Here is a 42,322-nt window from a genome sequence, read left to right as displayed (position 1 = left end):
CTACCCGCATATCCCGACCGGCCTCCGGCCTACCCGCACATCCCGACCGGCCTCCGGCCTACCCGCACGTAGCGCTGGCGCGGACCCACCCCCACTGCGTACCGTGGTCGTGTGCGCGATCATCTGCCTCCAGGTCTGCCGCCGGATCCGTTTGCCGGCGACCCCACCGACCCTTCGGCCGCTCTCGACGCAATCGAGCCCGGTCAGCCCCTCGACCCGCAGGAACGCCTCGCGGTCGAGGAAGACCTCGCCGACCTCGCCGTGTACGAGGCCCTGCTGGCCCACCGCGGGGTCCGCGGTCTCGTGGTGTGCTGCGAGGACTGCCAGCAGGACCACTACCACGACTGGGACATGCTGCGCGCCAACCTGCTTCAACTGCTCGTCGACGGAACAGTGCGCCCGCACGAGCCCGCCTACGATCCGGTTCCCGACACCTATGTCACATGGGACTACTGCCGCGGTTACGCCGACGCATCCATGAACGACGCACTGCAGGGCGACGGTTTCGAGTCCTGACTTTCCCGGTACAACGAAAACGACCCGCACAGATTCACTGTGCGGGTCGTTTTCGTTGTGCGCGTCGACTATTCGGTCGGACCCGCCGCGGACGACGGGGCGGCCGGGGTGGTGGTGACGACCGGTGCCTGCAACTGAGCGGACGGCTCGGATGTGGGTGCCGGCGCCTGACCCGGCAGCGGGAACGGCAGGCTGGGCAGCGGGAACGGCAGCGTGAACGACGGCAGATCCGTCGGCAGCTGAGGCAACTCGGACGGGATCGGCAGAGTCGGCAGCTGGTACGACGGCGTCGTGGTGGGCGCCGAGCCGCTGGTCGTCGGGGCCGTCGTAGTCGTGCTCGGAGCCGGCGCGGGTGCCGGGGCCGGGCTCAGCAACTTCTCCAGCTCGGCGCTCAGGCGGTTCCACCAGTCGGTCAACTGCTCGCGTTCGGAGGAATCTCCGACGTTGGGAACGGTTCGCGCGGCTTCGTCCAGCTTGACCTTGGCCGTCGACACGTCTCCGGCGGCGATCAGCTTCTCGGCATCTTGGAGGGTGGTCGTGCTGTCGACCTGCGCGACCGTCGAATCGGCCTGCTGGGTGAAGACGACTTCCTTGACCTTCCAGAGCGGGTCACCGGGCATCGCGTTGTACGAGATGGCGGTGACTCCGCCGATCACGAACGCCACGGCTGCCGCTGCTCCGGCGATCGGGCGGAGCAAACGCATCCGGCGCGCGGTCCGACTGTTGGTTTGCTGACGAGCCAGCGCTGCGTCCAACTCTGCGCACACCGCGTCGATGTCGGGGTTCTGAGGAAGGGCGGGCGACACGATCTCGGCTCGCCATTCGGCGAGCAACGAGGCCAGGCGGTATTCGTCCGCACTGTCGGTCGCGACCGGGCCGTCCCCTGCGATCGCATCGATCAGCATGTCGTCACGACGAACTGCTGCGATGTCGATCGGGCCCGTCTCGGCGTAGGGATCGAGTCCGAACCCGTTGTTTTCCCTAGCCATACTTGTCACCTGCTCCCACTACTTCGTTCTTCAGCTTCGCTATTGCCCGGTGTTGCGCCACACGTACTGCGCCGGCCGTGCTACCCACGGCGGCTGCGGTCTCTTCGGCCGACAGCCCGACAACCAACCGGAGCACCAGGATTTCTCGGTGCTTTTCCGGCAAAGTTGCCAGCAGTGCATTCATCCGGCGTCCTGCCTCCGAATCGAGAGCCATTTGTTCGGGCCCTTGATCCGTGGACATGACATCCGGTACATCTGCCATCGGCTCCGATTTGTTACGGGACGCGCTCCGATGTGCATCTGCGACCTTGTGTGCGGCAATGCCGTACACGAAAGCCATGAACGGTCGACCTTGATCCTGGTAACGAGGCAACGCCGTCATGACTGCCATGCAGACTTCCTGCGCCACATCGTCCGCCGAGAGTTGTCCTCGCTCGGCAGATCCGACCCGCGCACGGCAATACCGAACGACCACGGGACGAATGCTTTCCAGCACCAGAGAGAGAGCTCCCCGGTCGCCGGCTGCAGCTGCAGCGACGGCCGAGTCCAAACCCTCACCCGTAACAGTCATCGCCCGAAAAAGTCCCCGCGTTACAGTGGCACCACCTACGGAGCAGGCGTGCTTCCCCCGCGATCGTGATCGCGAGCGGAACAGAAACTAGGATAGCGATCCATTCCTCGCTGCAAACCGGACCGGTAGGTCCTGGAGTCATTCGCTTCGGAAAACACCGCCTCGTTGCCAAATCGTTGTGCAATACCAATCTCGGGCCCCGCTCGACGCCTCGTCTCCGAGCGCGACACCCAACATCGACGACGCCCACGCGAGCGGAAGCAAACCGTGTTCGACCGCACGGGACGTGACCGACTGCACATCGCGGACCGCGGCGGCGGTCCGTCCGGATGCCGTGTGGGCCGCGGCAACGAGAAGATCGGACTTCACGCAGTGGCGCACGGAGGTGTACTTCCGACTCAGTTCCGCCGCCGTCTCGGCGTGATCGGTGGCGCTGTCGAACCGGCCCTGCGCCAGTGCGGTCTCGGCGCGAACCCACTGCAGACGAATACGGGATCGCTGGGCGTCGCCCGCCGAGTCGAGCATCTGCTCGCATCGCGCCAGGAGCACCAGGCCACGCTCGAGGCGGCCTGCGCCGATCGAGTCGGCAGCCAGTCCGATGAGCGCGTCCGCGCGGGCCTCGACATTCCCGTGCCCTGCGCCGGCGATCTGGAGCAGGGCGCGCCCGTCGTGCACGGCCGCGGCGCGGTGCCAGCCGAGCTGCCGCCACAGCGATCCTTCGGTACTCGCCGACAACGACCGCACGATCGGGTCCGGGCTACGCCTGAGGGGCCGGAGAACAGCGCGCGCGGCGGAGTAACGACCCTGTCCGCCCAGTGCCACGGCGGCGAGCCAGGATTCGTGCGGATCGGCCACCCCGGACACCGCGTCGAGCACGACGCGGTGTCCGGGGTGTCCGCCGAAGGCGATGTCAGCTGACGGCGTCGTAGACGGCATCGAACGCCGTGTCCACTCCTCCGACGCGGGGAATCGTGCGGGGAAGGGTCTCGGGCGTCCATCCTCGGCCTGCGACGAGGATGTGCAGACCGGTGCAACGTCGTCGAATGGCACGGACCCAGGGTAGAACGCTCACTTCCCGCTCCGGCAGCCAGAAGACCAGGACGTCCGGTCGAGCGTCGACGACACTCGACACCAGCGACCCCGTTCCGACCGCTCGGGGAAGCAGCCGCACGTCCACTGCGGCCCGTGCCAGCGCCGCAGCGAGAGCGCGCATCTCGAGATCGGGTGTTTCACCCGGAGGTGACACCAGCAGCACCCGCGGCGAGTCGGTGGGAACGGGCGAGTCGACCATCGCGGTCGCCATCGCGGACGACACGCAGTAGGAGAAGGACTCGGCGCTCGTCGGCGTGGGTCCCTCCGGGCCCCCGCTCGATTCGAGCCATCGAAGCAGCGGGAGGACGACGCCCGACCACGTGTCGGGCACCCCGCGTCCGTCGATGGAGCGGTCGAGGATGCGGTGCATACACAGCGAGTCCCGCGCGAGCACCGCCTCGGCCAGCTCACGAACGTCCTCGTCGTCCGCGGTCGCGCCGAACGCACTGCTCGAATCATCTGTTTTCTTCGAATTAACAGGATGGTTCCACACGCGTTTCGGCGGCGCGATGTTATCGGCATCTGTCGAACGTGTGGCAATTGTGTTAAGTGCGTATCGCGCGGCCTCCGCCGGGGGCGCTCCGTCGCGTACCGCACGGTGCATGCATTCGAGCCGTTCGACATCGGCCGCGGTGTATCTGCGGTGATGACCGGACTCGTGTTCCGACGCCCCGATGCCGTAGCGACGCTCCCACGTCCTGAGCGTGGAGGGAGCTACACCCAATCGAAAAGCCAACGCGGAAACGGACATTCGCAGTTCGTCCGTCGCGACGACGGGCGCCGAACTCGACCCCGGGGGCGAATCGTCGGCGCTCTGCACCGGTCAATGGTCCCGTGACCCCCCGCATTTTTCAACACGTACCGCAATCACAGCAATTGTCGAAAAGAAATGTCGGCCTCGTTAAATCTTGAATCACGATCTATGCAAATCACCACCCTGAACAACTATTGACTCGATTTCCGGACACGACCTACGGTTGGTCCAGGTTCCCGAAACGTCCGCGGTCGACGACGATCCAGACGCTCGCGAACTCCCGTTTCACGGACACGGATTTTCATACGCACGCGGATTTCCACACGCACCTAGGAGTACTCATGCCTCAGCCGAACCACCTCCCGGGGCCCAACGCCGACATCTGGGACTGGCAGATGAACGGCCTGTGCCGCGGTGTCGACTCCTCGATGTTCTTTCACCCGGACGGCGAGCGCGGGCGAGCGCGGGCGCAGCGAGAAATGCGCGCCAAGGAAATGTGCCGGCGCTGCCCGGTCCTGGCTCAGTGCCGCAGCCACGCCCTGACCGTCTGCGAGCCCTACGGAATCTGGGGCGGCATGTCGGAGACCGAGCGCGAGATGCACGCACGACACAACAGGCGTCGCCTGGCCTCCTGACCCGCACGTTTCGAACACACGAAGAAAGCCCTGCCGAGAATCCTCGGCAGGGCTTTCTTCGTGCAAACAGGACTCAGTGGCTGTGACCGTGCCCGTGGTCTTCCTGAACTTCCTCGGGCTTGTCGACGACGGTGCTCTCCGTGGTCAGAATCATCTTCGCGACGGATGCGGCGTTGACGACGGCCGATCGGGTCACCTTGACGGGATCGATGACGCCGGCGGCCACCAGGTCTCCGTACTGGAGGGTGGCCGCGTCGAATCCGGTGTTGTCGCCGGCATCGACGACGGTGCCGACCACGACCGAGCCGTCGACTCCGGCGTTGCTGGCGATCCAGAACAGCGGTGCGCGCAGCGCGGTGCGGACGGCGGCCACGCCGACAGCTTCGTCACCGGTCAGACCGAGTCCGCCTTCGAGACCGCGGCTCGCGTGCACGAGGGCGGCGCCGCCTCCCGAGACGATGCCCTCCTCGACCGCTGCCTTGGCCGCGTTGACGGCATCCTCGACGCGGAACTTGCGTTCCTTGAGGTCGGTCTCGGTGGCTGCGCCGACGCGGATCACCGCGACGCCGCCGGACAGCTTGGCCAGACGCTCTTCGAGCTTCTCGCGGTCCCAATCGGAGTCGGTGGCCTCGATCTCGCGACGGAGCTGCGAGACGCGGTCCGCGATGGCCGCGTCCGTTCCGTCACCGTCGACGATGGTGGTCTCGTCCTTGCTGACGACGACGCGTCGTGCGTGGCCGAGCAGGTCCAGTCCCGCATCCTTGAGCGTGAGGCCCAGGTCGGACGTGATGACGGTGCCGGCGGTCACGACGGCGAGATCCTCGAGGAACGCCTTGCGACGATCGCCGAAGAACGGGGCCTTCACGGCGACGGCCTTGACGGTCTTGCGGATGGAGTTGACCACGAGCGTCGACAGCGATTCGCCCTCGACGTCCTCGGCGATGATGAGAACCGGCTTGCCCGACTCGGCGATCTTCTCGAGCAGCGGAAGGAAGTCCGGCAGTGAGCTGATCTTGTCGCGGTAGAGCAGCACGTACGCGTCTTCGAGGACGGCTTCCTGCGCGTCGACGTCTGTCACGAAGTACGGCGAGAGGTAGCCCTTGTCGAACTGAACGCCTTCGGTGACGACGAGTTCGGATTCCATGGTCGAGGACTCCTCGACCGTGACGACGCCGTCGGTTCCGACGCGGGTGAGCGCCTCACCGACCATCTCGCCGATGAGCTCGTCACGCGAGGACACCGTGGCCACCTGCGAGATGGCCTTCTTGCCGTCGACGGGCACGGCGGCCGAGAGCAGCGCCTCGGACACGTGATCGACGGCCTTGCTGATGCCGACGCCGAGCGCGATGGGGTTGGCACCGGCCGCGACGTTCTTCAGGCCGGCGTGGACGAGGGCCTGAGCCAGCACCGTGGCGGTGGTGGTTCCGTCGCCGGCGACGTCGTTGGTCTTGGTTGCCACGCTCTTGACGAGCTGCGCGCCCAGGTTCTCGAAAGGATCTTCGAGATCGATCTCGCGCGCGATGGACACGCCGTCGTTGGTGACAGTGGGGCCGCCGAACGCCTTGGCGAGAACCACGTGGCGGCCGCGGGGGCCGAGAGTGACCTTGACGGCGTCGGCGAGCTTGTCGACGCCCCTTTCGAGGCTGCGACGTGCAGTCTCGTTGAATTCGATTTGCTTGGACATGTCGCTTCGCACAACTCCTCGGTAAGGAAAGACTTCGGGTAGAACGCAATCCGCCCCGGGTCCGTGGACACCGGGGCGGAGGACGTACTACTTACTTGGAGATGACTGCCAGCACGTCGCGTGCGGACAGGATCAAGTACTCCTCACCGGCGTACTTGACCTCGGTGCCGCCGTACTTGCTGTAGATGACGGTGTCACCTTCTTTGACGTCGACCGGGATGCGATGGCCCTTGTCGGTCACGCGTCCCTCGCCGACGGCGACGACGGTGCCCTCCTGGGGCTTCTCCTTGGCCGTGTCGGGGATGACCAGGCCGGAGGCAGTCGTCGTCTCGGCCTCGATGGCCTGGACGAGGATCTTGTCCTCGAGCGGCTTGATGTTCACGCTCGCCACGATGAGCCCTCCACTTTCACGATTTTTCTCGGCCCCGAGGCTGGTCCTCGGATGCCTGCTGCTGTCTTGATCTGGAAGCTCCTGACCGGTTCCCGTCGTCGCGGGTGCCGGGACCCGGGTCGGTGCCATCTAGCACTCTATACATGCGAGTGCCAGCACTCAAGCATCTTCGACTGCTTGTTCGTTCCGCTGGCGGCGAACGCCCGAATCGGAGGCGACGACGCCGAATCGACTCGTTTGCGCAAGAAATTTCCAACAAATTTTTGGTGCGAAACGTACTGGTCATCCCGATTTCTGCCGCCCGAGACGTGTCGGAGCGCGAAAGAAGTCGTTACGCAACGGCACTCGACTTCGATAACATTCACGTAACGGCCGCGGGATCGACGTGGGCTTCGTCAGCGAGGGGGTGAGTGATGCGCACGACCGTAGGTATTTCGGCCGGTTCCGACGTGGTCTGCTCCGCGCTCCTCACCACCACGGCCGACGGCGTCGACACCTTCGACTACCGCACGGTCACGGCCGACGGCGCGCACGCGGACGTAGGCGACCTGGTGGCGTCGTCCATCGACATGGTCGCCATCGGCCGCGACGACGACTTCGATGACGACGACATCGATGCCGTGGCGGTCACCTACCGCTCCGAGCAGCAGGCCGACGCGATCCGAGTCGCCGCGCGCCACCACGACATCACGCTCGTGCCCGAGCTCTCGGCGGCTCTGACGTACCTGCGTCACACCGGCGAGGTGGCTCGCTACACCAATGTCGTCGTCGCGGACGTCGGAGCGTCCGGAACCAGCGTGGCCGTGGTCGACCAGGTCGACGGCACCGTCCACGTCTCGCAACGCACACACGACGTCGGCGGCAACGCGTTCGACCGTCGACTGCTCGACATCGTGGCGTCGAAGGCGACGTCGCCCGTCGACACCTCGAAGAGCGAGCGCGGCATCGTCACGGCGCGCCTGCGCACCGCCAAGGAACAGCTGTCGAGCGCGGACCGGGTCACCGTCGAGCACGTCGCCGACGAGCCCGTCACGGTCACCCGCGCGGAATTCACCTCAGCCGTCGACACCGAACTGGCCGCGCTTCGCTCCTTCCTTCGCGCCGTGGTGGACGCCTCCGGCCACACTCCGTGCGCCGTCGCACTGATCGGTGGTGGCGCACACGTGCCTGCCGTCGTCGACGCTGCCTCGGATGTGCTCGGCCTGCCGATCGTCCGTACCGGTGAGCCCGATGCAGTGCTCGCGAAAGGTGCAGCGCTGCTTGTGCGTTCGTCTCCGACCGGCGAATTCCCGGTGCATCGCTCGGTCACGCGCCCCCGAGCGGGATCGCTGCTGCGCACCCTCGGCGTCCTCGCCGCCGGCCTGACCGTCGCTGCCTTCGTGATGGCGTACGGAGTCAAGGCCGTGATGCCGACCGAAGACACTACGGTCTCCCCCGCTGCCACGGCCTCGCCCGACGCGAGCGACGCACCCGCGACGCGCACGCCCTCGGCCCAACCGACCACGGGAATCGACACGTCGAACCTCGGGCCGACCGGAAGCGGATCGGACACCTGGGCATCGACCGCCGATCCGGACTACCCGGTGACGGCCGCACCGGTGAACGACACGACCACTGCCGTCGCAACCCCCACGCCGAGTCTTCGTCCCGCGCCCGGTCTGCCGACGATCGTGCTGCCGCCGTGGTTGACCGACGTCACCGGCTTGTCGACGCGCAACCCCGGCGTTCGACCGGCGCCGACGACATCTCCCGACGTCAGCGCGACCACACCCGCTCCGACGACGACAACCCCCGAACCGACGACGACAGATCCGTCCGACGTGACGACGGCGCCCGAAACGCCGATCACCACTCCGGGGGCGACGCTCGTGTCACCCGTGCCCGTCTCACCCGTCCCGCAGGCCGAGTCGTCTGCGCCGTCCGGCACGCAGACGACCACCCGCTAGGACTCTTGCCGTCAGGCGAAGACCTGGCTGGTCGAGACGGACAGTCCCGGATCGGTCGCGGCGGACAGCGCCGAGGCTCCCGCCCCGGACGCGGCGATGTGCGCTCCCAGGGTGGCGATCATGATTCCGTTGTCCGTGCACAGGCGCGGCTTGGGCACTCGCAAGGTCACTCCGGCCGCGGCGCATCGCTCTTCCGCGAGCGCGCGGATACGCGAGTTGGCCGTGGCGCCGCCGCCGAGAACGAGGGTCTTCACACCGCGATCCTGCACTGCGCGAATCGCTTTCATGGTGAGCACGTCCGCCACCGCCTCCTGGAAGGACGCCGCCACATCGGGAATGTTCACCGGGGTTCCGGAGCGCTCGGCGGATTCGACGTAGCGAGCGACCGCGGTCTTGAGTCCGGAGAAGGAGAAGTCGTAGCGCGAGTCCCGCGGCCCCGTCATACCGCGAGGGAACGCGATCGCTGTGGGGTCCCCGGTTCGGGCGATGCTGTCGAGGACCGGACCGCCCGGGTAGCCCAATCCGAGCAACCGAGCCACCTTGTCGAACGCTTCGCCCGCCGCGTCGTCGACGGTGCTGCCCAGTTCGGTGATCGGTGCGGCGAGGTCGTCGACGTGCAGCAGGTGGGTATGACCGCCCGACACGAGCAGTGCCACGCAGGGCGGCACCGGTCCGTGCTCGAGGGTGTCGACGGCGACGTGCCCACCGAGGTGGTTGACCGCGTAGAACGGAACGCCCCACGCCGCGGCGTACGCCTTGGCCGCAGCCACGCCCACCAGCAGCGCGCCGGCAAGGCCGGGGCCGATCGTGACGGCCACGGCGTCCGGCTTGTCGATCCCGGCGGCGGCGACGGCGCGTCGCATGGTCGGCACGATGGCTTCGAGGTGCGCGCGCGAGGCGATCTCCGGCACGACTCCCCCGAACCGTGCGTGCTCGTCGACGCTCGACGCGACCTCGTCGGCCAACGCTTCGCAGGTTCCCGCGTCGGGGCCGGACTCGTGGTACCGAACGATGCCGACTCCTGTTTCGTCGCAGGAGCTTTCGATTCCCATGACGATCACGAGCCACCACCTGTCCGGCGCACCATGCTGTACGCGTCCGCTCCACTGGGCCGGTAGTAGCCCTTGCGTGTTCCCACGATCTCGAACCCCTCACGTCGATACAGCTCGATGGCCGCGTCGTTGTCGGTGCGGACCTCGAGGAACACCGGTCCGCCGTGCCGGTCCGCGACGTCCAGAAGCGCATCGAGCAGCAACCCGCCGATCCCCTGCCGCTGCACCTGCGGATCGACCCCGATGGTGTGCACCTCGGATTCGCCTGCGCCATCGGGTGATCCGAGCAGCGACACGCCGGCGTAGCCCACCGCGACACCGTCGTCACCGCGCACGACCACGTAGCGATTGTGCGGCGTGGACAATTCGGCGAGGAAGGCGTCGACCGTCCACGGATCGTCGCCCGGAAACAGGATGGTCTCGAGCTCGGCGCACCGCGGCGCGTCGGCACGGGTCATCGGCTCGACCGCGTACGTCATCGTTTCCGATCCGCCGTCGCGACGGCATCGGGACGCCGAAGATACTGCGGCACAAGCGGATCTGGAGTATCCCCACGCAACAGGGCGTCGGCGGCCAGCATGACGAGGCTGCGCGGCGACGGACTCTCCACGGGCTCGACGGGGAGATCGAAGAGATCGACGTGCTGCGGCGACCCCGCGACGGCGTCACATCCCGAGGTGTCGACGCTGCTCGGCGCGCCCACATCGGGTCCGCTGACCCGCACTCCGCCTTCGAATCGGGCCCAGTAGACCTCGCGCCGCCGTGCATCGGTGACCACCAGCAGACGTCGATCACCCGGTACCCCACCGGCGATGGCATCGAGGCTGCCGACCCCGTGCACCGGAATGCTCAGTGCGTCGGCGAAGGCGGCGGCGGTGGCCATGCCCACCCGCAGCCCGGTGAACGGACCGGGACCCGTCCCGACGACCACCGCGTCGAGATCACTGGGGGCTCGACCGGCCTCGTCGAGACACTCGAGAATGTGGGGTGTGAGGACCTCCGCGTGCAACCGGGCATCGACGGTGACGCGCGACGCGACGGTGTGCGATCCGCCGTCCTCGAGGAGCACCAGACCGGCGGTGACCGCAGGCGTGGACGTGTCGACGGCAAGAACAAGCACGGTGAATCAGGCTACCCAACGCCAGGTGGCGCTCCGGACGTCGGACTCGGGCAGGCGCCGCAGCGTGACGAGCAGATGACGGTCGACGAGGGTCTCGGCCAGCCCCTCGCCCCATTCGACCACCACGACCGAGTCGGTGAGGTCGGTGTCGAGGTCGAGGGCGTCGAGCTCGTCGAGCGGTGAACCCCCGGTGGTGCCGAGGCGGTACGCGTCGACGTGCACCAAGCCGACGGACGTGCCTCCCGCCGGACGCTCGCCCGGTGCGTGGGTGCGCGCAATCATGAACGTCGGCGAGGTGACTCGGCCGCGGACACCGAGGCCGCGCGCGATGCCGCGGGTCAGCGCTGTCTTTCCGGCTCCCAGTGGACCGTCCAGAACGACGAGATCGCCGGCGCTCAATTGCTGCGCCAACGACTCGCCGAGTGCCTCCGTGTCCTCGACGGTGGGCAGGGTGAGTTCAGCCAACGGTGCGCCTCCTCGGATCCGCCGCACCGCGACGCGATCCAGGTCCGTGGTGGGCGCGGGCGCGAGAGACGAGCCGATCGATCGCGTCGTTCACCTCGGATGCGAACTCGAGCTGCACGAGATGCCCACCCCGGCGGACGCGGACGATCTCCGCCAGCGGCAACCCGTCGGCCAATTCCTCGGACTTGCGGAACGGAATGACCCAGTCGTCGTCACCGCACAGCACGAGCGCGGGGGTGTCCACCAGGACCGCAAGCGAATCCGTCTCGTCGTGCAACTCCAAGGACTTCAGGAAGTTGACCATCGTCACCACGGACATGTCGTTGATCATCGACTCCGAGAACTGCACAAGCGCAGGGCTCACGTCGGTTCCGTACGACGCGGCGAGCAGCACCGGCGAGATCAGCGAACGCACCACTCCTCGGCCGAACTGGACGACGCCGGGCGCGGTCCGCACCGCGAGGCGGAAGGCGTCGACAGCCGGGTTCTCGAGGTTGCGCCCGAGACCGGTCTGCGCCAGACCGGCCGCCGTGGTCGACAGCAGCCCGACGCCGACGACCCGCTCGGCGAACAGATCCGGAAACTGCCCGGCGGCGGCCAGCACGGTCATGCCGCCCATGGAGTGCCCGACGATCACAACCGGACCCGTCGGCGCCACCGCTCGGATGACGGCGGCCAGATCGGCGCCGAGTTGAGTGATGGTGCACGACTGCGCGCGGCCGCGACCGGACCGACCGTGTCCTCTCTGGTCGTAGAACACCATGCGAACGTCCTGGCCCCACCGATGCTCGAGTTCGCGGCGCTGAAAGTGCCAGCTCTCCATCCGCAAGCAGTACCCGTGCACGAACACCACCGTCAGCGGCGCCTTCTTCGGACCGACTTCGCGGACCGCCAGCGGGACACCGTCGTCGGCCGCGACGATGCTGCCCCGGTCGACGTTCATCAGCGTGAAGTCCTCGCGCATCAACGGATCCGGGCCGCGACGACGCACGGAGCGCCGCAGCGCGGTCACCCCGGCCGCCGCACCGACCGCAGCAACGCTCGCCACACCACCGATCAGTCCCGCCCAGTTGCTCCCCGACCGGCCGCCGTCCGTCACGACGCGCCTCCGACGTAGGTGCGTTCGACCCGCCCGCGGACACCCGTGACCACCTCGTAGTGGATGGTGCCGAGCGCATCCGCCCACTCCTGAGCGTGCGGCTCGCCGGCGTCACCGGGCCCGAAGAGGTAGGCCTCGTCTCCCTCGCGGACGTCGGTGGGGCCCGGCCCCAGGTTGACCATGATCTGGTCCATGCAGACGCGGCCCACACTCGGGTAACGAACTCCGTTCACCGTCACGTCGAATTTGCCGGTCAGGGTGCGCGGCACTCCGTCGGCGTATCCCACGGGGACCAGTGCCACGGTGGTGTCGATCGGTGCGACCCACAGATGCCCGTACGACACGCCCTCCCCCGCCGCCACCGGTTTGACCAGTGCCACACGCGCTTTGAGCGTCATGGCGGGGCGCAGGCCGAACGTACCGAGGGCGGGAACGGGTGAGAGGCCGTACAGAGCGATGCCGGGACGCACCATGTCGTAGCGCAGGTCCGGACGAGTCAGCGCGGCGGCCGAGTTGGCCAGGTGCAACACGGTCGGTTCGAGGCCGACTCGCCGCGCCCGCGCGATTGCATCGTCGAACCGCGCCTTCTGCGCATCGTTGACGGGGTGATCCGGAACGTCCGAGCACGCGAGGTGCGAGAACAGCGCCCGCAAGGTCACCGAGCCCTCGGCGACGGCGGAGGCCAGCTCCGCGTAGAGAGCATCGAGCTCGGTGGGACCGACGCCGTTGCGGTTCAACCCGGTGTCGACCTTGACCGACACCGTCGCCGTCGTGCCCACGCGGCGCGCCGCGGCGACGATCGCTTGGAGGTGGGTGTGCGAGGAGATGCCGAGCTCGACGCCGGCGCGGACCGCCGCGTCGAAATCGGTGTCCACCGAATGCAACCAGGCCAGAACGGGAGCATCGATTCCCGCGCGACGCAATGTGAGTGCCTCGGCGACGGTGGTCACCCCGAGCTCGGAGACGCCGGCGGCCAGCGCGGCACGTGCAACTTCGACGGCCCCGTGGTTGTAGCCGTCGGCTTTGACCACGGCCATCACCGCGGCGCCGGCGGCCGCCTCGACCAGGATCCGGGCATTGTGGGCGATCGCAGCGGTGTCGATCTGCGCCTCGGCCTGCGGACGGCGGGTCGTCTGAGCAAGGTCCACGGCTACCGATTGTGCCTCAGCGACCTGATGGCCGGGCGCACGGCCTGCAGCAGGGGGCTTGCCGAGACGGGTGCGCCGTCCGCGGCGAGAGCGGCCGCCACCGCGTGGGCGCGCGCAGCGGCCGCCGCGGCGGTTCTCGGCTGCAGACCCGCCGCGAGCAGGGCGCCGAGCATTCCCGACAGGACGTCCCCGGACCCGGCGGTCGACGCCCAGGAGGATCCCGCATCGTTCACGCTGACCTGTCCGTCCGGGTCCGCAACGACGGTCGCTCGCCCTTTCAGCAGCACCGTGACACCCCAGTCCGCGGCCAACCGGCGCGTCGCGGCGATTCGGTCGGGGTCGGGCGACGACCCCGTCAGTCGCTCGAACTCGCCGGCGTGCGGCGTCAGCACGGTCGTTGCCGCTCGACCTCGAACCAGATCCGGGTGCTCGGCCAGCAGAGTAAGCCCGTCGGCGTCGACGAGTACCGGCACGTCCGTCGCCAGGACCGATCGGAGCGTCCCCAGAGCCTGCGCGTCGGTACCGGCACCGGGACCCATCACCCATGCCTGCACGCGGCCGGCGTCCTCGAAGTTCTCGGTGGCGACGACCTCGGGCCAGTGCGCCAGCACGTCGTGGCGTCCTGTCCCGACGTACCGCACCATGCCGGACGTCGCCGTGGTCGCCGCCCCGACGCACAGCACCGCCGCGCCGGGAAAGACGTCGCTCCCGGCCACGATGCCGACGACGCCCTGGGTGTACTTGTCGTCGTTCGGCCCGGGGACGGGCCACAGCGCGCCGACCTCGTCGTCGGTGAACGCGGTGATCGTCGACGGGGCCAGGTCGAGACCGATGGGCACCAGAACCGTTCGGCCACAACGATCGCCGGCGAGAACATGAACCGGCTTGAGTGCTCCGAAGGTCACCGTGACCGCGGCGGTGACCGCCGGTCCGTCGACGGCGCCGGTGTCGGGGTCCACGCCCGACGGAAGGTCCACGGCCACGATGGGAGCGGTGATCTCGTCGACCCGGCGGGCCGCGTCGGGCCGAAGCGAACCGCGTCCGGACAGTCCGACGATCGCGTCCACGACGAGGTCCGGTGAGGTCAATTCGGCGACGACGCGGCCACCCGCCCGCCGGTACGCCGCGAGCCCCGCCGGGTGCGCTCGATCGGGTGCGAGGAGCACCGCGTCCACGGCGACACCGCGGCGCCGCAACGCCGCTCCCGCCCAGAGCGCATCGCCGCCGTTGTCTCCCGAGCCGACGAGCATTCCGACTCGCCGTCCGTTCACTCCGCCTGCGACGGAACGCAATTCGGATGCGATCACTGCCGCCAAACCGTGTGCGGCGCGGCGCATCGGCACCCCCTCGGGGAGCGCGTCGATCAGCGGCGCCTCCGCGGCGCGGACCTCGTCGGCGGTGTAGTAGTTCAGCACACAGTCACGCTAGAGGAAGCGGCGCTACTGTGGAGAAATGCACCGCCGTCTCCTACCGATGCTGGCGGTGGCCTCACTGGCCCTGACCGTCACCGCATGCTCCGAATCATCGTCCGCGCAGGCGGAGAAGCCGTCCGGCCCCAACGTGGTCACCGTGTCGAACATGACCTACTCACCGGGTTCGGTCACGATCGACGCAGGCGAGACCGTCACCTGGTTCTTCGACGATCGCGGGGTGGCCCACAACGTGATCGGCGAGGGCAACGCGTCGTCGTTGATTCACAGCCCGTTGATCTCCTCCGGGCAGTTCAGCGCGACGTTCCCCGACCCCGGCACGTACAACTACGTCTGCACCGTCCACCCCGACATGACCGGCGTGGTCATCGTCCGGCCCGTCGGCTGAGCGTCGACCTATTCGACGGTGACCGACTTGGCCAGGTTTCGGGGCTTGTCGACGTCGTACCCACGGGCCTGCGCAACTTCCGCCGCGAACACCTGAAGCGGAACGGTCGAGAGCAACGGCTGAAAGAGCGTTGGCGCAGAGGGTATTTCGATGAGGTGGTCGGCGAAGGGACGCACTGCCTCGTCGCCCTCCTCCGCGATGACGACCGTCCGCGCACCACGAGCCTGAATTTCGCGAATGTTGCTCAGCAGCTTGGAATGCAGCACCGCCCGGCCCTTCGGTGAGGGCATCACGATGATCACCGGAAGACCGTCCTCGATGAGGGCGATCGGTCCGTGCTTGAGCTCGCCCGCAGCGAAGCCCTCCGCATGCATGTACGCGAGTTCCTTCAGCTTGAGCGCGCCTTCGAGCGCCACCGGGTAGCCGACGTGCCTGCCCAGGAACAGGACCGTGGGCGACGACGCGAGCTCACGCGCCAGCGCACGCACCGGCTCGACGGATTCGAGCACGCGCTCGACCATCGCGGGCATGGCCTCGAGGTCGGCGTACTCGCGGGCCACCTCGTCCGGGTACTTCGTGCCGCGCGCCTGCGCCAGCGCCAGTCCCACCAGGAAGTTCGCCGTGACCTGAGCCAGGAACGCCTTGGTGGACGCGACGCCGATCTCCGGTCCCGCTCGCGTGTAGAGAACGGCGTCCGCCTCGCGCGGGATCTGCGCGCCGTTGGTGTTGCAGACGGCCAGCACGCGCGCCTTCTGGTCCTTCGCGTGGCGCACGGCCTCGAGCGTGTCGGCCGTCTCGCCCGACTGCGAGATCGCGACGACGAGGGTCGAGCGGTCCAGGACCGGGTCGCGGTAGCGGAACTCGCTCGCCAGCTCGACCTCGACGGGCAGCCGGGTCCAGTGCTCGATCGCGTACTTCGCCAGCAGCCCCGAGTGGTAGGCGCTTCCGCACGCGACCACGAAGACCTTGTCGACGTCGCGCAGTTCCTGATCGGACAACCGCTGCTCGTCCAGGACGATCTTGCCGCCGGTGAAGTGTCCGAGGAGCGTGTCGGCGACGGCCGTCGGCTGCTCCTGGATCTCCTTGAGCATGAAGTAGTCGTGGCCGCCCTTCTCGGCAGCCGCGAGGTCCCAGTCGATGCGGAACGGGCGCCCCTCGGCCGGGGTGCCGTCGAAGTTCATGATGTCGTAGCCGGCCGAGGTGATCACCACGACCTGATCCTGACCGAGCTCCACCGCGTCGCGGGTGTGCTCGATGAAGGCCGCGACGTCGGATCCCACGAACATCTCGTTCTCACCGACGCCGACGACGAGCGGGGTCGAACGCCGCGCCGCGACGATGGTATCCGGATGATCCGAGTGCGTGAACACCAGGGTGAACGCGCCGTCGAGTCGCTGCAGAACCGACAGCGCACTGGCGACGAAATCACCGGCGGTCGGCCCGTCCGCGTAGGCGCGCGCGACAAGGTGCACGGCTGCTTCGGTATCGGTGTCGGAGGTGAATTCGACACCCGCGGCTTCGAGTTCGGCGCGCAGCGGGGCGAAGTTCTCGATGATGCCGTTGTGCACGACGGACACCGCGCCGCTGACGTCGCGATGCGGGTGCGCGTTGCGGTCGGTGGGTCGTCCGTGGGTGGCCCAGCGGGTATGGCCCATGCCGGAGGTGCCGGTGAAGGTCTCGCGTCCGATCTCGTCGAGTTCCGCTTCCAGATTGGCGAGCCGACCTGCCTTGCGCTCGACGGCCGTATGACCCGAACCGTCCAGAATGGCGACCCCGGCGGAGTCGTATCCGCGGTACTCCATCCGCCGCAGCGCCTCCACAACGACTGGCAGTGCTTGCCGATGGCCGACGTACCCGACGATTCCACACATGCGCGTCAGCCTACTGGGCAATCCGATACGGTCATAAGCGTGCCGAATACGAAGAAGTTGGTTTCCGACCTGTCCAAGCCGGGACCGCACCGTGTTCTGCGCGGAGACCTCGCACTCGCCGGTCTGCCGGGCGTCGTATACACACCCGCCGAGGGCCTGAACCTGCCTGCGGTGGCCTTCGCGCACGGGTGGCTGACCGGGCCCGCCAACTACGACAAGACGCTGCGACACCTCGCCTCGTGGGGCATCGTCGTCGCCGCTCCCGGCACCGAACGCGGGCCGATTCCGTCACACATCGGGTTCGCGAACGACCTGAGCGTCGCCCTCGACATCTGCACCGGCGTGCGTTTGGGCCCCGGCCAGATCTCTGTGCGCTCCGACCGACTCGGCGTCATCGGCCACGGCATGGGCGGCGGTGTGGCCGTGCTCGCAGCAGCCCGGCGCCCCGAGATCGCCGCAGTGGCCTCCCTCTTCCCCGCTCCCACCGCGCCGACGGCCGAATCCGTCGCAGGCGGCATCACGGCGCCGGCCCTGGTGGTCGGTAGCCCGCTCGAACTGGTGTCCATGGCGTCGGATCCGGTCGAACTCACCGCGTCCTTCGGCGGGCACGCCGTTCTGCGTAGCGTTGCCAAGTCGTCCCGGGACGGCATGGTGGAGGGTCGCCGCTTGCTCGGCAAGATCGGCGTGGGCGGTGACTTCGAGAAGAAGACGTCCAAGACCGTCCGGGCGCTCCTCACCGGCTTCCTTCTCTTCCACCTCACGGGCGACGACACGTACTCCGAGTTCTCCGACGCCGAAGCCGAGATCAAGAAGACGACGGTGATCGATCCGTCCGAGCCCATGCCCGCTCCCCCGCAGAAGAGCGGCGTCCGTCAGGTGAGCCAGCTTCTCGGTCGCTGACCGTCCGTCTGCTCCGGTGCCGGCGGCGGTGCCTGCAACTCGACGTCGTTGACGCGCTGCATGATTCGTCCCATGCGCGGCGGCGTCACCGTCCGCGGTTCGTCGTCATGTGATCGGCACGACCGCCCGTCGATCGCCTGAACACGACTGCGGATGTCCGCCAACGTCTTCCGATGACCGGCAACGATCGCGTCGATGTTCCGGACCGGGTCGGTCACAGTCCACCCGCCTCGGCAAGGACGGGCGGCGCCACCTCGTTCGGTGACGGGTCTGTGGACTCGAGTGCCGGCTCCGGTTCCGGCTCCGGTTCCGGCTCCGGCTCCGGCGCGCTGACGGGTGGCGTCTCGTCCGCCTCGTCGGTCGGTGAAGTCGGGTCGGGCTGAGGAACCGGGTCGGGCTGTGTAATCGGCTCGGGCTGCGGAACCGGTTCGGACTCGAGCGATTCGGGCGCAGGCGAGTCGGTGGTCGGTGTGTCGACAACCGCGCTCGCGGGTTGCTCTGGACCCGGAACGTCGGGCTCGGATCGAGCAGCCGGTTCGTCGGCACCGTCCGTGCAGTCCGGCTCGTCGTGCTCGGTGTCGGTGACATCGACACCGATCGTTCCGTCCGCGGACAACGCGATCCGAATGTCGTGGTCGCCGACATCGGCCACGAGATGCGCGACCTCCGGAGACGGACCGGAAGGCGTTGTGGGCAGAGGTGTTTCGGTCCCTCCCGACTCGGCGATGGCAGACGTATCCCCGGAGTCTCGGACATCGGCTGCGATCACCTCGCGAACCACGTCCACGACGGTGCGCACCAGCCGATCGGCGTTGTCGAATGCAGGAGCCGAGTCCGCAGGCGTACACCCGCACTGCTGTGCGCCGGCGGGTGCGGGGTACTGCGACTGCGCGAACGGCTCGAACGCCGCCGCCGCGACTGTGAGAACGCCGCGTACCGCAACGTCCGTGGCCGTACACAGATCGACGAACGCAGACACCCGCTCGCGAACCGCGGGGACGAACACGCCGTCGACCCACGACGCGCATTGCGTCGACAACGCCTCCAGTGCGGTCGGATCCGACTCGGCTGCGGCCGGAGCGGCCTCCGGATGGAAGGCAGCGATCGACAGCAGTTGGTCCGGCGTCGCATCGGGTGAGCGGCGTGCCACGGCGAGAATCACGTCGATCTGCTCTCCCGAGCGGCCGTCGACGTCGAGTCGGCCGAACGTCTCGGCGGTTGCGGCTTTGTCGGTCACCAGCAACTCGATGGCCGCTGCAGCAGCGGCAAGGCCGTCGGCAGCCGAACGGAGCGCGGCGACGTCCGTCTCTGCCTGCGCGAGCTGAGCGTCGATCGTGGTCAACGCGGCGTCGGCAGCACTTCCCGACCAATTGTCCGCGAGACGCGACCGCGCGGCGCGCTGCTCGGCCAGCACCGCGACGAGGTCACGGGCCGACACCCGCAGGGACTCGGCCGCTGCCGCCAGCGCGTCCGTGTCGACGTCGCATTGTTCGTGGTAGCGCCTCGAAAGGTCGCCCGAGGTGACGCCGAGACCGGCGTTCGCGGGTTCCAGGAAGCGGTCGAAGAACTCGAGACCGGGCGCGCCTCGCTCGAGGGCGTCGTCGATCACGCGTCGGCCCGTCCGATCACACCGGCAGTGTGCTGGTCGACGTCGTCCGAAGCCCGAACGCTCGCGCGCACGGCGTCGGCCACCGCCCCGGACGCCCCGGACCACCGCCCGATCGACGCGCTCGCCGATTCGATGCCCGTGGCCAGCGCGCTGCCGAGGTCGGCGTAGCGACCGCCCACCGCCGATCGGTGGAAGCACCGCCCGACGGACGCGGCGACGCCCGAGAGCGACACACCGCTGCGACCCTGAATCCCCGCGGCAGCAAGCGCGCCGTCTCGCTCGACACCGATCGACGCAGTGTGCCCATTACCCGGCTCTGAGCCATTCATGAATCCCCCCACGGATTGGACGCAGCGTACGGGGCATCGGTTCCGCTCGCACTCCTCGCTGATACCTTGCAAAACGACTGCCGCCGCCCCAAACCACCCCGGGAGAACTCATGCGAATCGGAATGATGCTCAACTACTCGGGAGGCTTCGAGGAGACCGTCGCCGAGGTGGGCCAGCTCGAAGCGGCCGGTCTGGACATCATCTTCGTGCCCGAGGCGTACTCCTTCGACGCGGTGAGCCAGCTCGGTTACCTCGCGGCCAAGACGTCCACCATCGGTATCGCCTCCGGAATTTTCCAGATCTACACCCGTACACCGTCGCTCGTCGCGATGACGGCCGCGGGCCTGGACTACGTCTCGGGCGGCCGCTTCACCCTCGGCCTCGGAGCGTCGGGACCGCAGGTCATCGAGGGTTTCCACGGCGTGAAGTACGACGCTCCGCTCGGGCGCACCCGCGAGATCGTCGACATCTGCCGCCAGGTCTGGCGCCGCGAGAAAGTGCAGTACGACGGCAAGTACTACCAGGTGCCGCTTCCCGCGGACAAGGGAACCGGACTGGGCAAGCCGCTCAAGCTCATCAATCACCCTGTGCGCGAGAAGATTCCGATCGTGATCGCCGCGATCGGGCCGAAGAACGTGGCCTTGACCGCCGAGATCGCGGAAGGGTGGCAGCCCATCTTCTTCCACCCCGAGAAGGCGCACACGGTGTGGGGCGAGTCCCTCGAAACAGGCAATGCCAAGCGCGATTCGTCGCTGCCGCCGCTCGACGTGTTCGCCAGCCCGTCGGTGGCCATCGGCGCCGACGCCGATCAGTACCTGCCGTGGATCAAGCCGCATCTGGCCCTCTACATCGGCGGCATGGGCGCCAAGGGCAAGAACTTCTACAACGACCTCGCCGTCCGCTACGGCTACGAGGAAGCAGCCGAGAAGATTCAGGACCTCTACCTGGGCGGCAAGAAGGACGAGGCGGCGGCCGCGGTTCCCGACGAGCTCGTCCGCGCGATCTCGCTGATCGGCACCGAGGACTTCGTGAAGGAACGGCTGGTCGCGTTCGAGAAGGCCGGCGCCACCACCCTGAACATCACTCCGCTGGCGGCCGATACCGCCGGTCGCGTCGATCAGGTGGAGAAGCTCAAAGCACTTCTGCCCTAGACGGATTGGACGACAGCAGCGATGCTGTCGGCGAGCCGGCGGGCAGTGCTCTGCTCGCCGGCCTCCACCATCACCCGCACGAGTTGCTCGGTTCCGGAGGGACGCAGCAACACTCGACCTTCGTCGCCCAGTTCGCGCTCGGCCTCGCCGACCGCGTCCACCACGTCCTGCGCAGCGGCCACCGCGGCCTTGTCGTCGACGGTGACGTTCACGAGAACCTGTGGCAGCGTGCGCATCACCGACGCCAGGTCGGCCAGGGAGCGTGACGTCTGCGCCATGCGCGCCATCACCGACAGTCCGGTCAGCACACCGTCGCCGGTGGTGCCGGACGACGGGAGCACGATGTGGCCCGATTGTTCGCCGCCGAGACTGAAGTTTCCGGCGCGGAGCTCTTCGAGGACGTAGCGATCCCCGACTGCCGTGGTGCGCAACGTGATTCCCTGCTCGCGCATCGCGATGTGCAGCCCCAGGTTGCTCATGACGGTCGCCACCAGCGTGTTCTCGGCGAGCTGACCCGCATCGCGCATGGCCAGAGCGAGGAGGGCCATGATGGCGTCGCCGTCCACGATGGCGCCGGCGGCGTCGACGGCCAGGCAGCGGTCCGCGTCGCCGTCGTGCGCCAGGCCGAGATCGGCTCCGTGCTCGAGGACGGCGCGCTGCAGGACGTCGAGGTGCGTCGATCCGCACCCGTCGTTGATGTTGATGCCGTCGGGATCTGCGTTGATCGCGATCACGGTGGCACCGGCTGCCCGGTACGCCTCGGGCGCCGCGACGGAGGCGGCGCCGTGTGCGCAGTCGACGACGACGGTGATGCCGGCCAGGGATGTCCCGACCGAGCCGCCGAGGTGCTTCAAATACAGGTCGAGTGCGTCGTCGGCCGTGCGGACACGTCCGATGTCGGCGCCGACGGGCCGGGCACCGGTGACGCTCATCTGTTGTTCGATGCGATCTTCGATGGTGTCGTCCAGCTTGTGGCCGCCGCCGGCGAAAATCTTGATGCCGTTGTCCGGCATGGCGTTGTGCGACGCGGAGATCATCACGCCGAGAGCGGCGTCGTATGCGTCGGTCAGGAAGGCGACGGCAGGGGTCGGCAGAACCCCGACGCGCAGAACGTCGACGCCGGCTGCAGTGAGCCCGGCGGTGACTGCCGCTTCGAGCATCTCGCCGCTCGCGCGTGGGTCGCGGCCGACGACGGCCACGGGCCGTGCAGCCGTCACACTGTCCGAGCTGCTTCGAGAGTCAGCGAGCACGTGTGCGGCTGCGTTTCCGAGGCTCAACGCCAGCTCGGGAGTCAGCTCACGATTGGCCAATCCGCGCACTCCGTCGGTGCCGAAAAGACGACCCATTACTTCAACCCTTCACGACAGTCGAGAAACGAGAACAGGCGCCCGCGGCAGCCCGGAAAGGACTGCCGGAGCGCCTGCCCCGTAGAGAGTAAGCGATCAGCGCTTCGAGTACTGAGAAGCCTTGCGGGCCTTCTTGAGGCCGTACTTCTTGCGCTCGACGGCACGCGGGTCGCGGGTCAGGTAGCCGGCCTTCTTCAGGGCCGGGCGGTCGTCCGCGCTGACCTCGATGAGTGCGCGGGCGATGGCCAGACGCAGTGCGCCTGCCTGTCCCGACGGGCCGCCGCCGTGCAGCAGTGCGGTGACGTCGAACGAGTCGTTGCGCTCGACGAGCACGAACGGCGCGCGGATGAGCTGCTGGTGCACCTTGTTGGGGAAGTAATCCTCGATGGTGCGGCCGTTCAGCGTGAACTTGCCGGTGCCGGCGGTGAGCCGGACGCGAACGACGGCTTCCTTACGACGGCCGACGGTCAGGACCGGACGGTCACCGAAGTTGATCGGGGCGGGCGCTGCGGCTGCCTCGATCTCCTCGACGGCCTCGGGCTCTTCGACGGACACGTACTCGTCAGCGGCGATCTCGACGTTGTCGGTCTCGACCTCGGCGGGAGTGGTCTCTTCGGGTGCGGTCACTGGGCCACCTGCTTGATTTCGTACGGAACGGGCTGCTGAGCCGCGTGGGGATGGTCGGGTCCGGCGTAGACCTTGAGCTTGCTGAGGATCTGTGCGCCGAGCTTGTTCTTCGGGATCATGCCCTTGACGGCGCGCTCGACCATGCGGTCGGGTGCGGTCTCGAGAACTTCACCGAAGCTGCGTCCGCGAAGACCACCGGGGAAACCGGAGTGGTGGTAGTAGACCTTGTCGGTCAGCTTGTTGCCGGAGAGGGCAACCTTCTCGGCGTTGATGATGACGACGAAGTCTCCACCGTCGACATTGGGTGCATATGTGGGCTTGTGCTTGCCGCGCAGCAGCGTTGCTGCCTGGACGGCAAGGCGGCCGAGAACGACGTCTGTAGCGTCGATCACGTGCCAGTTCCGGGTGACATCCCCGGCCTTGGGCGTGTAGGTGGACACAGAACTTCCTTCGTCATCATGGCGATTGCTCGCCGTATCGCTGCTGGCCGAGCGTGCGGCGCGGGCTTCTTCGGCGGCCAGTGGAGACCCGAAGAACCATGTTCAGCGCATGAGAAGAACCACGCGATATACCGAACGCCAACGGTGAACAGTACCGAAACAGTGCGTGGCAGGTCAAAACGCTGGTCGGGACGATCGGTAATCGAGCTCAGCGCCGCCTCGTGGAGGCGTGCGCGATGCACGTTCGCGCTGTCGGCAACGCCTCGAGCCGGGCGTCGGCGATCGGCTCACCGCACACGTCGCAGACGCCGTACGTCCCCTCCTCGACGCGACGATCTGCGGCATCGAGCTCGCGTAGCTCCTGCTGAGCGTCCCTGAGCAGCGACGCGACGGTCGCGCGCTCGAACGCGATGGTCGACCCTTCCGGATCATGCTCGTCGTCGTCCGTCGTCAGACGCGAGCCTTCGAGAATGGCGGCGTGCTGGGCGGTGAGCGAGGTGATGCGGGAGGTGACGACGCGACGCTGATCGAGCAGGCCTTCGCGCGCTTCCGTCATGAACGAATGGAACCACCGGGCGGTAATCTTCGCAGCAGGTCTGGGCGGCCTGATGACTTCCGGGGGGAAATCGTGAGCGGAGAGAACGGGGCTGGGTCCGTGCCGCCCCTGTGGCTGCGCGAGGAATTCTCGCCTGAGGTCTTGTCCGAGACAACGGAGTACGCAATACCGGGGTACGAGCCACAGGACCACGAACAACAGGACAATGCGCCACCTCCGTCAGACGAGGAGGACGACGAGGACGGCGGCGGTCGCCACCGAATGCCGTCGATCGACATCGCAAGTAACCCGCGCAGGGTGCGACCAGTACCCCAGAGTGGATGGCGGCGAGCGGTTCACGTGGCGTCGGCGGGCACGATCAACCCCGGTGAATCTCCCGACTCGATCGCGTTGCGTCTGCTGACCGAACGGATCAACCGACCCGTTCGTGGTGACTATCGGATCGCCATCCTGTCGCTCAAGGGCGGCGTGGGAAAAACCACCACAACCATCGGACTCGGGTCGACCTTCGCATCGTTGCGAGGTGATCGAGTGATCGCAGTCGACGCCAATCCTGATCTCGGCACGCTCGCACAGCGAGTTCCGCAACAGACCCGAGCGACCGTGCGAGATCTGTTGATGAACCCGGGCATAGAGCGTTACTCGGACGTCCGGCCGTTCACGTCCCAGGCGCCCAGTCGACTCGAAATTCTTGCAAGCGAACGAGATCCGGCGGTGTCCGAGGCCTTCAGCGCCGACGATTACCGCGGCGCCGTGGCCATTCTTCAACGGTTCTACAACATCATTCTCACCGACTGCGGCACCGGTCTGATGCATTCGGCCATGGACGGTGTGCTCGGTCTTGCGAACTGTTTGGTCCTGGTCAGCTCGCCCGCCATCGATGCGGCCAAAAGCGCTGCGGCAACGCTCGATTGGCTTTCTCTGCACGGGTGGGATCACCTGGTTCAAAGCTCGGTTGTCGTGATCAGTTCCGCGCGCCCCGGATCGTCGACGCTGGACCTGCACCAACTGACACAGCACTTTCTCAGCCGATGCCGCGCCGTGCAGGTGGTTCCGTTCGACGACCACCTCGCGGAGGGGTCCGAAATCGACCTGGATCTGCTGAACAAGAAGACGAGGCGGGCGTTCGTCCAGCTGGCGGCGACGGTCGCCGACGACTTCTCCCCCGGCCGGTAGGTTCGGCACGAGCGAAACGCCCGCAGGCTCTCCTCCTGCGGGCGATTCGTATTCAGTTGTGTGTGCGGAGGTTCAGGCGAACATCCCCCGGTTGGCTGCTTCCCGAGCCTGCATGTCCGCATTGCCCTGCCCCACGGCAGTTCCGATGGTGTTGAGCACCTGGTTGAGTTCGGCGGCAGCGCTGTCCCACTGGCGCTGCTTGTCCTGGTACGAATCCGACGCCGAACCCTCCCAGTCCGCGACCAGCGGGGCGATGATGCCCTTCAGTTCGTCGAGCTTGCCGTTCAAGGTGGCCTGCTTGACGTCGATCTGGGCCTTGACCTCGTCGATGGCCCCGAATACGTAGCGCACAGTGTGTCCTGCTTTCGAAGTGAGTGGTGGTGGGGAAGGTCAGAGGGTGAGGGTGCCCGCGGCGTTGCTGATCGAGCGCGTGTTGTCCTCTTCCGCAGCGCCGTACGCGGTTCCGCTCGACTTGATGGAATCGCCGATGGAGACGAGGGCCAACTGAAGCTTGTTGGCGCTGGTGTCCCACCGATCCATCACGCTCTGAAAGGCGACCGCTGCTGCGCCCTCCCAGCTTCCGCCCACCGCCTGCACGTCACCGCGCAGTTGATCGAGCAGAGACTTGATTTCCACGGTCAGTCCGTCGACCTTGGCGGCGGTGACCTGCATGGTTTCGACAGTTGTCTTCATCTGTGACACTGGTGAATACCTCCTCGGTGTGATGTGCCAGGGAGAATCCCCCGCATCAGCTTGGACGCGCTGTCGGCGTCGACGGTTCCACTCGCCGCGGCTTTACTGTCAGTTCCAATCACGCATTTGCTGTTTTCATGCATCTGCCACGGCGAGCGAGTCGAGAACGGTCGAGCACACGGCGTTCATCTCGTCTCGGCGCTCTCGCATGCTCTGGCATCCGAGGCTGACCTGCAGCCGCGGCGACACCGCCACCGACCATGCCACCGTCGACCCGTCCGTCGGGCTCTCCACATACGTCAGGCCCGGTCGTCCCGCCACCGACACATCTGTCCGCAGATCGTCGAACCGCCCACCTCTGTCCGTCCCGAACATTTGCTTCTGCAGCGAGGTGAACACGTCGTCGCGCTCGAACCCGTCGCCCATCTCGCGGCTGACCACGAGGATCCTCATTCCGGATCCGACGTCGGGCAACAGCTCGACGCGCTCCGACCCGGGTTCGGTGTGCCACCCGTCGGGCACGGTGACGGTCACCCGGCCGAGCGTCAAGAGACTCGGATTCGGTTCCGGCACAACCGATTCGGTGGAGGGAGCAGCGGTTACCGTGGCGGGTGGATCGGCGTTTGTGCCGGCGGCACCCTCACCGAACGTGGGATCGGCTCGGCTCGAAGATGCTGCGGCGGGGACGGTGTCGTCGGTTCCCGAGCCGAGCCACCAGATAGATGCTGCCAACGCGACGACGCCGACAGCAGCAACTGCGGTGAGACCGATCCGGGCGGATGCAAGGGTGTCGAGAGCTCGCTCCTTACGCGTCTTCGGCACCGTCCGAGCTTCCAACCAGGCCGGAGCACGGGTGGCGACGGGCATCCTCGTGTCGAACACAGGCGCGGAACGCAATTCGGTCGCGGTGCGCGGTTCGGCCTCGGTCCGCGGTTCGGTGTCGAGGAGGGTGGTCACCAGGTCGGCGCCATCGACCTCGACGACAGGCAGTTTCGAGATCAGTCCCACGTGACGCCGCGTGAGCAATTCCGAGCTGTCGTGCAGAACGGCGAGTGTGGGACGAGCGGACGCCACAATTTCTTCCACTGCGCGCTGCGCCGCCAGCGGAATGGACTCGGGATCGGAGACGACACCGTCGATCAACCTGCACGGCCCCGGCTGTCTCGCAGCTCCCGTCACGGCCGTCGCGGTGGCCCTGTGGCTGCAGCCGTCGACGACGATCACCGACGACGTGTCCCGCCCGGCAGCATCGGCGCACTCCGCGGCCACCACAGCCGAGTCGACGACAACGACCTCGGCGGCGAGCGGACGCGCCGCCGCATAGACGACGCCACGACGAACCTCACCCCAGTGCGACGGGTGCGTCAAGACGAGAAGTGACGGCCGCTCGATCAATCCGTTGTCCGACAACGCTTGTCGAATCACACCCCGAAATGCGTCCCGCGTCGGGATCTCGCTGCCACCGATCGACACCACATCGTCGTCCACGTACCGAAGCGGATCGACATCCATCGGAGTCTGCGATACCCGATGCTGTCCGCCCCGGCGGGTACGCGCCGTACACCACACTGCGCTTCCGGCGATGTGCACGGCAGCAACACCGTCCGTACCTGCATCGAGGTGCTCGGGCGCCGTCACAGCGGCGGCATCCATGCCGTCTGGATCAGTTCGGCCCCGGTCCGATCGACCAGTGTGCCGCGACCCGGGGGTTGTTCGGACGGGCGCACCGTACCGAGCAGCGCACCCTCGTCCCGGTTTCCGCTCATGATCAATCCCGCCGAGGACAGGTCCTTCAGCCGCGAGATCACCGGCTCGTACATCGCTCGGGCGGAGCCGCCCGCACGCCGAGCCAGGACGAGGTGCAGACCGACGTCACGCGCCTGAGGCAGTAGCTCGACCAGTTCGGTCAGCGGGTTACCGGCGGGTGTGACCACGAGGTCGTAGTCGTCCACCACCACCCAGATGTCGGGGCCGCTCCACCACGAACGATCACGAAGCTGTTCTTGGGTCGTGTCCGGGCCCGGTCGTCGACCGCGTAACACCCCTGCCAGCTCGGACATCATGGTCGCGAGCAGCGACGAGGTCGATGCGTACCCGCCGAGATGCTCCCCCTCCACTGCGCCGAGCATGGTGCGCCGGTAGTCGGCGAGCACGATCTTGGCTCGGGTCGGCGTGGTGGACTCGACGATCCCGGCGCAGATGCTGCGCAGGAGTGTCGTCTTGCCGCACCGGCCGTCGCCGAAAACCACGAAGTGAGGGCTTTCGTCGAAGTCGACGTAAACGGGAGCGAGTTCGGATTCGTCGATTCCGATCGGGATCCGACGACCAGGTGCCGACGGTGGCCACACGCCGACGACGTCGTCGAGCAAGTCGTTGCGGGGCAATGTCAGCGGTAGCAGTCGGACCGGCGGCGCCGGGGACACCGTCGACGATCGGGTGATGGACTCGACGGCCGTGACCACGGCCGCTCCGAGGCCCTCGGTGGTCGCATGCCGATCGAGTCTGGGCAGGGCCGTCAACAGGTGCAGACCGCCCTTGGTGATCCCGCGTCCGGGCCGACCTTCGGGAACCGACATCGCCTTCGCGCGTCCGATGTCGGAGTCGGTCGGGTCACCGAGTCTGAGTTCGATCCTCGTGGCGAGCAGGTCGCGCAACGCCGGTCTGACCTCGGCCCATCGAGCGGCCGTGATCACCACGTGCACTCCGTACGAGAGGCCCTGCGCGGCAAGCATTCCGAGCGCAGGCTCGAGAGACTCGAAATCGGACCGCACGGTGGCAACCCCGTCGACGACGAAGAAGACGTCTCCGTGGGGGTCGTCCCACGGGCCGGTGCCGCCTGCCGACTCACCACGATCACGTCTGAGCGAGCGGAACTCGGCCATCGATTCGATTCCCCACGACCGAAATGCCTTCTCCCGTCGACGAATCAAGGCAGTCATCTCCGCCAGCGACCGTCGCACCCGATCGCCGTCGAGGCGGTTCGCGACCGACCCCACGTGAGGAAGGCCTTCCAGCGACGCCAACGTGCCCCCGCCGAAATCGACGCAATAGAACTGGACTTCCCGCGCGGTGTGCGTCGTTGCGAGGGCCAGGATCATGGTGCGCAGCGCCATCGACTTGCCAGACTGTGGTCCGCCGACGATCGCCACGTTTCCGGTCGAACCGGCGAGATCGACGGTCAACAGGTCTCGCCGTTGGTCGAACGGTCGGTCGACGACACCCACCGGCGCTCGGAGCAGACCGACTCCGCCGTCCGATCGAGCCTGGTCGAGAAGCTCGGCCAAGGTCGGCGACGTAGTCAACGGCGGCAACCACACTCGGTGTGCGGGGCGGCCGTGTCCGCGAAGCCGGCCGACCACGGTTTCGAGAATCGTCGACGCCGCCGGCGATGCCGTGGTCGGAGCGAACGGTTCGGTGGGGACAATGGGCGCGACGACCGGAACGTCGGCAGCCGTGAACACTCGGACGACCGCGTCGTGTGACCGATCACCAGTGCCCGGGGATCGAACGTAGGACGCGGCGCGATACGGCCCGGAGACGTAGGCGGCGGAGAATCGCACGATGTCACTGGAATCGGTTTTGAGGTATCCCGACCCCGGGCGAGCCGGAAGGTGGTAGGCGTCGGCGACACCCAGAACGGACCGAGACTCGTTGGCGGAGAACGTCTTCAACCCGATCCGGTAAGAGAGGTGGGAATCGAGACCGCGGAGCCTTCCCTCGTCCAATCGCTGACTCGCGAGCAGGAGGTGCATGTGAAGCGATCGTCCCAGACGTCCGATCGCAACGAAGAGGTCCGCGAAGTCCGGGTACTGAGTGAGCAATTCGGAGAACTCGTCGACGACGACGAACAGGGCGGGCAAGGGTTCGAGCTCGGCGCCGTTCTCCCGCGCTCTCGTGTAGTCCGAGACGTTGGCGAAGTTACCCCGAGCGCGGAGCAACTTCTGCCTGCGATTCATCTCTCCCGCCAACGCATCCCGCATCCGTTCCACCAGGGCGCGTTCGTCCTCGAGGTTGGTGATGACGGCTGCCACGTGCGGCGCCTGTTCGAGACCCAGGAAGGTGGCGCCGCCCTTGAAGTCGACGAGAACGAGATTGAGTTCATCGGGTGAGTGCGTGGTGATCAAACCCAGCACCAGAGTGCGGAGGAACTCGGACTTACCCGAACCCGTCGCTCCGATGCAGAGACCGTGCGGCCCCATTCCGCCCTCGGCGGCTTCCTTGATGTCGATTTCCACAGCTCGTCCGTCGGTGCCGGTTCCCACCGGGACGCGCAACCGATCACGCCCCTGGCGTCGGCTCCACGTTCGCTGTGGGTTCAGCGCTCCCGGATCCTCGATCGACAGCAGCCTGTTCCAGGATCCGGAATCGGTCGACACCTCGCCGGGAGCCCCGACGTCCTCGGTGGTCTTGTATCGCGCGAGCAGACGTGCGAGGACGAGAGCGTCGTCGATTCCGGCAGAGTCGCTCTGCCCGAACACTTCCACTCCGACCGAGCTCCGCGCGCCCAGCGACCGATTTTCCGCCAACAGCTGCAGACCCTGCGATGCCACGAGATCCGGAACGTGGTCGGCCAGGTCGAGCACGATCACCGAATCGGCCCCGCCGGCGATCCACGACGGCAGTTCGCCTCCGCGGCCGCCCTGGGCACCGAGATCGTCCAGGACCACCACGATGTGCGGCACACCCGGGGCGCCGGCGGCGTGCCGCACGAATCCACCGCGTGCGGATACCGACGGGTGCAGAGCGGCATCGGCAGCCGCGACGGTCCGATAGAGCATTCGTGCGCTGCCTGCGCCGTCCATCTTCTCGGGATGTTGGTTGTGTGGCAACCACTTTGCCCAGTCCCACTCCGGCGCCTGCCGGCCGGCGACGATCACGACGAGCAAGTCGTCCGGACCGTGGAAGAAACAGAGCTGCATCAGAATCGAGCGCACGAGGGACTTCGTCTGTTCGCGGTCGCCTTCGAATCCGATCGCTGCGAACCCGCGCAGCGACACCGCGGTCGGTAGGTCGGGGACGATGGAGTGCGTACGTACGAAGGATCGGAGTGACACCGCTGCAACAGGTTCGAGCAGATCTACCGGGCCGGTCTCGGGCGCGACCAGCCGGGTGGCAAGCCGTTGGCTGCCGACCCCGACGCGCACGTGAGCGAAATCCTGGTCACCCGCGCGGCGCTCCCACATCCGGTTCGACCCCGCCAGTGCCCACAGATCGGTGGGAGACGGGTGCGTGAATTCGAGTGCCGTACGCTGCGCCCGCGCCGTCTCGCTCACCTCGTCCCGCAGTCGATCGAGGTACGCCAGATAGTCCTTGCGCGACTCGTCGATCTCTGCGGAACGGGTTCCTCGGCCACCACCGCCCGCGAACATCCCGAGCATCGAGATCACCATCATCGCGGGAAACATGAGGGCCAAGGGATTCGACGCCGCACCGGACGTGAACATGAGCGCAACCATCCCGATCATGGCTGCCACCATCACCACCGGCAGGAGCTTGAGCAGGATGTTGCCCGGAACGACACGGGGAATCTCGGGAGGAGCCTCCACGGCCACCTCACCGCCGGGAACGCGTGGTGGACTACGCCTGTCCCCGCGTTCGAATTGCACAGCACTCGATGTGACACCCACGGCGCTCCCCCTGCTCCGCACACCACGCAGCCCCCCGGCATGCGTCGGGTCAGACCGTAACTCGAGCGGCAGACAGTGGCGAGGCCTCGAGACGGTGCCTGTGGACAACTTCCGCACGCGACGATCTTGTCGGCGTGCTGTCGTACAGTGCTGTCACGCGAGTCAGCCGTGGGGGTGCGGCTCGCACAGGTACGGGGGGCTGTACGCACATGGTCATGTCACATCCGACCGGCACCGAGTCCGGTCCGGACCCGCGCCCGGCCCGGCCGGGACCCGCGGTATGCAGAGTGACGGTGCTGGCGCCCGGCGTCGAGGTCGATCTGTCGCTGCCGAGTGAGACGGCCCTCGCCGCACTTCTACCCGGAGTCGTGGCGTTGATCGCCGAGCGTCGGGTCGCACACGGAGAATCTCACGACGATCCAGAGCCGATCCTGACGGTCGCTCCTACGCTCACCTCGCTGGCCGGAGCGCCGTTCGACGGAGGCCGTTCACTGACGGAACTCGGTGTGCGCGACGGAGATCTGCTGGTCTTGCACTACGACGAGACGGCTCCGCCCCCGCCGCTGTTCGACGACGTCGTGCATGCGGTGTCCATGTCTGCAGATCGCGACCACTGGACCGCTGGTTCGGCGCGCGGCGTCGGTTCGGTGGCTGCTGTTCTCGCCGCAACAGCAGGATCCGTCATCGCAGTTCTGAGTCCGCGTGCCGGCATCGTCGACGGTGCACTCGCCATGGCCCTGGCAGTCGCTCTCGTCGTCGCCGGGTGTGCCATGGGCGTCGTCCGGAACGATCCGAGGACCGGCGTGGTTCTGTGTGCGTGTGCCACTCCCGTGGCCTTCGCAGCAGGAATGCTCCTCGTGCCGGGCAGCGACATCGCATCCGACTGTGCGCTCGGTGCCGCGAGCGGTGCGGCCCTGGCGCTGATCACCCTGCGATTCGGCCGTGTCGGTCGCCAGATTTTCACCGCCGTGGCGGTCGTCTGTGTCGTTCTGTGTCTTGCGTGCCTCTGGGCGACGGTCACGGAGGTCTCCCACAATGCGATCGCCGCGGTGACGGCGGCAGCATGTGTGCTGGCCTTCACGTGGGCACCCCGGATGGCCTTGCTGCACGCGCGGATCCCGCTGCCGCGAGTTCCCGTCGTCGATTCGGCGGGTCTGCTCGAACACACCGAGCCCGAGGTGGGTCTGTCCTTCGACGCCATTCGGTCGCGAACTGTTGCGGCGCAACAATATTTGACCGGCTACGTGGCCGGTCTGTCCGTCACGGCAGCCGCGTCGGCGCTCGTGTCGGTGTTACCCGGACCGTCCGGCGACGTCGACTGGGCCGGAGTCGCATTGGCACTCGTCGTCGGACTGGTTCTCGCCCTTCGCGGACGAACGTACGTCGACCGCGTTCAAGCCGCCGTCCCCATCGTCGCCGGATCCGCTGTTCCCCTGGTGTTGACGATCGCTGCTGCTGTGCACTCTCCGGAGTCGTCACCGCTGTGGACTGCAGGGTGTGCGCTGATCGCCCTGAGCGCGCTGGCCCTCGGCATCGTTGCTCCCACCCGGACGTTCTCACCCGTGATGCGGCGGACGAGCGAGCTCGTCGAGTTCGCGGCGATCGCCGCAGTCCTCCCGTTGGTCTGCTGGGTAGTGGACCTCTTCGCTCTCGTCCGAGCGCTGTGAGTCTCCTCGGACGCCGCGCCTGCGTCGTCTACCTGTCCGCTGCAGCACTGTCCGTGTGGGGGCCGACCCCGGCCGATGCGAATGTCCTCCCACCGTCCATCGATCCCGCCGATCTACCGCCGGCCTCGCAGCCGGCTCCCGACGAGCCCACCGAGCAGCGAACACAATGCGCCGTCGCCGTGCCCGGCGACTCCGGCGTGACCGTCCCGGCGGCGCAAACGGCGCTGGACTTCGCCGATGTGTGGACACTGACGCGCGGCGCCGGTCAGGTGGTGGCCGTCATCGACACCGGTGTGGCACCCCACCCCAGATTGCCCGACGTGATCGCGGGCGGTGATTTCGTCTCCACCGGGGATGGGATCGGCGACTGTGACGCCCACGGAACGTTCGTGGCGGGATTGATCGCGGCGCGGACCGCATCGGGTAGCGGTTTCGCGGGTGGGGCCCCCGACGCCGCAATCCTGTCGATCCGGCAGTCCAGCAGCGCTTTTGCCGAGGCCGATTCCCGAAGGGGCGACGACACCGAAGCGGAGAACTCGACCGGCTACGGAAACGTGTCCACCTTGGCGCGTGCAGTCCGGTTGGCCGCGGATTCCGGCGCCACCGTCGTCAACATCTCCGAGGTTGCGTGTGGTCCCGCCGGATCGGCTCTCGGCGACGGACCGTTGGGTGCGGCAGTCAGATATGCGGCCGTCGACCGCGATGTCGTGATCGTCGCGGCGGCGGGCAACCTGGGTTCGGGTGGTTGCACGCAACAGAACCCGTCGCCCAGTCCAGCCTCCCCCGATGCAGATCCGTGGTTGTCGGTGGCAACCGTGGCGTCACCCGCGTGGTTCGACGATTACGTTCTGACGGTCGGGTCGGTGAACTTGGACGGGCAAGCTTCCGATTTCAGCCTTGCAGGTCCGTGGGTCGACGTCGCGGCGCCGGGAACCGACATGACGTCCCTTGACCCCGGCGGGTCGGGCCTCGCCGTCGGGACGTCGGCCGACGACGGACGAACAGTCCCCATCAGCGGTACGAGTTTCTCCGCACCGCTCGCGGCGGCGACAGCGGCACTGGTGCGGTCGCGATACCCCGAACTGCGCGCCCCGCAGGTCATCGAACGCATCGAACGGACGGCCCATCGACCCGCCGAGGGGTGGAACAATCGCGTGGGGTTCGGCACCATCGATCCCGTTGCGGCCGTGTCGAACACGATGACATCGACGGACATCTCTCCGAACGTCGCGGCGTCGACCGCATTGAGTCCCCCGACCGTGACACCCGTTCCGGATCGACGATCGGAACGGATCGCGTTGGCCGGAGTCGGCGCAGTCGTGGTCGTCGCCGGTGTGGGTGCCGCGGGCGTGGCGGTGTTTCGTCGTCCTCAGCCGCCGCCCAGCTCGGCTGCGTCGCGGTCCGGATCGACACCGTCGTGAGCGACACGTGCCTGGACCCTACCGAGCACAGGCCCGGGAGCGCAGAGGGACACGATTGCCCACGGCGCGGCGACGGCGGGGCCGAAGCCGAGCGCTTTCGCCGAGTCGAGGTCCGGAATCCCGAAGCGCACACCGGTATCGGCGACGTAGAACATGGCATCGCGACGAGCTATGTCCTCCCCGGAACCCGTGGTCTGAACGAAGTATCCGGAGCCGGGTTTCACGAAGACCTGGTCCACCGCCGGACCGGGACCGTCGGCGCCCGCGAGGTCGACCGGTCGTTCGTCCTCTCCCAACGGGAGCGTGCGTCCCGTCGCGATCGCGACGGCCGCGGTGGTGGAAGGCTCGTCGTTCTCGGTGGCATTCGACCGCCAGCTCAGGCAGGCCACGGGTTCTGCGTCCACGTCGACGAGACGGGGAGCATTCTTCGGAAACGTCGCCACGGGCAACGGGTTTCGAGTTTGCGGCGCCTCGTCCAAGGTATCGGGTGTGATCGACTCCATGCTTGGGCGGCCTTGCGAATCGGTGAAGCGCAGCAACTGTGCGGTGGCGGGTGCAATCGGCTGCACGCCGTCGGCCAGCGCCACGTAGTACTGCTCCCGATCGCCGAGGTCCACCGAGGCAACGGATCCCACCGTCAATCCGCCGAAACGGTAGGGCGTCGGCAGGCCTGCGCCGGCCACGACGGGCGATATCAGTGGCGGGACCTCACGCACGGAGTCCAGCAGTGCGGCGCTCACCGGCGACGGACGCGCTCCGTCCAACCCGAGTGCGCGGGTGACCGCGGTGTTCGTCATGTCCACCCGCGCGCGAACACCGTCGTACACGAGGTACGTGGTGCCGTCGTGTTCCCACAGAAGCGCTGCGTCCGCGCCGAGCGTCGCAACCTCAGCCTGAGCGTCGACGGGCGAATGTGTCACCAGCACAGTGGTTGTCGCGACGGCAGAGCCGTCTGCTCCCAGCTTGTCGCACACCGTCCAGGTGGCGGTCTGCGACTCGGGGTCCACAGCGAGCGAGGTCGGCGACCCTGGAATCCCCACCAGAGAACCACGTGCGCGGGTCGACAGTTCGGACTCTTTCACGGTCACCGGATCGTCCGGCTGTCCGGCGACCAATCGCGCCGACGCCAGCGACATCACCGGATGAACGACCCCGTCGTCGACCACGTACATGGCCCCCGAGTCCTTGCCGATCACGATGAGCGCGTCACCCATCCTGTCCTGCGGTCGTATGAACGCGAGCGCCGCCGCCGCCGCGAGACCGAGCGCTGCACAGACAGCGCCGACCATCAAGGCGCGCGATCGCGACCGCAACGGTTCGGTGGTCATGCGACTTTCGCGTCGCACCAGTGCATGGTCGGACCGCCGGACCAGGAAGCGGTGACCGCCCACCTGCCAGCGAGTCGTCGGCGAAGCCCCCACCCGAGTCCCCCAACCCGTTGCCTACGAACCGTGTCGCCACACAGTACAGCCCACTTCCCGCCATCTCGTCGGAGGAGGAATCCGCGGTGATCCGTCAACACTTCTTCGTGTCGGCCCTGACGTCCACCCGAGTGGTCGTCGGCGAGGCTGTCGGCATCGCAGCGTTCGTCGTCATGGGCGCGGTGGGCGTGGACCTCGCCTGGAGCGCTCTGCTCGCCGTTGTGACAACCGTTGTGCTGGTTGTTCTTTCCCACACCCGGTGGGAGGGTCGTGGGCTGTACTCACGACTGTGGCGCCAGGTGGAACGCGACCGCACCGACCGATCTCGGGTGATGTCCCTGCCGTTCGAACACAGCAGATCGATCGGGGTGCGCTGGGACGGCCGGCGCCTGAGCGGGACGATGGAAGTTTCTCCGCTGCTCAGTGGAACGTCGACTGTCGAGAAGGGTGCATCGGTTCCGGACGTCCGATTGTCGTTGGACCGCCTGCGGGTCGCGCTCGCCCATCACGATCTGCGTCCGGTGTCGATCGACATCTCTTCCCACGGTCGCCGCCTCGGGCTCGACGAGCACGCAGCGGATGCCTACGCCCGGCTGATCGGCCCACTTCCGGCTGTCGCCAACCGATCGACGTTCGTCACTGTCACGGTCGACGTCGGCCGCACCGCCGACGCGGTGGCCCGGCGCGGCGACGGCTTCGACGGAGCGTCGAAGACATTCTCGGTCGCTCTGGGACGGGTCGAGCGCGCCCTGGTCGGGACGGGCGTGCAGTCACGCCTCCTGACGGCGTCCGAACTCGCTGCCGTGGCCCGCTATTTCGCCGCGGGTGTGCGGCCTGGAGGACCGCGGCGCATCCGGGCCTGGCAGCTTCGTGGGCACGACGTCGATGTCTCCGCTCTCGAGCAAGTCTGGGCGACGCCCTGCGCGGCGTCCACGGTCACCGTCAAGATGCGACACTCCGACTTTCCGGGCCATGTGCGGCTGGCAGCGACCTACACCGTCACCGACGACGGCCTGCAGGACCACACAGCCGTGTCTCGATCGATCCCGCTGGCAGTGCACTGGACGCGACTGCTTCGGTCCCAGGAACCGACCCGAACGGGATCGGACGACGCGTCGTCGCTGCTCGAACGAGTGCACGAGAAGTCCGTGGACGATCTCGTCGTTCCGGTGGCAGGCTGCGGGCAACTGCTGGGTTCCGACGGCACCGGTCGAGCCGTTTGTGCGCGACTCTGGGGAGCGGGCACCTCGACCGTGCAGGTGCGAGGCGAGTTGTTTCTCGCGCGCCAGTTGGTGTTTCGTGCCATCGCCGTCGGCGCCACCGTGCTCGTGTCGACGGAGCGTCACGCCGAATGGCGACACCTCGCCCGTTCGTTGGCGCAACCGCGCAACCTCACCGTCACCGAGCCCGCCGAACGGCTGATCGACGGAACGGCAACAGGATTCGACCTCGTGGTGGTCGACGGGCACTCCGCGAGACCTCCGTACCCGTCGTCGACGACGTTGTATCTCCGCGACGGCCCGGACGGGTCCATGCCCGACACCGCAGACATCTCGATCGTCCAACCCGGTTGTCGGGGTGAGGACATCGTCGTGACGAGCCGCTCGGGAACCGAGATGCTCACCCTGGTCACCGTGGGACAGGAGACGACGTTCATCGGTCGGCCCCGACTGGAAGCCGGGCTTCAGCGGGGGTAGGTGCCGCGCTTGTCCGCCAACGTCGTTGCCCACCACTGCAACTGATCCAACAGCCGGGCCGCGGCGTCGATGGCCGCGCCGTCTTTGGTCTGCCCCTCGGCGTCGAAGCGTTCCTTCGCCACATGAAAGCTGACGGTCTCGCGGATCGACACCATGTGCGCCTCCGCCGCCACCAACCGTAGCTGCTCCACCGCCCGCAGACCGCCCGACAAACCTCCGTACGAGACGAACCCGATCGGCTTCGCCCTCCACTCCGGCTTCACGCTGTCGAACGCCGTCTTCAGAGCCGCCGGATAGCCGTGGTTGTACTCGGGTGTCACCGCCACGAACGCGTCGGCCGCCCCGACGCGGGCAGTGAACGCGTCCTTCGACTCCGAAGCAGAGAAATCGACCGGTAGATCGAAGTCCGCCAGATCGAGCACACCCACATCGAAACCGCCGTGTGCTCGGGCCTTCTCGGCGAACCACGTCGACACGACCGGCCCGAACCGCTTCTGCCGAACACTGCCGATGATGATTTCCAGGCGCGGTGACATGCCTCGACAATACCCACACTCTTGACAACCTATCGGTGATAGGTGTTATCTACCTATCACCGATAGGAAGAAGGGGCTACGTTGACTAGCGCGGTTGCACGACGTCGAGAGGCCAAGATCGCCTCGATCGTCGACGAAGCCTGGAAATTGGCGCGCGAGAACGGAATACAACTGGTCTCGCTACGCGATCTTGCCAAGAACGTGGGGATGCAGCAGCCGTCGCTGTACGCGTATTTCGACTCCAAGAACGCGTTGTACGACGCGATGTTCGCCGACGGCAACCGACAACTGCTCGCCATGCTCGACTCGATCGAACTCCCGCACGACCCGTACGACGCACTCAAGTTCTGCCTGCGCGCCTTCGCCGACTTCGCCGTCTCGGACCCGGCACGCAACTCCCTCCTCTTTCGACGCGTCATCCCCGGATTCGAGCCCAGTGCCGAGTCCTACGCGGTGGCGCAGGACGCGCTCCGCCGCGTCGTCGATGTCATGAACGACGCCGGCGTGACCAGCCGTCGAGACATCGACTGCCTCGTGGCCATGACCGCCGGTCTGATCGAGACACAACTGAGCAACGACCCCGGCGGCGACCGCTGGCTACAACACCTCGACCACATGACCGACGCGCTGATCGGCAGACCAACAGAAACGAGTGCCCGATGAGTATCGAGAGCCCCACTACCTTCACCCGCATCCGTCGAACGGAGGCCAGAGCATTGGCCTCGGCCGAGTTCGACCGGTTCGCAGCCCTGACCGCCTCACTCACTCCCGAGGAGTGGGCCACCGAGACGGACTGCACCGGGTGGGACGTCCGCACGATGGTTCTACACGTCCTCGGCTCGGCCGATGCCCAGGCTTCACCCCTCGTCTTCCTGCATCAACTGCGCCACGGCCTTCCTCTGAACAAGAAGATCGACTCGCACCACTGGGTCGACGGCCTCAACGAACTTCAGATTCGTGAGCGGCGCTCACTCGGAAACGACGAGGTGGTCACTCAGCTCGAGGCGGTGGGCGCGAAGGCGGTGAAGGGCCGCTTCGGCACACCTCTGCCGATGCGCTACACCCCGGTCCCGTTCGGCGATCCGATCGGCTGGAAGCCGGTGAACTATCTCCTGGAGGTCGGCTTCACCCGCGACGTGTGGGCACACCGAATCGACATTCACGCCGCGATCGGCAGAGACATGGAGGTCGACGCCGCCCACGACGGCCGACTGGTCGCCGACATCGTGCGGGAGTGGGCGCAGATCCACGGCGAACCGTTCCAACTGCACCTGACGGGCGCTGCCGGCGGCACGTTCGGTCAGGGCGAGGGCGGCGAGCACGTCGAGATGGACGCACTCGACTTCGTCCGCACTCTCTCCGGACGACTCGTCGGATCAGGCGTGATGCGCCACCCGCTGCCTCTGTGAACGTCTACACCGACCACGCGACCCACTTCACCCTCCACAGAACGGACACCCCATGACCAGCTCGGCACTTCAGCAGGACCTCAGGACTCTGTTGCACCGTTTCATCGACGAGGTCGTCAACGCACAGGACCTCGATCGGGCCATGACCGAACTCGTCGACGAGAACTTCGTCGAGCTCAACCCGCTCCCCGGTCAGGGACCTGGCCGCGCGGGACTGGCCGACGTCCTGGCCATGATGTTCGCCGGCTTCCCGGACCTGCACTGGACGATCCACGACACCCTCGTCGAAGACGACCGAATCATGGGCTTCTCCACGTGGACCGGCACGCACCAGGGTGAATTCATGGGCATCCTGGCAACCGGACGAACGGCGACGGTCGAGACGTGGACCCTCGACCGCTACCGCGACGGCATCTTCGTCGAAAGCCGCATCATCATGGACGTGGCGGGGTTGCTCGGCCAGCTCGGCGCACTCCCGGATCCGGACGCCTCGTAGGGGCGGATCGGATCAGCCTCCGCAGCAGCCTGCCGACGGTGCCGCGCGTGTCTCCCGCGTCGTGACGTTGCGCTCTGCCAACTCCGCGTCGGCCGGATAGTCGACACGCACCAACGACAGACCGTGGGCAGGTGCCACGGTCACCGAACTCGAACGCGCTCCCGCAGTGAGCAATTCGGCGCACCACTGCGGTGTCCGTCGCCCCTCCCCCACCGACAGGACGGCGCCGACCAACGACCGCACCATCGACCAGCAGAACGCGTCGGCGCTCACGAAGGCGGTCAGCGCATCACCGTCGAGCTCCCAGTCGAAACGCTGCAGCTCACGCACCGTCGTGGCGCCCTCACGCCGCTTGCAGAACGCAGCAAAGTCGTTCAGGCCCAACAGTTTCTGCGACGCCTCCCGCATGGCAGCGAGATCCACCGGCTTCGACCACGGCACCACCTCGCGGGCACGCATCGGATCCACTCCGTAGGGAGCGGTGGACAAGCGGTATTCGTAGTGGCGGCGCAGCGCCGAGAAACGGGCGTCGAAATGCTCCGGCGTCTCGCTCACCGCGAGAACGCGGACGTCGGGCGGGAGAAAGCGGGCGAGACGGCGAACGAGGTTCGACACTCGGGTGTCGTTGCCGCGCGGATCGATTCGCGGGATCGCCGATACCGGCACGTCGACGTGCGCGACCTGCCCCGCGGCGTGAACACCGGCGTCGGTGCGGCCCGCCACCGTCAGCTGCAGGGGTACGCCGAAGATGGACGAGAGCCGATCCTCGATCTCCCCGCACACCGTGCGCTGGCCGGGCTGCCGCGCCCAGCCGGCGAAATCGGTTCCGTCGTAAGCGATATCGAGGCGCAGACGAACGAGCCCGCCACCTGAAGAGGTGACGGGCTCGTTCGCGAACTGCTGTGACACTTCGATCAGGAAGCGTCGTCGTTCTTCTGCTGCGACTTCGGCAGCTGGTAACCAGCGGCCTCGGCGTCGGCCTCGGTGGCGAACCAGATCTCGGGCACCGTCGTGTCGTAGAAACGGGTTCCGGGCGTGTGGTACAGCATCGAGTCGGCGTTGCCCTTGATGGGGAAGCCTTCCGGCTGGCTGCCGTCTTCGAGGGGTGCGTGGCTGCCGGCAGCAGACGTATCTGCCTGCGTCTCGGCCTCGTCGGCGTTGGACGCGTGTGCGTCCGTCTCCTCGATGTTCTCGATGACGGCGTCCGCGTTGGCAACCTCGGAGTCGGTGGCGTCGGCCTCGACGGCCTCCACGACGTTCTCCGCGGGAGCTGCGGCGGGCGCAGCCTGCGACGACTTCACGCGACGTGCGCGATCCGCTTCGTTGGACACCGTCTGCTCCTGAACGAGCTCGATGATGGCCTGCGGGGCGTTGTCGCCCTTGCGCGGAACCGTCTTGATGATGCGCGTGTAGCCGCCCGGACGATCCGCGAACTGAGGTCCGATCTCTGCGAACAGAGTGTGGACGACGTCCTTGTTGCGGATGTCCTTCATGACCTCACGACGGTGAGCCAGCGTGCCGGCCTTCGCGTGCGTGATGATCTTCTCGGCGTACGGGCGCAGGCGCTTGGCCTTCGACTCCGTGGTGGTGATGCGGCCGTGCTCGAAGAGCGCCGTCGCCAGGTTGGCGAGAATCGCCTTCTGGTGCGACGCCGATCCGCCGAGACGGCGACCCTTGGTGGGCTTGGGCATGATCAATTCTCCTGGTAGGTGCTACCAGGACGCCTTTTTCGGCGTCCTAGAGCTGTTCGGTCTCGGCGTAATCCTGCTCGGCGCTGTCGGCGTCGCCCACGGTGTTGTCCGTGTCGCTCCACGTTCCGGTGGCGGCGTCGTAGCCGGCCACGGTGGAGGGATCGAACGTCGCGGGGCTGTCCTTCAGCGAGAGGCCGAGCGAGTGCAGCTTGACCTTCACCTCGTCGATGGACTTCTGTCCGAAGTTACGGATGTCCAGCAGGTCCGATTCGGTGCGGCCGACCAGCTCGCCGACGGTGTGAACACCCTCGCGCTTGAGGCAGTTGTAGGAGCGGACGGTGAGGTCCAGATCCTCGATCGGCAGTCCGAAGGAAGCGAT

At 67.3% G+C, this 42,322-nt stretch carries 42 protein-coding genes and 1 pseudogene (1 of these 43 cut by a window edge); 13 read left to right on the top strand and 30 right to left on the bottom strand.

Annotated features, from left to right (window positions below):
- The first annotated feature begins 111 nt into the window (after nt 1–111).
- Nucleotides 112–516 (top strand): DUF5319 domain-containing protein, encoded by a 405-nt coding sequence (locus AC59JP_RS18960; RefSeq protein WP_497327357.1) that lies wholly within the window; start codon nt 112–114, stop codon nt 514–516.
- 68 nt (nt 517–584) lie between these two features.
- Here the strand turns inward: AC59JP_RS18960 and AC59JP_RS18955 are convergent, their stop codons facing one another.
- The 4 genes from AC59JP_RS18955 to AC59JP_RS18940 form a co-directional block, all read right to left on the bottom strand.
- Nucleotides 585–1,505: an anti-sigma-D factor RsdA gene (locus AC59JP_RS18955; protein WP_497327356.1), complete on the bottom strand. Its 921-nt coding sequence runs from the start codon at nt 1,503–1,505 to the stop codon at nt 585–587.
- Nucleotides 1,498–2,076, bottom strand: coding sequence for a sigma-70 family RNA polymerase sigma factor (locus tag AC59JP_RS18950; RefSeq protein WP_497327355.1), 579 nt, complete (start codon nt 2,074–2,076; stop codon nt 1,498–1,500). The genes AC59JP_RS18955 and AC59JP_RS18950 overlap by 8 nt, the downstream gene beginning before the upstream one ends.
- Before the next feature lie 138 nt (nt 2,077–2,214).
- Complete coding sequence (locus AC59JP_RS18945) at nt 2,215–3,012, bottom strand: tetratricopeptide repeat protein (RefSeq protein ID WP_497327354.1); 798 nt, start codon at nt 3,010–3,012, stop codon at nt 2,215–2,217.
- Nucleotides 2,987–3,988, bottom strand: coding sequence for a MerR family transcriptional regulator (locus AC59JP_RS18940; RefSeq protein ID WP_497327353.1), 1,002 nt, complete (start codon nt 3,986–3,988; stop codon nt 2,987–2,989). The genes AC59JP_RS18945 and AC59JP_RS18940 overlap by 26 nt, the downstream gene beginning before the upstream one ends.
- A gap of 275 nt (nt 3,989–4,263) precedes the next feature.
- On the opposite strand from AC59JP_RS18940, the gene AC59JP_RS18935 reads away from it, so the two are divergent.
- Entirely contained in the window at nt 4,264–4,557 is a 294-nt protein-coding gene (locus tag AC59JP_RS18935) for a WhiB family transcriptional regulator (protein WP_188545648.1), read from the top strand.
- A 73-nt stretch (nt 4,558–4,630) separates the two neighbouring features.
- On the opposite strand, the gene groL is transcribed toward AC59JP_RS18935, so the two are convergent.
- The gene (gene groL / locus AC59JP_RS18930) at nt 4,631–6,241 is read right to left on the bottom strand and encodes a chaperonin GroEL (protein WP_497327352.1); all 1,611 of its coding nucleotides are present in this window, start codon (nt 6,239–6,241) and stop codon (nt 4,631–4,633) included.
- 91 nt (nt 6,242–6,332) lie between these two features.
- Complete coding sequence (groES, locus tag AC59JP_RS18925) at nt 6,333–6,632, bottom strand: co-chaperone GroES (protein ID WP_188545650.1); 300 nt, start codon at nt 6,630–6,632, stop codon at nt 6,333–6,335.
- A 413-nt stretch (nt 6,633–7,045) separates the two neighbouring features.
- On the opposite strand from groES, the gene AC59JP_RS18920 reads away from it, so the two are divergent.
- Complete coding sequence (locus AC59JP_RS18920; RefSeq protein ID WP_497327351.1) at nt 7,046–8,578, top strand: Hsp70 family protein; 1,533 nt, start codon at nt 7,046–7,048, stop codon at nt 8,576–8,578.
- Between the two features lie 11 nt (nt 8,579–8,589).
- Here AC59JP_RS18920 and tsaD read toward each other — a convergent pair whose 3' ends face one another.
- From tsaD to AC59JP_RS18885, 7 genes are read right to left on the bottom strand one after another with little or no spacing between them, the layout of a single operon-like run.
- Nucleotides 8,590–9,639, bottom strand: coding sequence for a tRNA (adenosine(37)-N6)-threonylcarbamoyltransferase complex transferase subunit TsaD (gene tsaD / locus AC59JP_RS18915; RefSeq protein ID WP_497327350.1), 1,050 nt, complete (start codon nt 9,637–9,639; stop codon nt 8,590–8,592).
- Nucleotides 9,636–10,109 (bottom strand): ribosomal protein S18-alanine N-acetyltransferase, encoded by a 474-nt coding sequence (gene rimI, locus AC59JP_RS18910; protein WP_497327349.1) that lies wholly within the window; start codon nt 10,107–10,109, stop codon nt 9,636–9,638. The genes tsaD and rimI overlap by 4 nt, the downstream gene beginning before the upstream one ends.
- Nucleotides 10,106–10,750, bottom strand: coding sequence for a tRNA (adenosine(37)-N6)-threonylcarbamoyltransferase complex dimerization subunit type 1 TsaB (tsaB, locus tag AC59JP_RS18905; protein WP_497327348.1), 645 nt, complete (start codon nt 10,748–10,750; stop codon nt 10,106–10,108). Before tsaB ends, rimI begins: the two co-directional genes overlap by 4 nt.
- 6 nt (nt 10,751–10,756) lie before the next feature.
- Nucleotides 10,757–11,215: a tRNA (adenosine(37)-N6)-threonylcarbamoyltransferase complex ATPase subunit type 1 TsaE gene (gene tsaE, locus AC59JP_RS18900; RefSeq protein WP_497327347.1), complete on the bottom strand. Its 459-nt coding sequence runs from the start codon at nt 11,213–11,215 to the stop codon at nt 10,757–10,759.
- Nucleotides 11,208–12,314, bottom strand: a complete 1,107-nt coding sequence (locus tag AC59JP_RS18895; protein ID WP_497327346.1) for an alpha/beta fold hydrolase — start codon at nt 12,312–12,314, stop codon at nt 11,208–11,210. Before AC59JP_RS18895 ends, tsaE begins: the two co-directional genes overlap by 8 nt.
- The gene (gene alr / locus AC59JP_RS18890; RefSeq protein ID WP_497327345.1) at nt 12,311–13,462 is read right to left on the bottom strand and encodes an alanine racemase; all 1,152 of its coding nucleotides are present in this window, start codon (nt 13,460–13,462) and stop codon (nt 12,311–12,313) included. Before alr ends, AC59JP_RS18895 begins: the two co-directional genes overlap by 4 nt.
- 2 nt (nt 13,463–13,464) lie before the next feature.
- On the bottom strand, nt 13,465–14,877 hold the full coding sequence (locus AC59JP_RS18885; protein WP_497327344.1) for an NAD(P)H-hydrate dehydratase: 1,413 nt from the start codon (nt 14,875–14,877) through the stop codon (nt 13,465–13,467).
- A gap of 37 nt (nt 14,878–14,914) precedes the next feature.
- Between AC59JP_RS18885 and AC59JP_RS18880 the strand changes: the two genes are divergently transcribed.
- Nucleotides 14,915–15,280 (top strand): plastocyanin/azurin family copper-binding protein, encoded by a 366-nt coding sequence (locus AC59JP_RS18880; protein ID WP_497327343.1) that lies wholly within the window; start codon nt 14,915–14,917, stop codon nt 15,278–15,280.
- An 8-nt stretch (nt 15,281–15,288) separates the two neighbouring features.
- Here AC59JP_RS18880 and glmS read toward each other — a convergent pair whose 3' ends face one another.
- Nucleotides 15,289–17,151 carry a glutamine--fructose-6-phosphate transaminase (isomerizing) gene (gene glmS, locus AC59JP_RS18875; protein WP_497327342.1) on the bottom strand — a complete coding sequence of 621 codons (1,863 nt, stop codon included), beginning with the start codon at nt 17,149–17,151 and terminating at the stop codon, nt 15,289–15,291.
- A 39-nt stretch (nt 17,152–17,190) separates the two neighbouring features.
- On the opposite strand from glmS, the gene AC59JP_RS18870 reads away from it, so the two are divergent.
- A complete protein-coding gene (locus AC59JP_RS18870) occupies nt 17,191–18,051 on the top strand; it encodes a dienelactone hydrolase family protein (protein ID WP_497327341.1) in 861 nt (286 codons plus the stop codon).
- On the opposite strand, the gene AC59JP_RS18865 is transcribed toward AC59JP_RS18870, so the two are convergent.
- From AC59JP_RS18865 to AC59JP_RS18855, 3 genes are read right to left on the bottom strand one after another with little or no spacing between them, the layout of a single operon-like run.
- On the bottom strand, nt 18,024–18,269 hold the full coding sequence (locus AC59JP_RS18865) for a hypothetical protein (RefSeq protein WP_497327340.1): 246 nt from the start codon (nt 18,267–18,269) through the stop codon (nt 18,024–18,026). The two genes, AC59JP_RS18870 and AC59JP_RS18865, sit on opposite strands and share 28 nt — an antisense overlap.
- Nucleotides 18,266–19,660, bottom strand: a complete 1,395-nt coding sequence (locus AC59JP_RS18860; RefSeq protein ID WP_497327339.1) for a WXG100 family type VII secretion target — start codon at nt 19,658–19,660, stop codon at nt 18,266–18,268. The genes AC59JP_RS18865 and AC59JP_RS18860 overlap by 4 nt, the downstream gene beginning before the upstream one ends.
- The gene (locus AC59JP_RS18855) at nt 19,657–19,989 is read right to left on the bottom strand and encodes a hypothetical protein (protein ID WP_497327338.1); all 333 of its coding nucleotides are present in this window, start codon (nt 19,987–19,989) and stop codon (nt 19,657–19,659) included. The genes AC59JP_RS18860 and AC59JP_RS18855 overlap by 4 nt, the downstream gene beginning before the upstream one ends.
- Before the next feature lie 110 nt (nt 19,990–20,099).
- On the opposite strand from AC59JP_RS18855, the gene AC59JP_RS18850 reads away from it, so the two are divergent.
- On the top strand, nt 20,100–21,140 hold the full coding sequence (locus AC59JP_RS18850; RefSeq protein ID WP_497327337.1) for an LLM class F420-dependent oxidoreductase: 1,041 nt from the start codon (nt 20,100–20,102) through the stop codon (nt 21,138–21,140).
- On the opposite strand, the gene glmM is transcribed toward AC59JP_RS18850, so the two are convergent.
- The 4 genes from glmM to AC59JP_RS18830 all read right to left on the bottom strand — a co-directional run bounded on the left by glmM (nt 21,137) and on the right by AC59JP_RS18830 (nt 24,109).
- Nucleotides 21,137–22,486: a phosphoglucosamine mutase gene (glmM, locus tag AC59JP_RS18845; RefSeq protein WP_497327336.1), complete on the bottom strand. Its 1,350-nt coding sequence runs from the start codon at nt 22,484–22,486 to the stop codon at nt 21,137–21,139. The genes AC59JP_RS18850 and glmM overlap by 4 nt on opposite strands.
- Nucleotides 22,487–22,582: 96 nt before the next feature.
- Nucleotides 22,583–23,113 (bottom strand): 30S ribosomal protein S9, encoded by a 531-nt coding sequence (gene rpsI, locus AC59JP_RS18840; protein ID WP_497327335.1) that lies wholly within the window; start codon nt 23,111–23,113, stop codon nt 22,583–22,585.
- Nucleotides 23,110–23,553: a 50S ribosomal protein L13 gene (gene rplM / locus AC59JP_RS18835; protein ID WP_497327334.1), complete on the bottom strand. Its 444-nt coding sequence runs from the start codon at nt 23,551–23,553 to the stop codon at nt 23,110–23,112. Before rplM ends, rpsI begins: the two co-directional genes overlap by 4 nt.
- Nucleotides 23,554–23,761: 208 nt before the next feature.
- On the bottom strand, nt 23,762–24,109 hold the full coding sequence (locus AC59JP_RS18830; protein WP_497327333.1) for a TraR/DksA family transcriptional regulator: 348 nt from the start codon (nt 24,107–24,109) through the stop codon (nt 23,762–23,764).
- A gap of 291 nt (nt 24,110–24,400) precedes the next feature.
- Between AC59JP_RS18830 and AC59JP_RS18825 the strand changes: the two are divergent.
- Nucleotides 24,401–25,285 (top strand): annotated as a pseudogene (locus AC59JP_RS18825) (MinD/ParA family ATP-binding protein); the annotation flags it as partial.
- Between the two features lie 72 nt (nt 25,286–25,357).
- On the opposite strand, the gene AC59JP_RS18820 reads toward AC59JP_RS18825, so the two are convergent.
- The 4 genes from AC59JP_RS18820 to eccCa all read right to left on the bottom strand — a co-directional run bounded on the left by AC59JP_RS18820 (nt 25,358) and on the right by eccCa (nt 31,605).
- Nucleotides 25,358–25,636, bottom strand: coding sequence for a WXG100 family type VII secretion target (locus AC59JP_RS18820; RefSeq protein WP_497327332.1), 279 nt, complete (start codon nt 25,634–25,636; stop codon nt 25,358–25,360).
- Nucleotides 25,637–25,675: 39 nt separating this feature from the next.
- Nucleotides 25,676–25,978, bottom strand: coding sequence for a WXG100 family type VII secretion target (locus AC59JP_RS18815; RefSeq protein ID WP_497327331.1), 303 nt, complete (start codon nt 25,976–25,978; stop codon nt 25,676–25,678).
- Nucleotides 25,979–26,113: 135 nt separating this feature from the next.
- Nucleotides 26,114–27,631, bottom strand: coding sequence for a type VII secretion-associated protein (locus AC59JP_RS18810; RefSeq protein ID WP_497327330.1), 1,518 nt, complete (start codon nt 27,629–27,631; stop codon nt 26,114–26,116).
- Nucleotides 27,613–31,605 carry a type VII secretion protein EccCa gene (gene eccCa, locus AC59JP_RS18805; protein WP_497327329.1) on the bottom strand — a complete coding sequence of 1,331 codons (3,993 nt, stop codon included), beginning with the start codon at nt 31,603–31,605 and terminating at the stop codon, nt 27,613–27,615. Before eccCa ends, AC59JP_RS18810 begins: the two co-directional genes overlap by 19 nt.
- Nucleotides 31,606–31,820: 215 nt before the next feature.
- Here eccCa and eccD point away from each other — a divergent pair, with 215 nt between their 5' ends.
- Together eccD and mycP are read left to right on the top strand one after the other, a co-directional pair.
- On the top strand, nt 31,821–33,272 hold the full coding sequence (gene eccD, locus AC59JP_RS18800; RefSeq protein ID WP_497327328.1) for a type VII secretion integral membrane protein EccD: 1,452 nt from the start codon (nt 31,821–31,823) through the stop codon (nt 33,270–33,272).
- Nucleotides 33,269–34,693, top strand: a complete 1,425-nt coding sequence (mycP, locus tag AC59JP_RS18795; RefSeq protein WP_497327327.1) for a type VII secretion-associated serine protease mycosin — start codon at nt 33,269–33,271, stop codon at nt 34,691–34,693. Before eccD ends, mycP begins: the two co-directional genes overlap by 4 nt.
- Here mycP and eccB read toward each other — a convergent pair.
- A complete protein-coding gene (gene eccB, locus AC59JP_RS18790) occupies nt 34,642–36,114 on the bottom strand; it encodes a type VII secretion protein EccB (RefSeq protein ID WP_497327326.1) in 1,473 nt (490 codons plus the stop codon). The two genes, mycP and eccB, sit on opposite strands and share 52 nt — an antisense overlap.
- 86 nt (nt 36,115–36,200) lie before the next feature.
- Between eccB and eccE the strand changes: the two genes are divergently transcribed.
- Nucleotides 36,201–37,811: a type VII secretion protein EccE gene (eccE, locus tag AC59JP_RS18785; RefSeq protein WP_497327325.1), complete on the top strand. Its 1,611-nt coding sequence runs from the start codon at nt 36,201–36,203 to the stop codon at nt 37,809–37,811.
- On the opposite strand, the gene AC59JP_RS18780 is transcribed toward eccE, so the two are convergent.
- Nucleotides 37,799–38,347 (bottom strand): NADPH-dependent FMN reductase, encoded by a 549-nt coding sequence (locus AC59JP_RS18780; RefSeq protein ID WP_497327324.1) that lies wholly within the window; start codon nt 38,345–38,347, stop codon nt 37,799–37,801. The genes eccE and AC59JP_RS18780 overlap by 13 nt on opposite strands.
- A gap of 81 nt (nt 38,348–38,428) precedes the next feature.
- Between AC59JP_RS18780 and AC59JP_RS18775 the strand changes: the two genes are divergently transcribed.
- Genes AC59JP_RS18775 through AC59JP_RS18765 form a run of 3 tightly spaced genes read left to right on the top strand, consistent with a single transcriptional unit; the run spans nt 38,429 to nt 40,252 of the window.
- On the top strand, nt 38,429–39,010 hold the full coding sequence (locus AC59JP_RS18775) for a TetR/AcrR family transcriptional regulator (protein ID WP_497327323.1): 582 nt from the start codon (nt 38,429–38,431) through the stop codon (nt 39,008–39,010).
- Nucleotides 39,007–39,756 (top strand): maleylpyruvate isomerase family mycothiol-dependent enzyme, encoded by a 750-nt coding sequence (locus AC59JP_RS18770; RefSeq protein WP_497327322.1) that lies wholly within the window; start codon nt 39,007–39,009, stop codon nt 39,754–39,756. The genes AC59JP_RS18775 and AC59JP_RS18770 overlap by 4 nt, the downstream gene beginning before the upstream one ends.
- Before the next feature lie 52 nt (nt 39,757–39,808).
- Nucleotides 39,809–40,252, top strand: coding sequence for an ester cyclase (locus AC59JP_RS18765; RefSeq protein WP_497327321.1), 444 nt, complete (start codon nt 39,809–39,811; stop codon nt 40,250–40,252).
- Between the two features lie 12 nt (nt 40,253–40,264).
- Here the strand turns inward: AC59JP_RS18765 and truA are convergent, their stop codons facing one another.
- The 3 genes from truA to AC59JP_RS18750 all read right to left on the bottom strand — a co-directional run.
- Complete coding sequence (gene truA, locus AC59JP_RS18760) at nt 40,265–41,104, bottom strand: tRNA pseudouridine(38-40) synthase TruA (RefSeq protein ID WP_497327655.1); 840 nt, start codon at nt 41,102–41,104, stop codon at nt 40,265–40,267.
- A gap of 62 nt (nt 41,105–41,166) precedes the next feature.
- Complete coding sequence (rplQ, locus tag AC59JP_RS18755) at nt 41,167–41,943, bottom strand: 50S ribosomal protein L17, sunset domain variant (protein WP_497327320.1); 777 nt, start codon at nt 41,941–41,943, stop codon at nt 41,167–41,169.
- A 46-nt stretch (nt 41,944–41,989) separates the two neighbouring features.
- Nucleotides 41,990–42,322 carry the 3' portion of a DNA-directed RNA polymerase subunit alpha gene (locus AC59JP_RS18750; protein ID WP_188545693.1) on the bottom strand. Its footprint extends 729 nt past the window's final position, so only the last 333 of its 1,062 coding nucleotides appear in the window; the start codon falls outside the window, past its right edge; it ends in the stop codon at nt 41,990–41,992.

The organism is Rhodococcus sp. 320_ES (assembly GCF_059691855.1).
Note: the sequence above shows the minus strand (reverse complement) of the source record. Positions and strands in the feature narration are given on the sequence as shown.

Excerpts from the sequence above, each read along its gene's own strand:
- AC59JP_RS18945 (WP_497327354.1), bottom strand. The coding sequence starts at position 3,012 with ATGCCGTCTACGACGCCGTCAGCTGACATCGCCTTCGGCGGACACCCC.
- AC59JP_RS18880 (WP_497327343.1), top strand. The coding sequence starts at position 14,915 with ATGCACCGCCGTCTCCTACCGATGCTGGCGGTGGCCTCACTGGCCCTG.
- AC59JP_RS18770 (WP_497327322.1), top strand. The coding sequence starts at position 39,007 with ATGAGTATCGAGAGCCCCACTACCTTCACCCGCATCCGTCGAACGGAG.
- AC59JP_RS18935 (WP_188545648.1), top strand. The coding sequence starts at position 4,264 with ATGCCTCAGCCGAACCACCTCCCGGGGCCCAACGCCGACATCTGGGAC.
- AC59JP_RS18810 (WP_497327330.1), bottom strand. The coding sequence starts at position 27,631 with ATGGATGCCGCCGCTGTGACGGCGCCCGAGCACCTCGATGCAGGTACG.
- AC59JP_RS18830 (WP_497327333.1), bottom strand. The coding sequence starts at position 24,109 with ATGACGGAAGCGCGCGAAGGCCTGCTCGATCAGCGTCGCGTCGTCACC.
- AC59JP_RS18850 (WP_497327337.1), top strand. The coding sequence starts at position 20,100 with ATGCGAATCGGAATGATGCTCAACTACTCGGGAGGCTTCGAGGAGACC.
- glmM (WP_497327336.1), bottom strand. The coding sequence starts at position 22,486 with ATGGGTCGTCTTTTCGGCACCGACGGAGTGCGCGGATTGGCCAATCGT.
- AC59JP_RS18920 (WP_497327351.1), top strand. The coding sequence starts at position 7,046 with ATGCGCACGACCGTAGGTATTTCGGCCGGTTCCGACGTGGTCTGCTCC.
- AC59JP_RS18780 (WP_497327324.1), bottom strand. The coding sequence starts at position 38,347 with ATGTCACCGCGCCTGGAAATCATCATCGGCAGTGTTCGGCAGAAGCGG.
- AC59JP_RS18765 (WP_497327321.1), top strand. The coding sequence starts at position 39,809 with ATGACCAGCTCGGCACTTCAGCAGGACCTCAGGACTCTGTTGCACCGT.
- AC59JP_RS18955 (WP_497327356.1), bottom strand. The coding sequence starts at position 1,505 with ATGGCTAGGGAAAACAACGGGTTCGGACTCGATCCCTACGCCGAGACG.
- rplQ (WP_497327320.1), bottom strand. The coding sequence starts at position 41,943 with ATGCCCAAGCCCACCAAGGGTCGCCGTCTCGGCGGATCGGCGTCGCAC.
- AC59JP_RS18815 (WP_497327331.1), bottom strand. The coding sequence starts at position 25,978 with ATGAAGACAACTGTCGAAACCATGCAGGTCACCGCCGCCAAGGTCGAC.
- AC59JP_RS18950 (WP_497327355.1), bottom strand. The coding sequence starts at position 2,076 with ATGACTGTTACGGGTGAGGGTTTGGACTCGGCCGTCGCTGCAGCTGCA.
- glmS (WP_497327342.1), bottom strand. The coding sequence starts at position 17,151 with ATGTGTGGAATCGTCGGGTACGTCGGCCATCGGCAAGCACTGCCAGTC.
- groL (WP_497327352.1), bottom strand. The coding sequence starts at position 6,241 with ATGTCCAAGCAAATCGAATTCAACGAGACTGCACGTCGCAGCCTCGAA.
- eccD (WP_497327328.1), top strand. The coding sequence starts at position 31,821 with ATGTCACATCCGACCGGCACCGAGTCCGGTCCGGACCCGCGCCCGGCC.
- rimI (WP_497327349.1), bottom strand. The coding sequence starts at position 10,109 with ATGACGTACGCGGTCGAGCCGATGACCCGTGCCGACGCGCCGCGGTGC.
- AC59JP_RS18855 (WP_497327338.1), bottom strand. The coding sequence starts at position 19,989 with ATGAATGGCTCAGAGCCGGGTAATGGGCACACTGCGTCGATCGGTGTC.